This window comes from Thermobacillus xylanilyticus, assembly GCF_907165215.1.
GTDB lineage: Bacteria > Bacillota > Bacilli > Paenibacillales > Paenibacillaceae > Thermobacillus > Thermobacillus xylanilyticus.
Window position 1 is genome coordinate 14587 of sequence record NZ_CAJRAY010000056.1, and the last position, 51500, is coordinate 66086.

The window sequence follows — 51500 nt, forward strand, 5'->3', positions numbered from 1 at the left end:
GCACGTTACAGCCGCGCCGACGGGGTCTCGCGCACCGCTGTAACGCGGTATCCGCGTTACTCCGCACCGGCGTTTGCGCACGGAAATTTTTTTGTCTTCCAAGCCGTGTCAGCCGCTTTTCCTGCTATAATGTGATGGGATGAACGCCGCCGGCATGACGGTGAATACCGGTTTAGGGGGATTTGTGGGAAATGGGACTCTCGCGGGTTGACTCGCGCGCGCGGGATCGGAACAGACGCAGACGGCGTCTGCGCCGGCTTGCGCTGCTGAACATAGGCATGTTGTTCGCCATCGCCGCGCTGGTGTACGGCATTGCGTCAGGCCATTGGCTTCACGGGCGGGAAGACAGTTCCGGCACGCCGAATCCGCCGCTGACGGCGGATGAAGGTCCGGCTTCAGAGCCGGACGGAAGTTCGCCGCAGGACGAGGGGACCGCAAGTGCAGAAGGCGGTGAAGACAAGGGCGCGAACAACGCCACGGATGCGGGGACCGGTGCGGATGACGCCGGGGACGGAAATGACGTTACTCCCGCGCCGTCGGAAGAGGCGGAACCGGAACCGGCCGAGGAGCCGGTCAGGCTCGCGTTCGTCGGCGACATCCTGCTGGCTTCGTCCGTTGAGAAGCTGATGCGCCGCGAAGGATTCGACTACCCGTACGCGAAGGCGCTGCCTTACCTGCAGGAACCGGATCTGACGATCGGCAACCTCGAAAATCCGATCACAACGCGCGGCACGCCGGCTGAAAACAAGAAATACGTGTTTAAAGGCAGTCCGGAACTTCTCCCGTCGCTGCGCGAAGCGGGCATCGACTTCGTCTCGCTTGCGAACAACCATACGCTTGACCAGGGCGTCGAAGGGCTGCTGGATACGATCGACCATCTGAACGAGACGAATCTCAAACATGCGGGAGCCGGCCGCAATGATGAAGAAGCGTTCAAGCCGGCCGTCTTCGACGTGAGGGGCATGTCGATCGCGATTTTCAGCCTGAGCCGCGTCGTGCCGGAAGTCAGCTGGAAAGCGGACAAAAACCATCCCGGCGTGGCGGAAACGTACGATCCGCGCAGGGCGGTAGAAGCGATCGAACGCGCCAGGGAGTCCCATGATCTGATCATTGTGTACGCCCACTGGGGCGAGGAGCTTAGCCGCAAGCCGCGCGACATCGAGAAGCAACTGGCCCGCGCCTACATCGACGCGGGCGCCGATCTCGTCGTCGGCTCTCACCCGCATGTTCTGCAGGGTTTCGAGCATTACAACGGCAGATGGATCGCGTACAGTCTCGGCAATTTCATTTTCAATGTGACGAAGAACGAGGATACGCGCGACACGGGCGTGCTGAACGCGGTCTGCACGAAGGGCGGAGGATGCGAGCTGCAATTCGTCCCGATGCGGGCGATCGAGCCGTCGCGTCCGGAGCCGCTGGAAGGCGAGGCGCGACAGGCGATGCTTGATCAGCTGGAGCGGATTTCATTCGGCGTCACGGTCGGCGAAGACGGTACGCTTCGTCCGGCTGCCGAGGCCGAAGACGCCGGAGCGGCCGGAGCGGCTTGACCGGAGCGGGCAACAGGGGGAAGGAGGCCTCAAGGCGTGGGAATTGCCAATCCGTGCTGCGCGCACCGGGGCGCGTCCGGGCTTGCGCCCGAGAACACGATGGCGGCGATGAAGAAGGCGCTCACGTTCCCGTTCGTCGAATGGATCGAACTGGACGTGCAGCTGTCGAAGGACGGCGTGCCGGTCGTCATGCACGACGACACGGTGAACCGGACGACTGACCGCAAAGGCCGCGTGGCCGATTTCACGGCGGCGGAACTGGCTTCGATGGACGCGGGAAGCTGGTTTTCCCCGGAATTTCGCGGCGAGCCCGTGCCGACGCTGGAGCAGGTGCTGGACCTGACGGCGGGCAAGTGCAGGCTGAACATCGAGCTGAAAACGTACGGCGGCCGCTACCCGGGCATCGAGGCGGCGGTCGCCGGGCTGCTCCGCCGGCACGGCCGGACCCGCGACTCCGTCATTACGTCGTTTGATCCGCTGGCGCTCAGGCGGGTGAAGGAAGCGGAGCGTTCAATACGAACGGGACTGATCATCGATGCCGCCCCGCCGGGGCTCGAACAGGCGCTCGCGCGCATCGGCGCGGCGTTCCTGTCGATCGGCTGGACCAGGCTGACGGCCGAGCGGATGGCGGCGTTCCGCAAGGCGGGCCTTGAGGTGATGGCCTGGACGGTCGACCGGAAGCCCGGGATGCGGCGGATCGCCGCAATGGGCGAAGACATCATCATCTGCACGAACTACCCCGATCGCTTCGGCGAGCTGAAGGCGGGGAGGAAGTTCAAGTGGTTCGGGAGATAAAGCAACGGCCGGAGGATGCCGTCAGGCGCCTTCCGGCCGTTTGCGTCATTCCTGCAGTTCATCTTTGTAACGGTCGCGCGCTTCAAGCATGCGCGGAAGCTGTTCCATGAAGACGTCGACCAGCTTCGGGTCGAAGTGCCGGCCACGCTCTTCGCGGAACAGGTTGATGATTCGCTCGAGTTCCCAGGCTTTCTTGTACACCCGGTCGCTGCCGAGCGCATCGAACACGTCGGCCACCGCTGTAATCCGTCCATACAGATGGATTTCCTCGCCTTTCAGGCCACGCGGGTAGCCGGTGCCGTCCCATTTCTCGTGGTGTTCGTGCGCAATATGGGCGGCCGTGCGCAGCAGTTCGCGGTTCGATCCCCTAAGCAGATTGTATCCGATCGTCGTGTGGGTTTTCATGATCTCGTATTCTTCGTCGGTCAGCTTGCCCGGCTTCTTCAGCACCGCGTCGGGGATGGCGACTTTGCCGATGTCGTGCATCGGGGACGCCACCCGGATCTTCTCGGCTTCCTCCTGCGGCAGGCCGAGACCGAGGGCGAGGATGCGGGAGTATTCGGCCACCCGTTTGACGTGGTTGCCCGTCTCCTTCGACCGGCTCTCGCCGATTTCGCCCATCCGGAAAATAATCTCCTTCTGCGTGGCGACGATCTCTTCGTGCAGCATGACCGATTCGAGCGACTTGCCCGCGTAGGAGGCGGCCAGCGACAAATTTTCCAGGTCGCGCTGCGTGAAGACACCTTCCTTCGTCATCTTGTTGACGGCCTGATAAGCGCCGATGATGCTGCCGTCGTTGCCGACGAACGGCACGGTAATGACGGATTTCGTCCGATACCCCGTCTTCCGGTCGTTCTCCGCGTTGTGGCGGGGATCCTGATAGGCGTCCTCGATCAGCAGCGGCTGGCCGAGCGCGATCGAATGGCCGACGAGACCCGAACCGAGCGGCACGCGGATCTCGCTCACGCCGTGGGCGACCGTTGTGAACAGTTCGCCGCGCTTGTAGTCGACCAGCCAGACGGTGCACCGGTCGGCCAAAATCATCTCCCGCCCCATATTCGCCATCAGGACGAGCACATTGTGCAGGTTTCGTTCGTTCGCAATTTTTGCGGTATAATCGAAAATGATGCGGAGCATCTGCTCGGGCGTCAATTCCTCCCGAAGCGCGGGCTCCCGTTCGAATTCACGGGGATAATCGGGCAACGGGCGACACTCCTTGCCAAACGGTCTCGTGGCTTTCCGGACATGCCGGAGCATTTTCCAAAAATTTCGACATCAATCGCGCATCTCCTGCCGCCCGGATCTGAAAAGCCGTCATGCGGCCTCACGGGCCTGCGGGTGCGTATCAACCGGAAGGAAGTTGAACTCATGCTGGACGAATTTGCCGCTTCGATGCCTCTGCGATGGGCAGCCGGGTTTGCGGGCAGCGGGCTGATCGCCTGGATCGCCTGGCGCAAACAGGCGCTCTCGGCGTCGGGCGCCTGGTCCGCCGTGGTGATGGGCGCCGTCTATTTCGCCCTCGGCGGGCCGCTCTGGTACGGCTTGCTGCTTGTCTTCTTCGCCACCTCCGTCTTCTGGTCCCGTTGGAAGCGGCATATCCGCGCGAAAAGGGAGGCGGAACGCCATTACGCGAAGACCGGGCGGCGCGACGCGGGACAAGTGTGGGCGAACGGCGGCATCGGCCTCGCGCTTTGCGCGGCGCATGCGGTCTGGCCGGAGCCGGCGCTTGCCGCCGCCTTCACCGGCGTCATGGCGTCCGTGAACGCCGACACCTGGGCGACGGAGATCGGCGCCCTAAGCCGGACGCAGCCGCGCTCCGTGCTGACCGGCCGCGCCGTGCCGGCGGGGACGAGCGGCGGGGTGACGCCGCTCGGCACTTTCGCCGCGCTCTCCGGCGCCGCGCTGATCGGCGTCTCTGCCGCGCTGCTGGGCGGCGTGGAAGCGTCGGGGCTTCCGGCGGCCGCGCTGATCGTCATGGCGGCTGTTGCCGGTCTGGCCGGCGCGATGGCCGATTCGCTGCTCGGCGCCTGGCTGCAGGCGATGTACCGCTGCCTGACGTGCGGCGCCCTCACGGAACGCGAGGTCCACTGCGGCGAGCCGGCGCTGCACGCCCAGGGCCGGCGCTGGATGACGAACGATCTCGTCAATTTGCTCTCGTCGCTGGTTGCGGGGGCGCTCGCGGCGCTGGCCGCGCTATTGTCAAAAATCTGAAATCTGCCGAAGATTTAAATTGACACCTCGTTCCCGAGATGCCTATTATGCTCTTAAATGGTTTTCCGGCATTTATGGTCCGACGTGCGGGAGGGACAACGATCATGTCGATTGAAAACGGTTGCAATTCACGCGTCATGCTGCGCACGGAAGGCATCCGGCGGGTGTTCGGCAGCGGCAGCGGCGCCGTCACGGCGCTCGACGGGATCGACCTGACGATCCGGCAAGGCACGATTACCGCGTTGGTCGGCCGTTCGGGGTCGGGCAAGACCACGCTCCTGAACATCCTGTGCGCCCTGGATGAGCCGACGGCGGGACGCGTCTGGTGGGACGGCCGGGATCTGACGGCCATGCCGGAGAAGCAGAAGAACGCCCTGCGGCGCCGGGAGATCGGGCTCGTCTTCCAGTCGTTCGGTCTGATGCCGCTGATGTCGGCTTACGAGAACGTCGAATTCGGCCTGCGCGTCGCAGGCGTCAAGGCGGGACGCGAGCGGGTGGAGCGCGCCCTCGAGTGGGTCGGCATGAAAGAGCGGATGAAGCATCGCCCGCCGGAACTGTCGGGCGGCGAACAGCAGCGGGTCGCGATTGCCCGGGCGATCGCACACGAGCCGCGGCTGCTCATCGCCGACGAGCCGACGGCCGAACTCGATAGCCGGATGGGGCTGCAAATCATCCGCGTGTTCCGCGATCTGGTGAAACGCTTGGGCACGACGGTCGTGCTGACGACGCACGATCCCGGCATTATGGAGTTGGTCGATCAAGTGATCGCATTGGAGGATGGGAGAATTGTCAAACATGCGGAGATGCCGGCTGCGACGCGGTCTTGACCGTGCGGCGGCCGCGCTGGCGGCACTGATGATCGCGGCCGGCTGTTCCTTGCTGCCGCAGGAAGAGGAAGCGCTTGCACCACCGCTGGTGCAGCCGAAGGAAGAAGTGTTCGATGTCGTCGAGGCGAAGCGCGGCACGATCCAGACGGTGCTGCGCGGCTCGGCGACGTTCACGTCGAGCCGCAGCGAGCCGCTCTACTTCCGCGAATCCGGGGGACGGGTGCTGGCGGTGCATGTGAAGCAGGGCGATGAGGTCAAGGCCGGCCAGACGGTTCTGGAGCTCGATGTCGGCGATCTCGAGCTGCGCATCCGGCTGCAGCGGCTGAACGTCGAGCGGGCGCAGATCCAATACGAGCAGGCGCGGATCGACGGATTGACCGGCCGCGACCTGCGGCTGCGCGAGATCGATCTTGAGCGGGAGCGAATCAGCCTCGAGGCGCTCGAGGAGCAGCTTGAGAAGTCGCGGCTCGTTGCGCCGTTTGACGGCGAGGTGACGTATGTCGCGGAAATCGCGCCCGGCGATTCGGTCACCGCCTATCGGCCGCTCGTCACCGTATCCGATCCGAAGCAGGTCCGGCTGACCTATGTGGCGACGTCGGCGACCGATCTGCTCGGCGTCCATCCCGGCATGGAGGCGGCGGTCGTCTATGGCGGCGAGACGTACCGGGCAGAGGTCGTGCAGGCGCCGTCGAACGCGCCGCTCACAACCGACAAGACGGAGCAGGAGCGCAATTCGCGCACCATCGTGCTCGAACTGGACAACCCGCCGCAAGACGCCGGGATCGGCGCCGGCGCCGACTTCGAGATTCCGCTGCAGCGGCGCGAGAACGCCATCGTCATCCCGCGCGCCGGCCTGCGCACGTACCTCGGACGCGAGTATGTGCAGATCGCCGACGGCGAGCGCCGCAAGGAAGTCGATGTCGAGGTCGGGCTGAAGACGTCGACCGAGGTCGAGATTATCCGCGGACTGGAAGAAGGCGCCCGGGTAATCTTGAACAACTAGTGCGCCGCGCGGCGCGGGGGAGTGGAGCGCCTTGGCCTTGTGGGTCATGATCTTGCGCAAGATGGCCAGCACCAAATGGCTGCAGCTCAATCTGTGGTTCGGGCTGACCGTGTGCGTGGCGCTGTTCAGCTCGATGCCGCTCTATGCGAACGCGATTCTGGAGCGGACGCTGCAGAAAGAGCTGCAATTGATGCAGACCGAACGCCGGGTTTTTCCCGGCTACATGCGCGTGAACGCGCTGCCCGGCACGATCGATGACCGCGCCAGGGCGGCGCAGGTCGTGGACGATCTGGACCGGTATGTTTTCGGTTTTCCGGATCGCGTCGGGCTCGACATGCATTCGGGGTATGCCGCCCGGTCCACGATCATGCTCCGCGTCTACGGTGCGGACGCGACGGAACAGGAGATCAGGAACACGAACGTCGTCGGAAGCTTCCGCGCCGTCAGCAACCTGGAGCGGCAGATCCGGCTGATCGACGGCCGGATGCCGGATGCCGGGCGCAGCGACGGCGTGTACGAAGCGCTCGTCACCCAGTCTTACCTCATCAAGCTCAAGCGGGATCTCGGCGAAGAGATTACGGGGCTGAACCGCGAAACCGGCGAGACGTTCCGCATTCTGCCGGTCGGCGTCATCGAATCCGCCGCGCCGGACGCGATTGACGCCTACGCGCCGTATCCGCTTGAGAACTACGAATCGTCGTTCTACATCCCGCATGATGTGTTCATGCGCGATTTCGTGTACGGCGGCCGGCTGCAATTGGGCGGTTTCCAGTACGTGATGGCGCTCGACTACACGCAGCTGAAAACAACCGGCATCGGGAAGTTCCTCGAGCAGTCGGAGTACATGGACCGGTATCTTGCGAACCGCTTCTCGTACAACGCCGATCTGACGATCGCGATGCTCGAGAAGATCGAGTCGTACGAGAAGAAGCGGGAGAGGCTCGGCGTCGTGCTGCTGTCGCTGTATACGCCGGTCATGATGATGCTCGCCTTCTATCTCTATATGACGGCCGGTCTGATTGTCGAACGGCAGAAGACGGAGATCGCGGTACTGCGCAGCCGCGGGGCGAGCAGGCTGCAGGTGCTGTTGGCCTACGCGGCGGAAGGGCTGATTCTCGGCGCCGCGGCGTGGGTTGTCGGCCCCTGGCTCGGCGTCCTGTTCACGAAGATGCTCGGCGCCTCCAGCGGTTTCCTGACGTTCGTCGACCGCGCGGCCCTTGACGTCGAGCTGACCGGCGGCGTCTGGACGGTCGCGGCATGCGCGGCGTTCGGATCGGCGCTGCTGACGCTTGTTCCGGCCGCGCGGGCGGCGCGGACGTCGATCGTCGACCGCAAGCGCGAGTCGGCCCGCCTGGAGAAGACGCCGTTCTGGCACAAGACGGGCATTGACCTCATCCTGATCGCGGCGGCGGTCTGGCTGCTGATCGATTTCCGGCGCCAGTCGGCCGATATGCGCGAACTGGCGCTGGAAGCCGGCTCGCTCCAGGTCGACCCGCTGCTGTTCGTCATGCCGGCATTGCTCGCGCTGGGCGGCGGGCTGTTCATCCTCCGGCTTTACCCGTGGTTCATCCGGCTGATCTATTTTCTCGGCCGGAGATGGTGGCCGCCGGCGCTCTATTCAACGCTCGTGACGATCAGCCGCTCGTCCGGCCAGTATCTGGGCATCAAAGTGTTCCTCATCATGACCGTGGCGACCGGCCTGTTCAGCGCGAACGCCGCCCGGACGATCGGCGACAACATGGAGAACAAGATCCGCTACGCGATCGGGGCGGACATCGTGCTCACGACCCGGTGGGAGAACGACGCGCCGCCGCCGATGGCCGGCGGGCCGATGCCGCAGCAGACGGAGGCGGACGCGGCGCCGCCGAAGCGGGTGCAATATACCGAACCGCCGTTCCTGCCGTTCACCGAAATGCCCGGCGTCGAAGCGGCGGCGCGCGTCTTCGTGAAGGAGGACGCCCGCCTGAACGCCGCGGGCGGCGGGGGCGCCGCAACGCTGTACGGCATCGAAACCTACGAGTTCGGCCGGACGGCGTGGATGAAGAACGGTCTGCTCGATTACCACATGAACGCGTATCTGAATCTGCTCGCTTCCGATCCGCGCGGCGTGCTCATCTCCCGTTCGGTGGCCGAGGAGTTCGGCATCGGACCGGGCGACCCGATCTACATCGGCTGGGAAGGACTGGACTCGACGCTGCTGACCGTCTTCGGCGTCGTCGACTACTGGCCGGGCTGGAACCCGCTGCCGTCTCCCGGCAAGCAGGAGAAGCCGCGGCTCGTCGTCGCCCGGCTGTCCACGATCCACAACCGGCTGGCGCTCGAACCGTACGAGGTGTGGCTGAACCTGGAGGAGGGCGCTTCCAGCGCGGCCTTGTACGAAGCAATCGCGGAAGCGGGCTACCCGCTCACTTCGCTGCAGGATGCGGGTCAGGAGCTGATCCGGTCGAAGAACGATCCGTTCCGGCTGGCGATCAACGGCGTTATGACGCTCGGCTTCGTCATCTCGATGCTGATCAGCTTCTTCGGCTTCCTCGTGTTCTGGCTGCTGTCGCTGTCCGGGCGGACGCTTCAGTTCGGCGTGCTGCGGGCGATGGGCATCCCGTTCGGGCAGCTCATCGGCATGCTGGCCAGCGAGCAGCTGCTGACGACTGCTGCCGCCGTTGGCATCGGCGTCGTCGTCGGCAATGTCGTGAGCGAACAATTCGTCCCGCTGTTCGAGATGGCGTTCAATCCGTCCGAACAGGTGCCGCCGTTCGAGATCGTCCGCCATTCCGGCGATTACGCGCAGCTCTATGGCGTGGTGACGGTTATGCTGACCCTGGGGCTCATCGTGCTCGGCTGGCGGCTCGCGCGCGTGAAGATCGCCCAGGCGCTCAAGCTCGGGGAGGAGTGACGGCATGATTGTCTGCGACGGGCTCGTGAAGATCTACAAGACGAAAGATCTTGAAGTTGTGGCGCTTCAGGGACTCGACCTTCGGGTCGAGACCGGCGAGCTGATGGCGATCATCGGCAACAGCGGGAGCGGCAAATCGACGCTGCTCAATATGCTGGGCGGCCTCGACCGTCCTTCCGCCGGAAAGCTGATGGTCGACGGGAAAGATCTGCTCGCGTTCTCGGAGCGCGATCTCGTGAAGTACAAAAGGGAAACCGTCGGCTTCGTCTGGCAGAACAAGGCGCGGAACCTGATCCCGTATCTGACCGCGCTCGAGAATGTGGAGCTCCCGATTCTGCTGCGCGGAAGGCGGCGTCGGGCGCGGGCGGTCGAACTGCTCGAGGCGGTCGGGCTCGGGCACCGGATGAAGAACCGGCTCAGCGAGCTGTCGGGCGGCGAGCAGCAGCGCGTCGCGATCGCGATCGCCCTTGCCAACCAGCCCAAGCTGCTGCTCGCCGACGAGCCGACCGGCGCGCTCGACACGAAGACGTCGAACCAGGTGCTCGACCTGTTCCGCGAGCTGAACCGGACGATGGGGTTGACGATCGTCATCGTCACGCACGACCCGCAGCTGGCGCGCAAGGTCGATCGCGTCGTCGCGATCCGCGACGGGAAGACGTCATCGGAGATCATCCGCCGTTCGTATCGCGAAGACTACGAGAATCTCGAACGGGAGGCGGAAGAGAGCCATGTGGAGTATGCCGTCGTCGACAAGGCGGGACGGCTGCAGATTCCCGCGGGGCTCATGAACGCGGACGGATTCCGGAACGCGCGGCGGGTGCGCGTGGAGATGGAGAACGGACGCATCGTCCTGTACCCGCCGGATGCGGAGAAAACGGAAGCGAAATAAGGGACTCCCGACGCGGCGCAGGTGCAATCAGACGACAGCCTTCCCGCAGACAAACGGCCGTGCCCATCTTGGGCACGGCCGTATTCATCATGCTTTCGTCAGTTCTTCCATCTGCCGGATCAAATCTTCGAATACGCTCATCGCCTGCTCGATCGGCTCCGGCGTCGACATGTCGACACCGGCTTTTTTCAGTATGTTGATCGAGTAGTCGCTGCCTCCGCTCTTCAGGAAGCCGAGGTACCGCTCGACGGCCGGCTCGCCCTCGTCGAGAATCTGTTTCGCGAAGCTCGTCGCAGCCGAGAAGCCGGTCGCGTACTTGTACACGTAGAAGCTCGAGTAGAAATGAGGGATTCGCGCCCATTCCATCTCGATGTCCCGGTCGACGACCATGCCGTCGCCGTAGTATAGCTTGTTCAGGTCGTAGTAGACGCCGGACAGCAGCTGCGGTGTCAGCGATTCGCCGGCTTCCGCCTTCTCGTGGATGATTTTCTCGAACTCGGCGAACATCGTCTGGCGGAACACCGTCGTGCGGAACTGGTCGGCGTAGTACGTCAGCAGATACATTTTTTCCTTCGGGTCGTTCGTCCGCTTCAGCAGGTAGTCCATCAGCAGCGCCTCGTTCAGCGTCGACGCGACCTCGGCGAGGAAAATGGTGTACTGCGCGTCGCGGTACGACTGATGCCGGTCTGAATAGTACGAGTGAAGGGCGTGGCCCATTTCATGCGCCAGCGTGAACATGCTGTTCAGGTTGTCCTTGTGGTTGAGCAGCACGTAGGGGTGGGTGCCGTAGGCGCCCCAGCTGTAGGCCCCGCTCCGCTTGCCCTGGTTCTCGTAGACGTCGATCCAGCCGCCCTCGAACCCTTCCTTCAGCACCTTCTGATAATCCGGGCCGAGCGGCGCCAGGCCTTCAAGCACCGTCTGCTTCGCCTCTTCATAAGGAATTTCCATCTTGAACTCTTCCACCAGCGGCGCGAACAGGTCGTACATGTGCAGCTCTTCGACGCCGAGCAGCTTCCGCCGCAGCTCCATGTAGCGGTACATGAGCGGCAGATGTTTGTGGATCGTGTCGATCAGGTTCGTGTACACGTCCTTCGGAATGTTGTCGGCGAACAGCGACATTTCCAGGGCGGACGGGTATTTGCGCGCCCGGGCGTAGAACAGGTTCTTGTTCACGTTGGCGGCGAGCGTCGAGGCGAGCGTGTTCTTCAGCTTGCCGTATGTATCGTACATCGCCTTGAACGCGGCTTCGCGCACCGACCGGTCGCGGCTTTCGAGGAACTGGATGTACGTGCCGTGGGTCAGCTCGACATCCTCGCCGTTTTCATTCTTGATGGTCGGGAATTTCAGGTCGGCGTTGTTCAGCATGCCGAAGATCGTGTTCGGCGCCTGGCTGATGTTGCCCGCCTGGGCGAGCAGCGCTTCTTCGCTCTTGCCGAGGACGTGCGCTTTCTGGCGCCGCATCTCTTCGAGCGTGAATCTGTAGGGCGCCAGATTCGGATCGGCGATCATCTTCTCGAGCGTCTCGTCCGGCAGGCTGAGCACTTCCGGCGTGATGAACGACAGCGCTTCGTTCGCTTCGACACTCAGTTTCTTCGACTTGTCCGCGAGCGCCATGTTGTTCGGCTCGGCCGTGTCCTCGTGATGGCGCATGTTCGCGTACACGTAGAGCCGCTCGACGTGGAGCGACAGTTCGTCCTCCAGCTCGAAGCAGGCCTTGAGCCGGGCAGGATCGGCAAGCTTGCCCTGGAATTCGGCCGCCTTGGCGATCAGCGCCTTGGCCTGTTCGTATTCCCGGTCCCAATCGGCCTGGGAGGCGAACAAGTCTTCCAGCCTCCACCGGTACTTCGGATTCGTCTCGGATCGTTTCGGCACTTGCTTCATGTCAGGGTTCCTCCTTGGGGACATGATCTCGACCCGCACGGCATGATCGTCCGCGCGGTCGATCGGGGCGGGCGCCGCGGCGGCGCCGATCAGACCGAGCGCAAGCAGGGCGGATAGCCAGTTCATGACGGCACTTCCTTTTTTGCCCTCTAGTATGCGCCGCGGCGCGCCGCTTCATAAGCCGGGTCAGAGCCGGCTCTGACCGGCCGTATCCGCGCCGGGATCAGCTGCCCATGGTCAGAAAAGCGTACACCAGCATGATAAACGCGGATACGATCATCACGATGGCGGCCAGTGCGAGAAACCGTCGCATCGGCGGGGCGATCGTATCCCGTTTCATGATGAGGACGGCGCCGAACGAAAAGGCGGCGATGATGAAAATGACGAGTGCTGTGGTATCCATCGGTTCCTCCAGTTTTCGGCGTTCCCCAAGCAATTCGCCGTCCGGCATGTTTTTCCTTCCCGGCTCCGGCAGATCGGGGACGGGTCAGATTGAACGGAACTTCTCGAGAATCGCTTCCCGCTCCGCTTCGCCGCCTTCCAGCCGGTCCGCCTGAAAACGGGATTCCGCCCAGGCCAGCATCTCCGGACGGCTCAGAAACGTGTGGCACTCTTCGCCCCACGCATCGGAGATCTCGCGGACGACGAGCGATTTGCCCTGAATTTCCACCGTCAGCATATTGTATTTGTCGCGTTTGTAAATCTGAACTTTTTTGATCACGGCCATCTCTCCGCGTTGGCGTTTTGTTCCCATCATAACGAAACGGGGGGTTGGAAATCAACCGCAGCCCCTGTATGATGAAGGAAAGGGCCGGGGAGACCCGGATTCCTTTGAGACAAGACGAGAACGGATGAGACGAGAAGAGGAGAGATGAGCATGGATCGGAAGTATGAACAGGTCGGCACGGCGTTCACGTGCCGGAGCTTCGCGGAGTATGTGCGCATGTTCGCGCTCGACGAGCCGTTTGATCCGCGGGGCGAAGTGCTGGATGCGGCGGCGGGAGCGTCGTCGTTCACGGCCGATGCCGCGCGGCGCGGTTTCCGGGCCGTCGCGGTCGATCCGCGCTACAGGCTGCCGCAGGAGGGGCTGTTCAGGGAAGCGCGGACCGAGATTGACGTCTCAACGGCCAAGCTGGAAGGTTTGCAAGATCTGTTCGACTTTTCGTATTACGGCAATCTGGACAATCACCGCGCCGGACGCGAGGCGTCGCTTAAGCGGTTCATGGACGACTTCGCGGCGGACGGCAGGGACGGAAGCGGCCGCTATGTCGCCGGCGAGCTGCCGCATCTGCCGTTCGCGGACGACCGGTTCGCGCTTGTGCTGTGCAGCCACTTCCTGTTCCTGTACGGGGAACATTTCGACGCGGAGTTCCACCAAAGGGCCGTGTTCGAGCTGATCCGGGTGTGCCGTCCCGGCGGCGAGGTGCGCATTTATCCGCTCGTGACGCTCCATTTCCGGGAGTATCCTCATCTGGACCGGCTGCTTGAAGCGGTTCGGCGCGCCGGCTGCTCGGTCCGGTTCCAGGAGTCGAAGCTGCCGTTCATTCCGGGTTCGCACCGGCTGCTCGTCATCCGAAAGCCGTTGAAAAGCTGAATCGGTCGCGCATGATCGGCCCGCATCGCCTGTATAAGGAACACGATTCCGTTGGAACGCCGCGTCAGCAGAAAGAAAATGTGCAGCCTCCGGCAAGTTTGATTTGCTTTTTGACCGGCCAGCGCATATACTGTGTGTAAGCGCCGGACGATCGGCGCGAATATTAGGAGGTTGTTCATTTGAAAGGTACGGTAAAATGGTTTAACGCTGAGAAGGGTTACGGCTTCATTCAAGTCGAAGGCGGCGACGACGTGTTCGTCCACTTCTCGGCCATTCAGGGTGAAGGATTCAAGACGCTGGACGAAGGCCAGCTCGTTGAATTCGAGATCACCCAGGGCAATCGCGGACCGCAAGCGGCCAACGTCATCAAGTTATAAGAATGAACAACTTCTTATAATAGAAGATGCACGACACGAGCAAGGCCCCGGATTATCCGGGGTCTTTCTTGTTGCTTCTTTTGACCGGAACGCGCCGACGGTGGTAAACTGCTGTATGGAATCAAGCCCGGGAGGATCATGAATATGCCGAAGTTCAAACTGTTCAAAGACCGCAAGGGCAAGGCCGACCAGGCGCGGAACAACAAGTTCGTCAAACTTGCGAGGGAAATCTACATGCACGCCCGCCGGGGCGGTCCGAACCCCGAAGCGAATCTTGCGCTGAAGAACGCGATCGCGAACGCCCGCGCGGAGCAGATGCCGATCGAGAACATCGAACGCGCGATCAAGCGCGCGACGGCGACCGCCGGGGGCGAAGATTACGAAGAAATCATCTACGAAGGGTACGGCCCGGGCGGCGTCGCCATCATGGTGAAATGTCTGACCGACAACCGGAACCGGACGGCGGCCGACGTGCGCGCCATTTTCAACAAGCGCGGCGGCAACATGGGCGAGTCGGGCTGCGTTTCGTATCTGTTCGATGAGAAGGGGCTGCTCGTCGTCAGCCGCGAAGCGCATGACATCGACGAAGATTCGATGCTGATGGCGGCGATTGATGCCGGAGCGGAGGACGTTATCGTGAACGAGGACTCGTACGAGATCTTGACGGCTCCCGCCGATTTCATCAAAGTGAAGCAATCCCTCGAAGGAAACGGCCTGACGTTCGAGAGCGCCGGCATTCGCTGGCTGCCGCGGACGACGGTCAAGGTGGAGGGCGAGAACGCCGAGAAGCTGCTGAAAATGATGGACGCCTTCGACGACAACGACGATGTGCAGGACGTGTTCGCCAACTACGAGATCGACGACGAAGAACTGGCCAAGCTCGGCGGATGACGGGCCGCATGGCGAAACAGGCTGTCCCTGTGGTGGATCCACGGAGACAGCCTGTCCGATTGTGTGCGATCAGGAAATGATCGTCAGAATTTCGTCGATCTCCTTACGCGGGAGTCTGCCCGGCGTTTCGGCCGGATGGCCGAGGGCGATGACCATGTTGATCTGACGCGAATCGTCGATGCTCAGGAACGCTTTCAGCTGCTCTTCAGCCAGCAGCACCGGCCCCGTCATCGGACAGGTGGCGAGCCCCATCGCGTGGGCGGCAAGCATCAGATTCATCGCCGCGAGGCAGCTGCTCTTGATCCCTTCTTCGCGCCAGACTTCATCCGGCACGAGGCCGATGGGATCGAATATGCGCTCGCGGAACTTCGACTGGTACGGGGTGGCGAGGCAGACGACGAGCGCCGGCGCGTCCGAGAAGGCGGTCGCGTACGGGCCGAACGATTTCACGAGCAGCCGCGCTTCCCTCGCGAGCCCCCGCTCCTCGGCTTCCTTCGCCCGCGCGTGCAGCTGCTGCCAGGTCATGTCTTCAATTGCGCGGATCTTCTCGCGGTCCGTAACGACGATGAATTCCCAGGTTTGCGAGTTGGTGTCGCTCGGCGCGTAGCGGGCGCAGTCGATCAGTTCTCGGATTTGCTCGGCCTCCACGGGCCGGTCCTGGAACTTGCGCACGCTGCGCCGGTCAAGCAAAATCTGTTTGAATGTCATGTAGTCCATTGTGCTGATCCATCCTTTCGTTCTCATTATAGGCGATTCGGTCCTGTTCGCCAACGGGACGATTGGTCGTGCTGGAATTATGCCGGATGTCATGGTACATTATTGGGTGGAGGTTCACAATGGGTGATTCATGGTTCGTCTACGATGAACGGCTGGGGATTGAGGTGCCGTATCTTGAACATGAGTGGGAGACGTACCCCCTGGAAGTGAGAAGCGCGATTCTCGAACGGTGGGAAACGATCCGCGGCCGCATCCCGGACCGGATATTGGCGTTGGAGCGCAGGATCCGCGAGCTGCAGCGGCAGCTCGACGAGGAAGAGGATTTCGAGACATCCTGCAGGCTCAACGCGGATATCGCGGAGCAGGCGAGCCGAATCAACGATCTGAACATCTGGTACCGCATCAATCAGACGATTGATTCGCGGCGCCACACCTGAAGGACGGAGGCGCCGCCGTTGAACGCGACACGGAAACATGGGAGCGGCATGCCGGCCGGACCCTTGAGGCTGATGTATCGGATGTACCGGCACGTGCTGCCCGCGGTGTACGATGAACTGGCGCGCTGGCGGGCGCGGGCGGAGGCGATCCCCGATCCGGAGCTGCGCACGCAGGCGCTGGCCAGCATGTCGAGCAAGCAGTTTCATTGCGAAGGCGGGGCGGTCTTCGCGGCGGCGGTCAACGATCGCCGCGGAGAGCTTGTCCCGCTGATCGTCGCCCTGCAGACGATCAGCGATTATCTGGACAATCTGTGCGACCGCAGCACGTCGCTCGATCCCGACGATTTTCGTCTGCTGCACCGCGCAATGCTCGATGCGGTCGACCCGGATGCGGAGACGACCGATTACTATGCGCACCGCGCCGAACGGGACGATGGCGGCTACCTGGCGGCGCTCGTTGCCGCATGCCAGGAGAACATCCGCCGGCTGCCCGGCTATGCCAAGGTGCAGCCGCATGTCGCCCGGTTTGCCGGGCTTTACGGCGATCTGCAGGTGTACAAGCATATCCGCCGGGAGGAGCGGCTGGAAAGCCTTCACCGGTGGTGGGCGCTTCATCGGACGGACCATCCCGAATTGTATTGGAATGAGTTCGCGGCCGCGACCGGTTCGACGCTCGGCATGTTCGCGCTGTTCGTCGAGGCTTGCCGGCCGGATGTGACGGAACGGGACGCGGAGCGGATGGCGGGCGCCTACTTTCCGTATCTGTGCGGCCTGCACATCCTGCTCGACTATCTGATCGACCAGGAGGAGGACCGGCTTGGCGGCGATCTGAATTTCTGCAGCTATTATGCGAACGACGCGGAAATGCTGCAGCGGATCGGATGGATCGCGGATCAGGCGCGCAAGGCGGCAGGCCGGTTGCCGTCCAGTAAATTCCATAAAATGGTAATTGAAGGGCTGCTTGCGGTCTATCTGTCCGACCCGAAGGCCGCGGAGCAGCCGGTCGTCCGCTTCGTCGCGCGCGAATTGATGCGGAACAGCCCGATGGCGCGGCTGTTCTTCCGGCTGAACGCGCTGTGGATACGGCGCCGCGCGAAGCCGCCGCGCTGAGGCGGCCGCCCATTGCATGGCTATCACACCAATTGAATACAGTACAGGGGGAATACGATGTCGGCAGTAAAACGCATTGCAGTATTGACGAGCGGCGGAGACTCGCAGGGGATGAACGCGGCGGTCCGCGCGGTTGTACGGAGCGCGCTGTTCCACGGCCTTGAAGTGTTCGGCGTGCAGCGGGGATATGCAGGGCTTCTGAAGGACGATCTGTTCCCGATGGATCTTCGCAGCGTGGGCGACATTATCCAGCGCGGCGGGACGATTCTGCAGACGGCCAGATGCAAGGAGTTCATGACGCTCGAAGGGCAGCAGCGCGGAGCGGAAGTGCTCCGCAGCCGCGGCATCGACGGCCTCGTCGTCATCGGCGGCGAAGGATCGTACCAGGGCGCCTACAAATTGAGCAAACTCGGCATCAAGACGATGGGGCTGCCGGGCACGATCGACAACGACATCCCGTTCACCGATTTCACGATCGGTTTCGATACGGCCGTCAGCATCGTCGTGGATGCCGTCAACAAGCTGCGCGATACGATGACGTCGCACGAGCGGGCGTCAGTCGTCGAAGTGATGGGCCGCCACAGCGGCGACATCGCGCTCTACGCGGGTCTCGCGAGCGGCGCGGAGACGATCATCGTGCCCGAAGTGCCCTACGACATCGATGCGATTGCCGCCCGGATGCATGACAATTTCAAGGCCGGGAAACGGCACAGCATCGTCATCGTGGCGGAAGGCGCCGCAAGCGGCAACGACATCGCGGAGGCGATCACCGCGCGCAGCGGCATCGAGCCGCGGGTCACGGTGCTCGGCCATATCCAGCGCGGCGGCTCGCCGACGCACAACGACCGGATTCTCGCCAGCCGGCTCGGCGATTTCGCCGTCCGCAAGCTGATGGAAGGCGACTCGAGCAAAGGCTGCGGCATCGTGAGCGGCGAACTGGTCGCGACGGACATCGAGACCGTCGTGAGCACGAAGAAGCCGTTCAACATGGATTTGTACAATCTGGCGCTTCGCTTGTCGCAATAAACCTGTGATTGACGCGAAAGGGCTGCACCCGATGCGGGTGCAGCCCTTCGTTCTTCAGTACTGGACATCGGCCGTATATTTGTTGCCCGCGTTCCAGAGCATGAACTCGTCGACGCCGGTGTCTTCCAGCGCCCGGATCTGCGCTTCGACCTCGGCCTTGCCATAGGGGATGTAGTGCCCCTTGCCGAGCCAGCTCGCCGTGAAATCCTGGATCCACGGCCGAATGATCGGCTTTGCGCCGCCGAGCGGCTCCAGCTTCTCATGCGTGTCTTCCATGGCGCCTTTGATGGTGGCGTACGGTTCCTTGTCCGGATCCTTCAGCCCGAACCAACCGGTGCTGTAGTGGCTCGGATAGACCATCGGACTGATGACGTCGACATGTTCCGATATCCGGACGAAATCCTGCCCGATGCCCTCCGCGGCCGGAACCGAAGCGGCGTAGCCGAAAATATCGACCGATACGCGGACGCCGAGCGGTTCGAGCTCCTTCTTCGCATACTCCACAAAACCGCTCACGACATCGACGCGGCTCTCATCGGTCTTGTCGTAGGCCAGCTCGTCAGCCCGCTTCTCGAAGCCTTCCGGAAAGCGGACATAGTCGAACTGGATTTCCTTGAATCCGAGCTTTGCCGCTTCCTTGGCGACCGCAACGTTGTAATCCCATACTTCGCGGCGGTACGGATTGACGAAGCTTTCGCCCCGGCCGTTCTTCCATACGCTGCCGTCGGACTTCCGGAACGACAGGTCGGGACGCTTCTCGGCGAGGACGGAGTCCTTGAACACGACGATGCGCGCGATCGGGTAGACCTCGTCCGCCTGGAGCCTGGCCATCAGCGCTTCCATGTCTTTGATGATCTTCTTGGTCGTGCCGAGTTCGGTGAGATCCGGATTGTCCGTCGGCCAGGTGATGTACCCGTAGTCATCCTTCACGTCAATGACCATCGCGTTCAGGTCGGTGCTGCGGACGAGCTCCAGCAGCTGCTCCATGCGAGAGCCTCCGGCGCTGTGGGCCGTGACGTAGATGCCTTTGATCTTCGGCGCGTCGGGTTGGGGATCGGTCTTTCCGCCGGGCGGTTCGGCCGCTCCGTCCGTTCCGGGAGTTTCCGCGATGATCTCTCCGCCCGTCTGCGGCAGCGCGCCCGCGAGACCGTCGAGGCCGCCGTTGCCGGACATCAGGCCGTGAAGCAGCAAAAAGATCGTGAACAGGATATCCATGGTTTCTCCGCTCCCCGCAAGCTCTCTCATCTTCATCATTATTATATTACAGGCAGCAGCCTGCAGACAGAGGATTTTTGCGGGATTTTGCAGAATCTTGCCGTTCGGCGTCGATTGAAAAAACGAGACGGGAACGGACTGGCCGTTCCCGTCTTTCAAGGTCAATGCAGAAGTTTTCTTTTCTGCTGTTCGCAAATGCTGTGCTGCACGATCTCCAGCGCGTCTTCAGGCTCGAGCCTGTCGAATCCTTCGCGGAGCACGATGTTCATGTCCAGTTCTCTCCGCGTCAGAAACGGGAGAAGCTCGGGCGCATGTCTTTCGACAATTTGCCACAACGTTGTCACCGTTGCCGTTTCCACTTGCATCACCTTCCCCGAACGGATTCAAACCAATTACAGGGCCGGACGCAGGACGGAAAGCCCGGGTGTACTTTCATTATAACATTCGGTACCGGCAGTGAACAGCCGGAAATGAAAGGCGGCTTTCACACTTTGCGAAAATCGCCCATGACGCTGACGGTCTCGACGATGTTGACAAACGCCTTCGGATCATGCCTGCGGATCATGGTGCGCAGGGCGGACAGTTCGTACCGGGTCGTGACGGTCATGAGCATCACTTTGTCTTCCCCGGTATAGCCACCCTTGATCGGCACGATCGAGACACCGCGCGGCAGGCGGCGGAGCTTGTCGAGCAGCCGGTACGGGTCGCAGCTGATGATGAACGCCGTCACCTTGAGCTGCCGGATATGAATCATGTCGATCGCCCTGCCGCTTACGTAGATGGAGAGCAGCGAATACATCGCGCCTTCCCAGTCTTCCGACAGGAGCGCCTGGAGGATGACGATGGACATGTTCATCAGGAACAGCAGCATGCCGATCGGCACTTCGCGATGCCGCGTAACAATCGTCGCGATGATGTCGATGCCGCCCGACGAGCCGCCGTAACGCAGGGCAAGTCCGGCGCCGATGCCGAACGCGACACCGCCGAACACGGCCGCCAGGATCGGGTCGGCTGCCAGGGAATGGACCGGCGCAATCCGGATCAGGAAAGAGGTGACGGCGACGGCATAAATGCTCCAGGCGATGAAGGCATGGCCGAGCGCGAACCAGCCCCAAATTAAGATCGGGAGGTTCAGTGCAAAATAAAGGATGCCGGTATCGAGTCCCGTCGCGTAGCTGAGCAGCATCGACACGCCGGATACGCCGCCGGAGAGCAGCCGATGCGGGATGAGGAGAAAATTGAAGCCGAAAGCGATCAGGGCCGCGGCGCAAGTCATGACGAGCGCCGTCCAAACGCGGCGCGCGGCGTTCAAGGTCATCGCTCCTTTCCCGGTATGGAAACGGACGTCAACACCGCCTAGTATCGCCGATTTCCGTTCGCTGGTATTCGCGAGCTGACCTGTGCTATAATGAGTGGGATATTTTTTTAAAGAAGGCACAGTGGACAAAGGAGTTTGAGAAAGTTTGAAAACATTCGCTGAATTCGGCCTGGAGCCGAAAGTGCTGCAGGCCGTTACCGAAATGGGTTTCGAGGAATCGACGCCGATTCAGGCGAAAGCCATTCCGATTGCGATGAGCGGAGCCGACCTGATCGGACAAGCGCAGACGGGTACCGGGAAGACGGCCGCCTTCGGCATCCCGCTCATCAGCAAGATTCCGCCGGAGGAAGAGCGGATCGTCGCCCTCGTCATGACCCCGACCCGCGAACTCGCGATTCAGGTGGCTGACGAATTGGGCAAACTCGCCCGGTACAAAGGCATCCGCACGCTGCCGATCTACGGCGGACAGGACATCGGCAGACAGATCCGCGCGCTGAAGAAGAAGCCGCAGATCATCATCGGCACGCCGGGACGGCTGCTCGACCACATCAACCGGAAGACGATCCGGCTGGACGATGTCCGAACGGTCGTGCTGGACGAAGCCGACGAAATGTTGGATATGGGCTTCATGGAGGATATTACGACGATTCTCAGCCTGGTGCCGGAAGAGCGCCAGACGATGCTTTTCTCCGCGACGATGCCTCCCAACATCCAAAAGCTTGCACAGCAATTCCTGCGCAACCCCGAGCATGTGTCGGTCATTCCGAAGAACATTACCGCTCCGAGCATTGAGCAGATCTACATTGAAGTGCATGAACGGGAAAAATTCGAGGCGCTCAGCCGGCTGCTCGATATGGAATCGCCCGATCTGGCGATTGTGTTCGGCCGCACGAAGCGCCGCGTGGACGAATTGAGCGAAGCGCTGCAGAAGCGCGGCTATTCCGCGGACGGTCTGCACGGCGACCTGTCGCAGAACCAGCGCGACACCGTCATGCGCAAGTTCCGCGACGGCAGCATCGATGTCCTCGTCGCGACGGACGTTGCCGCGCGCGGTCTCGACGTCTCCGGGGTTACGCACGTCATCAACTTTGACTTGCCGCAGGATCCGGAAAGCTATGTGCACCGGATCGGCCGTACCGGCCGCGCGGGCAAGGAAGGCGTCGCCTATACGTTCGTGACGCCGCGCGAGATCGACCATCTGCACTTCATCGAACGGGTGACGCGCCAGCGCATCGCGCGCCGTCCGCTGCCGAGCCTTGCCGAGGCGATCGAAGGGAAGCAGCGCGTGACGGCTGAACGGCTGATCGAGATCATCCAGCAGGACGATTTCGCCGAATACAAAGGCATCGCGATTCAGCTGCTGGAACAGTACGATTCGGTCCACCTGGTCGCGGCGGCGATGAAGCTGCTGACCGGTGAGAAGAAGGATGTCGAAATCGAGCTGACGCCGGAAGATCCGATCCGCGCGAAGAAGCGCAGACCGGATATCCGTTCGAGCGGGCGCCGGTTTGGCGGTGCCGTCGGCGGTTACGGCGGAAGAAATTCCCGCAGCGGCGGCCGCGGCAACGGATACGGCGGCGGCAGAGGCGGATACGGCGATTCCGGGAGAGGCTACGGCCGCTCCGAGGGTGGCCGTCAGCGCGCAGGCGGACGCAGCTATGGCGACGTTCGCCGGTCGCGCGGCTGGTCCGAGGAATAACCAGGACCGGATAGGAACCGGGGCACCGGGAGGGCGCGTTCGCGGTGCCGTCTTCCGACGCCCCGGTGTTTCTTTCTATCTGATCCGCAGGGCAGAGGAGTCAGGATAACGGAGGGATTCAGCGATGGAAATGCGAGGCATGATGGGCGGCTTTTACAAAATATCGGAATGGATCATGCGGCTGTCGGTCACGAATCTGCTGTGGGTGCTCACGTCGCTGCCGTTCTGGTATCTTTTCTTCTTCGGCGTCATCGTTCCGTTGTCGAACACGGATCCGGTATGGGACCAGGTGTTCTCGGGGCTGCTCGTTTCCACAGTGGCGGTGCCGTTCGTGCTGTTCCCGGCGACATCCGCCATGTTCACGACGGTGCGCAAATGGGTGATGGGCGATGTCGATGTGCCGCTGCTCAAGACGTTTTTCCGCGGTTACAAAGAGAATTACAAGGTCAGCATGTTCGGCGGCATTCTCTATTCGCTGATCTTCCTGGTCATTTTTCTTGACATCCGTTTCTACTTCAACGGTGCTCCGGGGATTGAGCTGATCTCTTACGTCTTCATGGGCATCGCGCTCCTGCTCGTCGTGTCGATGTTCAACTTCTTCTCCATGGTCGTGCACTATCATATGAAGACGCTTCAATTGCTGAAGAACGCCGTCCTCATCACGATCGGCCGCCCGTTCCGCTCGCTGTCGTCCGCGATTGCGGCCGCGGGCATCGCGTGGATCAGCATGCGCTTTACGTTTCTGCTGCCGTTCTTCAGCGCGGTCTTTATCGCTTATCTGTCCTTTTTCAATTTCTACCAGATCTATCTGAAGCTGAAGGAGCAGCAGGAACGGCAGCAGCAGGAACAGCTGGAGGAAGCCGAAGAAGCGGAGACGAAGAATTGAAGTCCGGCGGTTTACTTTTGTCCGGGGCGGGGATATAATACGTAGTACATCCTGCGGTGTTCGTTACGGCCTCCATCGTTGTTTTGAACCAATGGCTGTTTCAAGGGAGACCTACATCGGAGCGCGGCTGACATGCCCCCGAAAGGGGACTTCAAAAACGTTCCTGCGGTCACCCACCTGCGAGTGCGGGTTCAGAAACACACAGGCCGGACGGCATTGGCGGGGATTCCGACGCTCGTCAGCGGGCTTCAAGCGCCGTCTACGTTGGGCCTCCGGTGCTCCACGCGATGCATCCGGAGGCTCTCGCATGCCGGCAACCGTAATGGACGGTTTTCTCAGCCGTCTTTTCATGGTATCATAGGGGAAGCTGGAAAGAGACGCCGGAGGGGGAGACATTTGTTGAAGCGTACGTTGATCGGGCTGATTCGGAGCTTCGAACAGACCGGCGACCGGGCGAAGGACCCGTTGCTGAAATCCCATTATTACCGCTTGTCGAAAGAGAAAGCCTGGGAAGAGATCGTCTCGACCCTGAAGAAGATGCAGGGGTACAAAGTGCTGCACGAAGTGGAATCGGTCGGCGAGATCGTGATGGAGAAGCGGACGGCGTTCGGCCGGACGATGGACATCACCGTATCGGTCATCGCGACGGGGCCGGTCACCTCGGCAGTCGACATTTACTCGGCATCGCGCGGATCGTTCGGCGATCTCGGCTCCAATTATCGGGTTATCCTTGACATCTACCGTACGCTGGACAAGAAATTGGCAGCCTACAAGACGGAATCGCCGTAACTTGAAAGCCGTTACGACATGCTGTCCGGTCGACAGATGCGGACGGCTTTTGTTTTGCACAGGCCGGACAGGGGGCCGGAAGAAGAAAACCGCCGGCTTCCCCGTGGGGCCGGCGGTTTCCGTCTCGGCGAATTACAGCAGCTCGCGGACGGCGGCAAGCGCCTTGTCGTAATCCGGATGCTCCGTCATCTCGCGCAGGTATTCGACATAACGAATCGTGTCGTTTCCGTCGATAACAAAAATAGCACGATAATCGAGGGCCAGTTCCTTGATGAATACGCCGTAAGCTTGTCCGAAGTTCCGGTCTTTGTAGTCCGACAGCATGACGACGCGGTCGACGCCGGCGGCGCCGCACCAGCGGGCTTGCGCGAACGGCAGGTCAACGCTGACGGTCAGCACGACAACGTTGTCGCCCAGCTTGGCCGCTTCTTCGTTGAAACGGCGCGTCTGCGCGTCGCATACGCCGGTGTCGATGGACGGGACGACGCTGATCAGCTTGATCTTGCCGGCGAAGTCGGCGAGCGATACGGTTTCGAGCAGCGATTTGCTCAGTTTGAAATCGGGCGCTTTGTCGCCGGGCTTCAGTTCGGGGCCGATCAGCGTGATCGGATTGCCTTTGAACAAGGCGGCGCCTGTACGTTCCTGGGTCATTTTCGAAACAACCTCCTTGCGAAAGTCGAGATTCAGCCTTCATTATAATCGTTCGCCGCGGCCATTGTCCAATCCATGGAAGCGAGGTTCACCGATGATTTTTCTGCGCTACGAAAGCTTTCGCGAATATTTGCGGATGTATCCCGTCACATCGGTCATTCTGGCCCTGAATTTGCTGGTGTTCATCGCGGATCTGGTGCTGCCGGGTGATCCGTTGTTCGAAGCGGGATTTTTCAGAATGATTCCGGTCTACGACCCCTACGGCCTGGTGGAACCGTGGCGGTACCTCACGTCCGTCTTCCTCCATGTCGGATGGGAACATCTGCTGTTCAACGGGTTTGCGCTCCTCGTGTTCGCGCCGCCGCTCGAGCGCCTGCTCGGACACGGCAGATACGCGGCGTTCTATCTGATGGCGGGAATCCTGGGGAATGTGTACAGCGCCGCGGTGCACGTCGGCGACTCGCACTTTGCGGCCGGCGCGTCCGGCGCGGTGTACGGCGTATTCGGCGCCTATCTGTATCTCGCCCTGTTCCGGAAGCGGGCGATGGACGAGGCGTCGCGCAAAACCGTCTACTCGATTCTTCTGTTCGGATTGCTTTATTCGATCATATCCCCTAGAATTGATATCTGGGCTCATGTCGGAGGGTGCCTTGCCGGTTTTCTCATGCTGGGCATGTTCGTGCAACGGCGGAGCAGGTGAAGGGGCTCAATGTGACTTGGGCGGGAGCAGGATCCGATGGAACTCAGGCAGTTGTATTATTTTGTGAAAGTGGCGAACCGCGAGCATGTGACGCGGGCGGCGGAAGAGCTGCACGTTGCGCAGTCGGCGGTCAGCCGGCAGATTCATCTGCTGGAAGAGGAGCTCGGCGTCAAGCTGTTCATCCCGAAGGGGCGCAATCTGCAGCTGACGCATGTGGGGAAGCTGTTCCTGAAGCGCGCCGAGGCGATCATCGCCGATCTGGAGCGCGCGATCGCGGAAATCCATGAACTGACCGATCCGGAGAACGGGGAGGTCAGATTCGGCTTCCCGCATAGTCTGGGCACGCATCTGGTGCCGACGGTGATCGCGAAGTTCCGCAAGCTCCACCCCGGCGTACGGTTCCATTTCCAACAGGGCACGTATGCTTCGCTGGTCCGGGACGTGCTGTCGGGCGAAATCGATCTGGCGTTCATTTCGCCGCTGCCGGAGAAGGATGACCTGCTGTGCGGCCATGCGGTGCTGAAGGAGAAACTGCTGGCTGTCCTGCCGCGCCACCATCGGCTGGCCGGCGAGCCGGTGATCGAGCTTTCGCAGCTCAAGGATGAGCCGTTTGTACTGTTCCGCGAAGGATATTCGCTCCGACCGATCGTCTGGGAGGCGTGTCTTCAGGCCGGCTTTACGCCGAAGATCGCCTTTGAAGGCGAAGAGACGGATACGATCCGGGGACTCGTGGCGGCCGGCATGGGCGTAAGTCTCTTGCCGGAGATGGCGCTCGAGCAGACCGGACCGCTCATGCCGGTCAAGATCGAGCTGAAGGAGCCGGTTACGCGGACCATCGGCATCATTCACCGTGCGGACGAGCCGATGCCGCTCGTCGCGCGCGTGTTTCACAAATATCTGCTGGATTATTTTCACAAGGAATATGGTCCTGCAACCTGAGCAATACGGCTGCTGCATAAAAGAGGGCTGCCGGCGTCCATCGGACGCTGGCAGCCCTCTCGAAATTGCTCGGCCTTTGCGAGGCGTCATTCTTCCCGGGCCGACGTGAAAATCATGATGTACTTGAGCAGCTCGAGCAGCGCGATCAGCGCCGCCGCCACATACGTCCACGCGGCGGCATTCAGCACTTTCGCCACGCCGCGCTCCTCTTCGTGCGTAATGAACCCTTCCGCAATCATCAGATCCCGCGCCCGGCTGCTGGCGTTGAACTCGACCGGCAGCGTCACGAGCTGGAAGGCGACCGCCGCGGAGAAGAAGATGATGCCGAAACCGATCAGGTTCAGCGCGTTGAACAAGAAGCCCGCGATCAGCAGGAACGGCGCGATGCCGGATGCGAACCGGACAACCGGGAACATGCGGTGGCGGAGCACCAGCATCGGATAGTGCTGTGCGTGCTGGATGGCGTGTCCGACCTCGTGGCAGGCGACGGACACGGCCGAGATCGAACGCTCATAATAAACCGGTTCGGACAGCCGCACGACGCGCTGGATCGGATCGTAGTGGTCGGTCAGCACGCCGCGTACCGGTTCGATCGGCACATCGTGGAGCCCTTGCGAATCGAGCATGCGCCGCGCCGCTTCATATCCGGTCAGTCCGCGCATGTTGGGCACTTCCGCCCAGCGGTTGAACGTTCCCTTGACGCGGAACTGCGCCCAGAGCGAGATGCCGAACGCGATCAGAATCAGGAAATCCATCGGGTGAAAAAAGCCGATCAAGTGAACCCCTCCGTTTCATAAAGTCAAACCTTGAAGCATGCCCGCAAAACGGCTGACGCCGTCCATACGGGATGGCGTGTCCGTTTTGCGCAGAAAGATAAGCCTGTTAATAGGCTATAAAGCGAGAAGCGAATAAATGCTTGTCTTAACGCTACAGGGTTGCTTTGTCAATGAGCAGCAGCAACGCTTCGACGCAGGCGGCGGTCTGCGGCATGAGCCGCTTGTAGACGCTCCGGGCCTGGTGCGGCTTCAGCCGGCTGAGTACCGGTTCCAGTTCCTTCACCTCGCGCTGCAGCTTGTTCAGCGACAGCTGCAGGTCCGTAAGCTTGCGGCTGATCTGCTCCTCGGAGGAAATGCGCTTCCAACCGTCGAGCATCTCCTTGATCTCTTCAAGCGTATATTTTTCTTTCTTCAACTGTTCAATACGTTTCAGCCGTTCGATCGTTTCAGGACCATACAGCCGATAGTTGCCGGCGGTCCGTTTCGCGGGGCGGATCAGGCCGATCGTCGTATAGAAATCGATGGTGCGCGGGCTGACGTTGGCCTTCGCCGCGAGCTCTCCGATGCGGAACAAGTTCTGGTCCAAAGCTCTCACCACCCTTCCGACGTCGAACGCTCTCTAAATAGTTATGATAACCAATCCACGGCCATACAGTCAAACGTGATGGTTTGCCGTTCGGAATGGCAAATCCTATGTCAGATTATCATACATAATATTCAAGAGGCGATGGAGATGACCGGCATAAGCCGATCCGCAAAAGCGAAGATTCGGAGGAAGACAGCCGGTAAATCGATGATGAATACGTAAAAAAACTTAACGTTGACGGCGGATATATAGACGAACGTTAGATTTTTTTGCACTTTTCACCCAAAAACCGAAAAATGATTATTGTCAAAGTGAGACGTTCTGACTATAATGACATTAAGTCTTTCCCGCAATGTAAGATTAAATAACATGGGAGTGGTCAACATGGTGAAAAAACTGACACTCGCTGCAGGCGTGCTGCTATGCCTGTTCCCGGCCATGGCGCTTGCAGCACCGTCGACCGCGCTGCTGGACATGGGGCTCAACACGCTCTGGGTCCTGCTCGCCGGCGTCCTCGTCCTCCTCATGCAAGGCGGCTTCATCCTGCTGGAAACCGGTTCGACGCGGATGAAGAACGCCGGCCACGTCGCAGGCAAGACGATCTTCACGGTCGGCCTTGCATCGCTCGTCTACTGGGCGGTCGGCTACGGCATCGCGTTCGGCGAAGGCAACCTGTTCATCGGCCTGAGCGACTTCTTCTACTATCCGCCGCTGGTCGGCGCGGAAGGTGACGGATACGCGAACGCCGCGTTCTGGGTTTTCCAAACCGCGTTCGTCACGATCTCGCTGTCCATCGCATGGGGCGGATTCGCGGAACGCGCGAAACTTTCTTCTTATTTAATATTCACGCTGTTCTTCGCGAGCGTCATCTATCCGGTCGTTGCGCACTGGATCTGGGGCGGCGGCTGGCTGGCGGAAGACGGCGCGCAAGACTTCGCCGGTTCGACCGTCGTCCACCTGACCGGCGCGCTCGGCGCCTTCGCGGCAACCGTGCTGCTCAAGCCGCGGATCGGCAAATACAACAAGGACGGCTCGGCCAACCAAATTCTCGGCCACAACCAGGTGTACACGGCACTGGCGGTTCTGCTGCTCTGGGTCGGCTGGTTCGGCTTCAACGCGGGCTCCACGGTCGCGGTAGGCGACGGCTTCTTCGGCTATGTCGCGTTCAACACGCAGCTCGGCGCAGCGGCCGGCGCGGTTGCGGCCCTCCTGATCACCTGGATCGCGGCGGGCAAGGCTGACATCACGACGATGCTGAACGGCGCGCTGGCCGGTCTCGTCGCCATCACGGCCTCCTGTGCATTCGTCGAGCCGTGGGCGGCCGTCGTCATCGGTCTGATCGCAGGCATCGTCGTCTACTTCAGCCAGAAGATGTTCGACAAGCTGCGCATCGACGATCCGATCTACGCGCTCTCGGTGCACGGCGTGGCGGGCATCTGGGGCACGCTGGCCAATGGTCTTTTCGCGACGGAAGAACTGGCCGCGCAAGTCGGCGTCGGTCAAGGCGGCCTGTTCTACACGGGCAGCTGGTACCAGCTGTGGGTGCAATTCGAATCGGTTGTCGTCTGCGGCGCCTTCGTCCTCGTCGCTTCGTTCATCGTCCTGGGCATCATGAAAGCCCTGATCGGCTTCCGCGTCACGGAAGAACAAGAAATCATCGGCCTGGACCTGAGCGAACACGGCGTCTACGGTTATCCGGAACAAATGAAAAAAGCGCAAGATGCGCTGAACGCCTGATCCGTAATAAAATGGAATCAGCATAAAACGATGGCTACGCTGGCCGGGGGGAGATGCGCACATGAACGATCCGACGCTTGTCAGGCTGATGGAGGAAATCGGCTCGACCGGGAACGCGGATGCATTGCGCGATCTCCGGGACCGGCTCCATCTCCGGATGGAGGCGCTGCTCCCCGGCGGCGACGGCGAATCGGTCGAACAGTTCAACGCCATATTGAACGGGATGCACGACGCGCTGATCCGGCGGGCCGTCGTCCTGTCCGAAGAAGCGATGGCACGGGCGGGGAAAGGCGCTCCCCCCGTGCCTTACGCCTATTTGTTGTTCGGCAGCGGCGGGCGAAGCGAGCAGACGCTCTCCAGCGACCAGGACAGCGGACTGCTGTACGAAGATCCCGGCCCCGGCCTCGATCCAGAGAAAGTGCGCGCCTGGTTCCGCGAACTGGGCGGCTTGATCGTAAAGACGCTGGAACGTGCGGGATACCCGCCTTGCGACGGCAATGTGATCAGCGCGAACGAGGCATGGTGCGATGCGTTCTCGGGATGGACGGCGAAGCTGGACCGATGGTTCGACGATCCGCACTGGGAGCATGTGCGCTACCTGCTCATTATGTCCGACGGCCGCGCCGTAAGCGGCGACGAGCGGCTTGCCGCGAGGCTGAAGGATCACTACTTCCGCAATGCGAAGGGACATCCGGGCATTGCGGAGCGGATGCTGCAGAATACGATGCGCTACAAGCCGCTTGTCGGCCTGTTCGGCCAGCTGCTGCCCGAACGGTACGGCGAAGACGCCGGCAGCGTCGATATCAAGTATGGCGCCTATATTCCATTCGTCAGCGCGGTCCGGCTGATGGCGGTCACCGGCGGCATCCGGGAGACGTCGACCTTGTCGAGAATCCGGCGGCTGCGGGATACGGGGAGACTTTTCGCTTCGGACGCGGAAGCTTGCGAAGCCGCGTTCGGCTTCTTCCTGAAGCTGCGGCTGCTGGCCGCGTCGCGCAACAAGGGCGGGCTGTATGCGAACAACGGCAAGGTGGCGGTGACGCTGCTCACGAAGCCGATGAGGCGGGATTTGCGCCACCATCTGGGCACGGTGCAGCGGCTGCGGCACAGCCTGCAGCGGCAGATTGCAGGCAAGTTCCGGCTGATACATGACGGTGGTGATCAGACGTGAAGGAAGGGGATCGCGGCGTAGGTCGGGCCTGGAATCTCTACAAGATGGGAGGGCTCACACCGGCCATCGCATCCATGTTCGGCGCCCCCGGCGCGCAGCAGATGGCGTTCATCCGCCAGGCGGCGAAGGAGCAGCGCAAGCAGTCGGCGCTTGACCTGCCGCTGATGGAACTGGAGACGGTCGTCTTCGATCTGGAGACGACCGGATTCTATCCGGAGAACGGAGACGAGATTCTGTCCATCGGCGGCGTGCTGATGCGCGGACCGGAACTGATGGAAGCGCAGCAGTTCTACCGTCTCGTCAACCCGCGGCGGCGCGTTCCCCGCCATATCGTCGAACTGACCGGGATCACGAATGAGATGGCGGCGCATGGCGAGGATCTCGTGCAGGCGCTCAGCGACTTCATGGCGTTCATCGGCAAGCGGGTGCTGATCGCGCACGCTTCCGGGCACGACAAACAGTTCCTCAACGCCGCGTTGTGGCGGACATCGAAGGTGCGGCTGACCCACCGCGTGCTGGATACGATGATGGTGGCGAAATGGCTCGAACCGAACAGGGACAGCTACGGGCTTGACGAACTGCTGGAGTCGAACGGGGTGCCGGTCACAAGGCGCCATCATGCGCTGGAAGACGCGATCATGACGGCGAAGTTGTGGCAGCGATATTTACACAGAATCGCGGCGCGCAACATCGTGACGCTCGGCGATCTGTATGCGTATCTCAGCCGGCATTAACGGCGCATCCGGCACGCTGCCCTGCATCCGGTATGCGGCCGTTTCCGGCTGCTCGAAGTCGCGCAGCGAGATGATCCAATAGGTGAAATCCGGGCTTCCGAACTGCCGCCAGCCCGCCAGGTCGGCGGCGGAAAGCACCGGAGCTCCGTGCGGGTGGGAATGATAGAAGCCGGCGATCCGTCGCCGGCTTTGCCGCGTTTCCGTCCAGGCGCGCACCCAGTCGGCGGGATCGAAGCGGTAGCCCGATTCCGGCCGCGGATGCGCATTGCGCACGGGACGGATCCGGTCGATCGGGCCGCCGGGTCCGCCGGCGGCGATCAGAAGTCCGCAGGCTTCTGCGGGGTATGCCGTTCGGCAGGCTTCCATGAGCTGCTCGTAGGCTTCGCTGGCTATGACGATCATGGCTTCCTCCCGGCCGTCGAATGTCACCCTCAGTATAGCGCACGCGCGGGTGCGCGTCATCCGGCATCGCCCGCGCGCTTCGGCGGCTTGACCAGGAAGAAGACGAGGGCGAGGGCGGCCGCGGCCAGACCCGTCACGGCGCCGAACAGCACGCCGCGCGAGATGCCGGCGAGCCAACCGAACGCCGGCGGCCCGAACGCGACGCCAAGGAAGCGCAGGCTGCTGTACAGCGACGTGATCATGCCGCGGTGGCTGCGATCGACGGCGCCGGTGATCATCGTGTTCAGGCAGGGGAGGAGAAGCCCCGTGCCCACACTGCTCAAGGTGAGCAAGGCGATCAGCAGCGGCATGTTGCCGTTCAGCCAGACGGCCGACGCGAACGCGGCGGCCTGCACCGCGAGCCCGATGTTCATCAGGACGCGCATCAGCCGCCCGTTGTTCTTGATATAGCGTCCGGTGGCGTAGGACGTGGCGACCAGACCGAACAGCGGTATGGCGAGCACGCCGCCCTTCGCCACGCCCGTAATGGCGTAAGGCGGTTTCTCCAGCGCATCGGAGAGGAAGAACAGCACGCCGAACAGGTTGAACAATCCGGTGGCACCGGCGAGAAAGGCGGGAATGAGCCAGCGTCCCTGCTTGCGGAAGACGCCGATGATTCGGCGGACGTAACCCGCCGGGCGGGAATGGCTTCCGGAATCGGGTTCACGGATCATGAACGCCATGGCCGCAAGCGAAAGCGCGCAGAAGGCGGGGAAAGCGAAGAAGGGCGCCTGCCAGGCGATGAGCGCGAACAGGGTGCCGAGGATCGGACTCAGCACCTTCCCCGTCCCGTTCGACGCTTCAATGAGCCCGAGCGCCTCGCTCTCGGCGCCGTCGCGGTACATGTCGCCGATGAGCGCCATGGCGATCGGCGACGTACCCGCCGCTCCGATGCCCTGCAAGGCACGCGCGGCGATCAGCAAGGGATAATTTTTCCATATGACGGCGAAGCCCGCCAGAAGGCCCGCCGCTCCGAAGACGGCGAGGGAAGGCAGAATGACCGCTTTTCGCGTGAAGCGGTCGGAGAGATAGCCGGCGATCGGGATGAACAGGCCCGCCGCCAGCGAGAACAGCGTGATGACGAGGCTGGACTGGATGCCGGTAATGTTCAATTGCCGCTCCAGATCGGGCAGGATCGGCACGATCATCGAATTGCCGAGCACCATGACGAGAGGAACGGATGCGAGCGCGGTGTACTCGGCCCATTTCTTCGCGCCGCCGTTTCCGGTTCCGGTGCGGCCGCGCGAGCCTGAGCGGTTGCCGGACAGAAAGGACCGGTTCCGCGCCGCAGCCGCGCTTCCGCCGCCCGCGGTCAGCCACCCGGGTTTCGCCTTCTCCATCGCTTTTGCCTCCAACTGAAAATCGTTCCTTTGGCGAGACTAATGTGCCCGCGTCTTCCTGAAGCTATTCCCGGATGGCTTGAACGGCAAATTTGGGCATGATAAGATGAGGACAATTCAGCGGGAGTTGAAGTGGAGAATGAAACGCGCATGGTCCATGGCCGTTGTGATCGTGATCCTGACCATTCTGGCCGTTTATCAGAACCAAACGTTGACGATGCGGTCGTCCGCCGCTGCCGAAGTGAAACCGAAAATCGGCTATCTGGCGCCGTCCTTCGAACTGCCGGACTTGAGCGACCGCACGGTGCGGGCGGGGGGAGCGTCGGACAAGCTGACAATGATCAATTTCTGGGCTTCCTGGTGCGGTCCGTGCGACCTGGAAGCGCCGGATTTGCAGGAGTTGCATGAGCGGCATGCGGACCGGCTGCTGCTCATCGGCGTGAACAGCACGAAATACGACCGGGAGCGCGATGCCCGGCGGTTCGTCGAAGAACATGAACTCACCTTCCCGATCCTGATGGACAGGAAAGGCAACGTGACCGAGCTGTACAAAGTGTCGCAGTTTCCGACGACGCTGCTTGTCGACAAGGACGGGGTCATCCGTGAGCGGGTGGTCGGCGTACTGTCGAAAACACATTGGGAAGCGCTGATCGACAAATGGAGCTGATCAGCGCTTCCCATTTTTGACGGACTCAATGATTGACGATTCCGAGCTGTTCGCGTTTGTCTTCCTGCGCGGCCGGCGTTTTCTTGCAGTTCATCAGCGCGTAGCGGAAGCTGTCGACGAGCGCTTCCCAGCTCGCTTCGATGACGTTGTCGGACACGCCGACGGTGCTCCAGGTGTTCTTGAAATCGGTCGTTTCGATCAGCACGCGCACTTTCGCGGCGGTGGCGTCCTTCTCGTCCAGGACGCGGACCTTGTAGTCGGTCAGCGCGATGTTCATGATCTCGGGGTAATATTGGACAAGGGCTTTCCGGAGCGCGTTGTCGAGCGCGTTGACCGGCCCGTTGCCTTCCGCGGCGGTGTAGACGATGTCCCCGCCCACGTTGATCTTGACGATCGCTTCGGACACCATCCGGCCGTCCGATTTCTCGACGAGCATCTTGAACGACTCAAGCTTGAAGATTTGCGTCTGTTCGCCGAACGCGTCGCGCAGCAGCAGTTCGAGCGAGGCGTCGGCGCCTTCGAACGAATAGCCTTCGTGCTCGAGTATCTTGATTTTCTCGATGACCGCCCGCGCCCGTTCGTTGCCGGAGCTGATGTCGAGTCCCATCTCCTGCGCCTTGTGGATGATGTTGCTCTGTCCCGCCAGCTCGGAAACGAGAATCCGCCGCTGGTTGCCGACGAGTTCGGGCTGGATGTGCTCATAGGTCTTCGGATCTTTCAGGATGGCGGAGACGTGGATGCCGCCCTTGTGCGCGAAGGCGGCGTTGCCGACATACGGCTGGCCGACCGGCATGACCGCGTTGGCGATCTCGCTGACATAGCGGGCGACGCTCGTGAGCTGGGCAAGCTGCTCGTCGGAGATGCAGCGCAGCCCCATCTTGAGCTGCAGATTCGGAATGATCGAGCACAGATTGGCGTTGCCGCACCGTTCACCGTAGCCGTTGATTGTTCCCTGCACCTGGCGGGCGCCCGCCTGAACAGCCGCCAGCGTGTTGGCGACGGCGAGCTCGCAGTCGTTGTGCGTATGGATGCCGATCGGCTTGTCGACCTCTTTCGCGACGCGGGAGACGATCTCGTAGATTTCGTTCGGCAGCGTGCCGCCGTTCGTATCGCACAGCACGATCCAGTCCGCGCCGGCTTCGGCCGCCTTCCGCAGGCAAGCGAGCGCATACTCGGGATTATGTTTGTAGCCGTCGAAGAAATGTTCGGCGTCGTAGATGGCTTCCAGTCCCCGGCGCTTGAGGAAGGCGAATGAATCGTAAATCATGGCGAGATTCTCTTCCAGCGTCGTCTGCAGGGCGGTCGTCACATGGAAGTCCCACGACTTGCCGACCAGGGTCGCCGCCCGCACGCCGGATTCGACGATGCGCACGAGGCTCGTGTCCTGATCCGCCTGGCTGTTCTTCCGGCGCGTGCTGCCGAATGCGGTAATCTTCGCGTTCAGCTTCATGTCCCGCATCCTGCGGAAAAATTCGATGTCCTTGCTGTTGCTGCCCGGATTGCCGCCTTCGATATAATGAACGCCCAATTGGTCCAGCTTCAGGGCGATCTTCACCTTGTCTTCCGCCGACAGGCTGATCCCTTCGCCCTGGGTGCCGTCACGCAGTGTTGTGTCAAATACGGAGATATCGACTTTCATTGCGGAAGCGCCTCCCTGTGATCCCACTCGACTTCGATCATAATTTCCTATTATATCATCGAACGTCCGGACGGGAAACCCTGGCCGCCGCGGTGTTGCGGTGCTGCGGCCGGCAGCCGGCGCGCGCGGCCGTCCGGCAACCAACGGCCTCGGGTTGACCGCACCGCCGGCCGGGGATATGCTGGATACAGGAAGGCCTCCGGAGGGATTGGATATGCCGCCGACCGAAAGCCGCCATGAGGGCAGCGGGGCAAAAGGCAGGGTCATCCTGCATCTGGACATGAACGCGTTCTATTGTTCGGTTCACGAAGCGGAGGAACCGGAGCGCTACGCCGGCAAGCCGATCGCCGTCGCCGGCAGCGTCGAGGAGCGGCGGGGCGTCATCGTCACGTCTTCCTACGCGGCGCGGGAGAAGGGCGTGCGCACCGGCATGACGGTCCGGCAGGGGCTCAAGGTGTGTCCGGAGCTGATCATCATCCGGCCGGACTTCAACCTGTACCGCAAGTACTCCCGCGGTTTCCTCGGCATCGCCCGGCAATACACGCCGCTCGTCGAAGTCGTCTCGATCGACGAATGTTATCTGGATGTGACGGGGTCGGGCAGGTTCGGCACGCCGCTGGAGATCGCGGAGGAGATCCGGCGCCGCATCCGCACCGAATGGTCGCTGCCTTGCTCGATCGGCATCGGGCCGAACAAGCTGCTGGCGAAGATGGCGTCGGACATGAAGAAACCGAACGGCATCACCGTGCTCCGCATCCGCGATGTGCCGGCGGTGCTGTGGCACCGGCCGTGCGACGCGCTGCACGGCGTCGGCCGGAAGACGGCCGCGAAGCTCGCGCGGATGAACATCCGCACGATCGGCGAGCTTGCCGCATGCGACGAGCAGCTGCTGATCCGGCAGTTCGGGGTGTACGGAGCCTGGATGAAGGCGGCCGCGAACGGCATCGACACGGCCGAAGTCAATCCGGAGCGCGGACCGAACAAATCGATCGGCCATACGACGACGCTCCCGCATGACGTGACCGACCACGAAGAAGCAAGCCGCATTTTCCTCAATCTGGCTGACCAGACGGCGCGGCGGCTCAGGCGGCAGCGGCTCATCGCCGGCACGGTGCAGATTACGATCCGGACGCCTGACATGCGGACCTATACGCGGGCGGAGACACTGGAATCTCCCACCGACGATCCGGTGGAAATTCACCGCATCGCATGCCGGCTGTTCGACCGCCATCACCGCCCGGGAGATCCGGTGCGGCTGCTCGGCATCACGCTGGCCAATCTGTCGCCGAAACAGGAGACCGCCGTCCAGCTTGACCTGTTCGATTTCGAGAAGCAGCCGAAGCGCGAAGCGCTCATCCGGACGATGGACGAACTTCGGGACAAATTCGGCGAGGAGGCGGTGTTGACCGCCGGCATGCTGCTCGGCGGCCCGTCCGCCCTGATTCGGAATCGAAGAATTCGCGGTACATCCTTGCAATCGGATGAAGAATTATTATATAGTGATGATTGAAGGTTGCAGCAACGTATGGTGATAGATACAAGGAGGGTAACATCTCATGGCGAAGTATACCTGGGTGGATAAAGAAACCTGCATCGCGTGCGGCGCATGCGGAGCATCGGCGCCCGACATCTACGACTATGACGATGAAGGGCTTGCGGAAGTCATCTACGGCGGCGACGGCAACACCGGCACGACCGAAATCCCGGAAGAGCTCTACGACGATCTCCAGGACGCTCTCGACGGCTGCCCGACCGATTCGATCAAAGTATCGGATCAGCCGTTTAATAAATAAGAACATCCGCATCGAACAGTCTCATTTCCCCTGTTTTCGCCCTGCCGGGCGGAAGCGGGGGAATTCTGTTTATTTCGACAATTTTTGTTGCCATTTCCCGGATGTAACACTAGAATGAGAGATAAAATAACCCGGGTATGGACCGCAAGTCCTATTGAGGGGATCGGAGGAATCCATGGCCATACGGAAATGGCTGCGAACGGCCGCCGCCTGGCTCGTCATTGCCGCGTTCTGGACGCTTCTGGCGAATCTCGGCACGGGCGGCACGCTCAACTTCGTCGAATCGACATTCCGCGACCTGGCGACGCGGAAATCGGTCGAGGAGCGAAATCCGGCGGGAGAGATCAAGATCATCAAGATGGACCAGGCATCTCTGGATGTGCTCGGCGCGTTCCCGTGGGATCGCGCCTATTATGCGCAGTTGATCGAGATGCTCGCGGAAGCGGGGGCCAACGCGGTATTCCTCGACGTCCATCTGGCTGATCCGGGACCGTACCCCGAGAGCGATGCGTACATGGCCGATGTCATCAGCCGGTATGACAACGTTTACCTGCCGGTTGTATTTGTTTTCAAGGCGCAGCAGGAAGACGCGAATTCCCTTGAGATCGCCGCGATCGAATATCCGTCCGCAACGATCGGCGCCCCGACGGATCAGGTCGGCCATATCAACGTCATGTGGGACAAGGACCGGGTCGTCCGGAAGCTGACGATCGGCCTGCCGGATGAAGAAGGCCGCATGATCCCGGCGATGAGTGTGCGGCTTGCGAACGCCGTGCTGCCTGAGGAAGAGCAGATCCGCTGGGACGAAGAGCGCAAGGGCTGGTATCGGGGGGACAAGCGCATTCCCGTCAACGCCCGGTACCAGGTGACGACAGATTTCTTTACAAAGCCGCAGCAGGAGATTACGGCCGACACCGGTTACGATGCGATTTCGTTCTATCAGGTGCTCACCGGCGAGGTCGACCCGGAATTTTTCCGCGGCAGCGTCGTGCTGATCGGGCCGTATGCGACGGGGTTCGGCGACGAGTACGCGATTCCGAACTCAAACCTGAAGATGTACGGTGTTGAGATTCACGCGAACATGACCCAGTCGCTCATCAGCGGAAAGTTCTACACGGAAGCGCCGCAATGGACGGGCGCGCTGTTGATCGCGCTGCTGACGCTGCTGTCGCTGCTGCTGTATGAACGGTTCCCGGGCCTGAAGTCGGTCCTGGTCTACGTCGGGCTTGCGGTCGCTTACGTCCTCGCTTTTCTGTCGGCCTACACCTTCAGTTCGGTATTCATTCCGTTTACCTATCCTTTCCTGGCTTTGTTCACCGCGCTGGTCTGGACCGTCGTCAGCCACTACCTGAACGAGCGGCGGGAGCGCGGCAGGGTGACGAACATCTTCGGGCGGTTCGTGCCGAAGACGGTTGTCGACGAGCTGCTCGCTTCCGGAGAGGAGATCAAGGTCGGCGGCCAGCGCCGGGACATCAGCGTCGTCTTCGTCGACATCCGCGGTTTTACGCCGATGTCGGAGCGGCTTCAGCCGGAAGAAGTCATCGGCGTGCTGAACGAATATCTGGACATTTGCACGAAAGCGGTGTTCCAGTGGCACGGCACGCTGGACAAGTTCATCGGCGACGGCGTCATGGCGCTGTTCGGCGCGCCGATCCATTACGACAATCATCCGGAGCTGGCGATCCGCGCGGCGCTCGAGATGCGCAAGCACGCCGACCGGCTCGAGCAGGAATGCATCAAGAAATGGGGCATCGGCGTCAAGTTCGGCGTCGGCATCAACTGCGGCCCCGCCGTCGTCGGCAACATCGGCTCGGAGATGCTCCGGCTCGACTACACCGCCATCGGGGACACCGTCAATCTGGCGGCCCGGCTGGAGTCGAACGCGAAGCCGGGGCAGATTCTGATCAGCGAAGAAGTGTACAAACGGGCCGGCCACCTGTTCCGGCTCGAGGACATCGGCGAGATCAAAGTGAAAGGCAAGGAGAAGCCGGTCCGCGTTTTCGCGGTGCTTGGAGCCGCGGAAGACGGGGGACAGGCCGTCGAAGCCGGAAGGAGAGAAGGAGCATGAGAAATCTGTGGTTTCGGACCGTCTGCGCGGCGGTCTGCCTGACGGTGCTGCTGGGCGCGACCGGGCTGCTCGCGGGCTTGCGCGAAGCGGCGGCTGCCGGAGCGACGCGCGTGGCTGTCGTCACGAGCCTGAAGGGCGACGTGCAAGTGAAGAAGTCGGGCGGAGCGAAGTTCTTCAGCGCGTTCAAGAACATGAGCCTGAACGAGGGCGATCTGATCACGACGGGCAAAAATTCCAGCGTCGTCCTGGAACTGGCCAGCAGCAAGGCGGACCAGGACTCGATCACGATCGGCGAAAACTCGCAGGTTCAATTCACGAAATTGAAAGAAGACACCGGCGCGAAAGCGAAGATGAGCGTCTGGGCCGGTTCGCTGTGGGTGAAAGTGAAATCGATCTCGAACGCCGATGACACGTTCGAAGTCGAAACGCCGACGGCGATCATGGGTGTCCGCGGCACGCATTTCATCATGAAGGTGGATCCGTACACGGGTCAGGTGATAATCGTTGTCGCGTCGGGCGTCGTGGCCTCCTCCAAGACGAACGGCTCCGGAACCGGCTTCGGTCCGAACGACCCGGTTCATATTTATCCGTCGCAGCAGCTGGAGCTGTATCCGGATGCCCCGACGGACGACACGCGCATTTTGATCGATCTCGCCGATCCGTCGACGCTGGTCTTGACCCTGCCGGCGGACATCGTCGACGCCATGGTGACCAACATGGCGGAGATCATGCGGGAGAACGAGCAATTGGCGCAGCAGTTGGCAGGCAGCGTGGAGCAGGGAATCACGGCTCCGGATCCGAATGCGAACCTGCTGCTCTTGAACGGCGAGGATGTGGCCGCCTATGCCGAAAACATCAACGCGCTGCTCGTCGTCACCCTCGCGGAAGCGGTCAATAGGGGCATCTTGACGGAGGAAACGGCACGCAGCATCATCGACCAGATCAACGATATTGTTGAGAAACCGGAAAAGCGCTACAGCCTGGAGAATTTGCCGGAATACCGCAAGGATATCGGCACCGATCCGGCGCTTGCGGAGGAAAGGGAACGGGCGCGCAAGGAGCAGGAAGAGAAGCAGCGGGAGAAAGAGCAGCGCCGTCAGGAACAGCTGGAGAAGAACCGCGAGAAAGCGGAGCAAATCGCCGAGAAAAAGAGCGAGCTGGAGCAGAAAAACCAGGAGGCCAAGAGCGAGAGGGAAAAGGAAGCCGTCGACAAATACAAGCAATCGCTGTCCGAAGAAGAGCGCACGCAACTGGAGCAGCGTCAGCGGGAAAGGGAACGGGAGAAGCAGGAGCAGCAGCAGGGCGGCGGCAACGCCGACCCGGGCGCCGGCGGACCTTCGCCCGGTCCCGGAGCCGGAACGTCGGGTCCGTCCGTTGCGGCGGCCGTTTCGGATTACAGCGACTGGGTCAAAACGATCGACATCAGGTTCTCCGGTTTTACGGGCAGCAGAGCCGTGTTCGGCTATCAGGCGGATGTCAAGTATGACCCGCAATATTTCGGCTTCGCCGAATCGGTGTTCATGGACACGAACGGGTTGAACCCGTTCCGGAACCTGGCGGACAGCCCGTTCAAGGTGGAATTGGCCGAAGGCTGGACTGCGCCCGACGGGTATAACGTGAACGCCGTCGACCATGTCGAGCACGACACCGAAAATTACATCGTCCGGTACGCCGTGCTGAAATTCGAAGGCGGGGCGGAAGAAGTCAACGGACAGACGGTCGTCCGGCTGCCGTTCCAATATGCTTCAATCCCGGACACTAACCAGACGGCGGTGTTCACCATCACGCTGACGGCGGTGGACGGGAACGGCAACGCCATCTCCGGCCTTAAGCCCGTCACGGTTCAAGTCGTCGTCAACGCGGGACCTGCCCAGCCTGCCTGAACCATCATTCCTGAATAAAAGGAGCCCTGCCATGAACGGTTATATAAGAAATGCGGCGATCATCCTGCTGGCAGCCCTGCTTGTCCTTCCCGCCGCCGCCTCGGCGGCGGAACAGCGGGACGCCGTGCTCGACAATGCGCCGCTCCATGAGCTTCGGACATTCGCCGGCTCGGGCGAGCTCGGCGAGTCGGACGGCACCCGGAGGACCGCGGAGTTCCGGCTGCCGGCAAGCGTTGCCGTCGATGCCGAAGGCCGGATCGTCGTCGCGGACACCGGGAACCAGATGATCCGGACGATTGCGGACGGCGAAGTCCGGACAGCCGCCGGCATGCTGATCGGCTTCAACGACTACGGATATCCGTCCGCCGGCTACGCCGACGGTCCGGCCGATGAAGCGGCGTTCGACGCGCCTTCGGGCGTCGCGGTCGACCGGCGCGGCCGGATCATCGTCGCCGACGCCGGCAACCATGCCATCCGCGCGATATCGCCGGACGGCAAAGTGACGACCATCGCCGGCACCGGCATCCTCGGACTCACGGACGGCTCCGCGTCGCAAGCGAACTTCTATTATCCGATGGATGTCGCGGTTTCGCCGTCCGGCGTCATCTATGTGGCCGACACGCTCAACCATGTCATCCGCAAGATCGAGAACGGCCGCGTCACGACGCTGAACGCCATGTCCGAGCGGGCGGCCGAGATCTTCCCGGGCGTCGTCGAACCGACCGGAGATTTCCGGGACGGCGCGCTGTCGGAAGCGCTGTTCAACGAGCCGAGCGGCCTGGCGCTTGACGCGCAGGGCAATCTGTATGTCGCGGATACCGGCAACCAGCGGATCCGCTATATCGATCTGAAAGCGGGAACCGTCACGACCGTTGCCGGCGGCGGCGAGCTGCCCAAGGATGCGATGTACGTGGAAGGCGGTTACGCCGACGGCAAGGCCGGGGACGCCCGGTTCAACGCGCCGCGCGGCATTGACGTCACGCCGGACGGCGGGCTGCTGATCGCGGATTCCCTGAACCACGTCATCCGTTATCTGAAAGACGGCGTCGTGACCACGGTCGCCGGCGTGCCGTACGAGTCGGGCAAGTGGGACGGCGTATCGCGGTACGCCTATCTGAGCGTGCCGACGGATGTCCAATCCATCGAAGACGGCGCCTTCCTCATCGCGGACGGCGGCAACAACCGCATCCGGATCGTGCGTCCGTACGAAGCGCCGGCCGGACTGGAAGGAAGCGCGATCGAGATCGTCCATAACCGGAAGGTGCTGGAGTCGGATGCGGAGCCGGTCGCCGTGGACGGCACGACATTCGTGCCGGTGCGCGTGATCAGTGAAGAGCTCGGATATGCCGTCGAGTACGGGGCCGATGGCATCACGACGCTGAAACAGGATGACGCCTGGTACCGGATTCGTGAAGGGAGCAAGACGGTCGAATCGTCTTCCGGCAGCCTGGAGTTGCCGCAGGCGCCGTTCTATCGCGCGGGGCGGCTGTATCTGCCGGTGCGGTTCTTCGCGGAGGAGCTGGACCTGGACGTGCAATGGCTGAGCGGCGTGCGCGCCGTGCTGATCCGCGACAAGCAGACTGAGCTTCAATATTGATCTTCCTGCGGCGATTCAGGCCGCCCGGTCTAAACCGGGCGGCCTGACTGCCGATATATACCCTATACGGGCTTGCCGGCCGGAAAGGGGGATTCCGAATGGAAGAACAAGCGGACATCGAGTATTTGAAACAGTACGTCCGCCTTCACCCCGACAACCGGATGGCATGGTATCTGCTCGGCAGGGCGTATATGCAGCAGGGCAAAGAAGCGAAAGCGAATTACTGTTTTCTGCAGGCCGGTGACATCTATGAAGCGTACGAACGGAAGCGGCATCCGCTGGCGGACGCCGCTCCCCGGGAGGCATTGGAGCAATGGAACCGGGGGCGCCGGCGGCGGCTGGCGAAGCGCGCCGCCCTGCTGGCCGTCATGCTGATCGGCCTCGTCGCCGTCACGACCGGCGCGCCGGACGGGCATCGGGGCGCGGAACGGACGGCGGCGGATGCGCCTGCTGCCGCGACGGAAGGATCGACCGGGCAGCCGGTTCGATCCGATGGCGGCGACGGACCCGCCGTCCGGCCGGATGACCGGCCTGCCGCGGAAGGCATCCGACCGGTCGCCGTGCGCGTGGTCGATCCGGCCGCCGGATCGCCGGTCGGCGAAGCGCTGGAGACGCTCCTGTACGGCACCCGTCTGCCGGTGCGCGGCATCGCGGTCCGGCTGGCGCAGCAGGACGGCTGGCGGTTCTGGAACAGTGCGGCGGACGGGCTGCTGCTCGCCGTGGAGCGCAGCGATTCGGGCGCCGGAGAAGCGGTCGTCCGCATGTTCGACCCGGAGGCGTGCGTCTGCAGGCCGGCGGATGCCTCGGAATCGCTCGGGCTGCTCGAAGCGTGGAGCGAACGGCGGGAGCAATGGTGGGTGCTGCGCAGCGCCATTCGCCGCTACGCGGAATCGACCGGCGAGTGGCCGGCTTCGCTGGACGATCTGGTGCGGCCGTACCCCGACAACTGGCTCGCCGGCGATTCGCCCGTCCTGCGCGAGCTGTTCGCTCCCGCGGCGGAAGCGGAACGGAAGGCGAGCTTGCGGCCGTCGCCGGAAGCGGGCACGCCGGCCGAAGGCGGATTTGCGGCCTGGAACGCGGGGACGCCGGACGGCCTGCCCGAGGCGCCGCTCGAAATTATCGTCGACAAGGCCAATCATCGGCTGGCGCTCGTCAGCGGCAACGTCATCCTGCGCAATTACGAGGTCGGTCTCGGCGGCGACAGGACGCCGGAAGGCGTGTTCGTCATCAGCGAGAAAGTGAAAAATCCGAACGGCAGGGAGGACGGCGAGTTCGGCAGCCGCGGCATGACGCTGTCGGACACCGACTACGCCATTCACGGCACGAATGAGCCGGACAGCATCGGGCGGGATGATTCGCTCGGCTGCATCCGGATGGCGAAGGAAGATCTGGAGGAACTGTACGACATGACGCCGCTCGGTACACGCGTCACGATCGCATCGGGGGTGCTGCCGGACGAAATCTCGGCCCCCGCCGAACGCTTCCGGCTGGAAGCGACGCAGGACGAGACGAATCCGGGCAAAGTGTACCGCTGGTTGACATAAAACGGCTGAGACCGGATCGTCTCAGCCGTTCACAATGATCAGCACCGACATGACGATGACGACGGCGGCGAATGCGCCGGCAACCCACAGTATCGCTTTCTTGTTGATTTCATTCTGCGCCGGTTTCTTCGTGGCCGGCGGCCTTCTGCGAACTGCGCTCATCGGCAATCGACCCTCTCTTGCAACGGTTTCTCCTATCATTGTAACCGTTTCCCCTCGGGTCCCGCAACCGGTGCCTTGATCCAGATGCCGCGGCGTTTGCACGCTTTCTTTTTCCCTCAGGAAAAGATAAACTGTTGCAGTAGAGCATACGGACTGTAGAACGGAGTGGAACGCATGTTGTATCGCACGATTGCCAGACCGATTCTGTTCCGGATGGATCCGGAGCGGGCGCACCGGCTGATCGTCCACGGGCTCGGCAAGGCCGTCAGGCTGCCCGGGGTGCTGCCGATGATGCGCAGCTTCTGGGACGTGAAGCCGGATCCGCGGCTGGAGACGGAACTGTTCGGCATCCGGTTCCGCCATCCGGTCGGGCTTGCCGCCGGGCTGGACAAGGATGCCGTCGCGGTGGAGGGATTTGCCGGCATGGGTCTGGCGTTTCTCGAAGTCGGCACGGTGACGCCGGTCGGCCAGCCCGGCAACGATCGGCCGCGCCTGTTCCGGCTGCCGGACGACGAAGCGCTCATCAACCGGATGGGCTTCAACAACGAAGGCGCGGAGGCGATGGCGGCCCGGCTCGCGAGGCTCCGGGAGCGCCGCGTGCCGATCGCCGTCAACATCGGCAAGAACAAGGCGACGCCGAACGAGAAGGCGCCCGATGATTACCGCGCCTGCCTGCGGGTGCTTTACCCTTACGGCGATTTCTTCGTGGTCAACATCAGCTCGCCGAATACGCCCGACCTGCGGAAACTGCAGCACGGCGAGGAGCTGAAGGCGCTGCTTGACGCCGTGCATGGGGAGATTGCGGAGCAGGCAGCCAGGACCGGCGGAGCGCCCAAACCGGTGGTCGTCAAGCTCGCGCCGGACATGACCGAAGCCGAACTGGAGCAGACGGTCGACATTCTGGCAAGCGGCGGCGTCTCCGGCATCATCGCCACGAACACGACGCTGTCGCGGGACGGACTCACGCATCCGAACCGCACGCAGCAGGGCGGCCTGAGCGGCCGTCCGCTTCGCGAACGGTCGACGGACGTGATCCGGACGATTTACCGCCTGACCGGAGGAAAACTGCCGATCATTGGTTCCGGCGGCATTTTCGACGCGCGGGATGCATACGATAAGATTCGCGCCGGCGCATCGCTTGTCGAGATCTATACGTCGCTGATCTACAAAGGTCCGGGCGTCGTGCGCAGCATCGCCGCCGAATTGTCCGCTCTGCTTGCCCGGGACGGCTTCCGCCGGGTCGGCGACGCGGTAGGAGCGGATCATCGCTAGCTTCTTGCGGGAGGAGGTTTCCGCATGGACGGACGGGATTGGAACTTGTTTTTGCTGCCTTACGAACAAGCCGTCGAAGAACTCAAGGTCAAATTCAGAACGCTCCGCAGCGAGCTCAAGACGCGTCAATCCTACGCGCCGATCGAATTCGTCACCGGCCGGGTGAAGCGGATCTCGAGCATCCTCGAGAAGGCGAAGCGGCTGAACGTGCCGATGGACCGGCTGGAAGAAGGCATCGAGGACATCGCGGGCATCCGCATCATGTGCCAGTTCGTCGAAGATATCCGCATTGTCGCGGATTCGATCCGGGAGCGCAAAGATTTGACGCTCGTATATGAGAAAGATTACATCACGAACCACAAGGAGAGCGGTTACCGCAGCTATCACATGATCGTCGAATACCCGGTGCAGACGGCGCTCGGGCTCAAGAAAGTGCTCGCCGAAGTACAGATCCGCACGCTCGCGATGAATTTCTGGGCGACGATCGAGCACTCGCTCAACTACAAGTACAAGCAGCAGCTTCCGGCGCACGTCAAGGAGCGGCTGCGCAAGGCGGCGGAAGCCGCGTTCCGGCTGGATGAGGAGATGTCGAGCATCCGCAAGGAGATTCTTGAAGCCCAGCGAACCTTCGAGGACAGCTCGAATCTCGTCTCGAACGTGCTGGCCGGCATCCAGGAGCTCTATTTCTATCACAAGGTGCGGGAAGCGGCGCGCTACCAGCTCCGATTCAACGAATTGTGGGAGCAGGAAGACGTCATCGGGCTGAAATTGCTGGCGGAGGACATCCAGGCGTCGATCGAGCGGGCCAAGGGAGGAGAGGCGGCGCTTGGCGACAGATCCTAAATTCGTCCGGTTTCTCGTCCTGTTCAACCGCGACCGGGACTATTACGAATGTCATGATGTCATGGAGGAATTGTGGCTTGAGGAAGGACGAAGCCGGTTCTGGCAGGGGCTGTTGCAGGTTGCCGTCGGGCTTCATCATTATGAAAACGACAATTATACCGGCGCCGTTAAACTGCTGCGCGCCGCGCTGGAGAAGCTGGACGGGTACGCGGATGCGGAGGCGGGCATTGATGTAAAAAGGCTGCGGGAAGACGCGGCTGCGGTGCTGGCGCCGCTCGAAGCGTGGCTGGCGGAAGGCTCGGGCGGCCATCCGCCGGAGCCCGAGCCGATCGAGATCCGCGTGATCGATCCGCAGCTGGCCGGGCTGGTCGCCGCGGAAACGGCGCGTCCGCACGGGGATCAGCCCCGCGCGGACGGCGAATAGACGGGTATGTCCGGCAGGCACATTCCGGACCGGAATTACAGGCCTGCCGGTTTGTACTTGGCGTCGATGGCGTCCCGGATCTCGTCCGTCGACTTGCCTTGCTTGGCAAGCGCCATCACGTCTTCCAGCTCCATCTTGCAGATGCCGCACGCCGCACTGTGGTCGCTCCATACGATGGAGCCGTCGGCCCGTACTTCGGCGATGTAGCAGCGAAGCAGCGAATCGTGCGGGTTGTCCAACTGCATGCAGCCGCAGTAGCAGTTGATATGGCGCAGGATTTCCCGGTATTGATAGGCGGCGGCGTACAGATCGGCCGTGTGGTTCGTATAATTCAGCAGAAACGAGGGCAATTCATCGGGCCCGGACGTCGTCTCGAGCAGATCGCCTTCGGTTGTCATGCCGTGATCATGCCCGCTGCCGGCCGATCCGCCGGCTGAATCCTTGCCGCCTCCGCATCCGGCCATGATCAGAAAGGCCGCCAAGAACAGGATGACGCCGCCGAGAAGCCAGTCGCGTCTCGTCAACCTCATGACGCTTCTCCTTTCGGGTTCTGCAAGAACGCCTTGTAGTCGTCGGCCGAATGTCCGGCAGCGCCGATGCCGCCTTCAATTCGGGCAACTTCCTTGCCATCTTCGAAGTAGGCCAGCGTCGGGGTGTACTCGATGTTGTATTTCCGATAGTATTCCTGAAATTCGGCGAGGTTGAACTGCGGCAGGTCGATGTTCAGATCCTTCGCGATCGGCATCAGGATCGGCGTCGTTTCGCGGCAGTAGCCGCAAGTCGAAGCGAAGAAATAGACGAACGTCGGCTCGCCGCTGGCGATCCGTTCCTCGAGCTTGCCGGGCAGGATGATGTTCTGGTAGTTCGGATCCTTGAGCAGTTCCCGCGTCGCCGGGTTGAGATCCGACACCGGCTTGTCGTACAGATCGCTGCGATTCATGTACTTCAGGGCAAACAGGGCACCGAACAGGACGATGACGACGGCCGCGTAAATGAAAGGCATCTTGCTTCTTTTCTTCCGCATGGGTTGACGCTGAACCTCCAATAATCCGATAATGGGTGGCATGATGGCTGATCTTATTATACATAATACCATCTATACTAACAAAATTGATGTTACAATATTGAGGAAAGTGAGGGGCAAGGATGTCCATCCGGCTGCCGGAGCCGTTCGTCGCCCGCATGCGAGTGCTGCTCGGCGATGAATTTGACGATTGGCTGGCGTCGTACGGGGCGCCGCGCCGGTACGGCCTGCGCGTCAACACACTGAAGACGGACGGCGAATCGTACCGGATGCGATCGCCGCTTTCCGCCGGCCTGAAGCCGGTGCCGTGGGCGGAGGCCGGCTATTACTATTCGGAAGAAGATCGGCCCGGCAAGCATCCGCACTATCATGCCGGGCTTTATTATATCCAGGAGCCGAGCGCGATGGCGCCCGCCGAGCTGCTCGACGTGCGGCCGGGGCACCGGGTGCTCGACCTGTGCGCGGCGCCGGGCGGCAAGTCGACCCAGATCGCCGCGAAGCTCAAGGGGCAAGGGCTGCTCGTCGCGAACGACAACGCCCGCGAGCGGACGAAGGCGCTCGCCCGCAACCTGGAACTGGCCGGCGTCCGGAACGCCGTCGTCCTGAACGAGGAGCCGGAGCGGCTCGTGCCGGTCTTCCGCGCGTTCTTCGACCGCATTCTAGTCGACGCGCCCTGCTCGGGCGAAGGGATGTTCCGCAAGGACGAGTCGATGATCGCCGACTGGCTGCGGTATCCCGCGGCGCATTGGACGTCGATGCAGCGGGAGATTCTGCGCCATGCGGCCGAAATGCTTGCGCCGGGCGGCGTGCTCGTCTACTCGACCTGCACGTTCTCGCCGGAGGAGAACGAGGAGCGGATCGCCGAACTGCTCGCGGAGCGGCCGGATTTCGAGGTCGTGCCGGTACCGCCCGCGCACGGCTGGGCGCCGGGCAGGCCGGACTGGGTAAGCCTCGAAGGGATCGATCGCCGCCATGTCGATGCGGTCGCCGGTACGGTGCGTCTCTGGCCGCACCGTATCGAAGGCGAAGGCCACTACGCGGCCGTGCTGCGCCGCAAGGTCGAAGCCGGCCGGGAGAGCGTCGCGGTGAATCCGCGTCCGGGCGGCCCGGACGACGAGTCTGCAGGTACGCCCGGCAGGCCGCGCTTGAAGACGCGGCAATATGCCGGCAGACGCGGAAATGGCGGCAAGCCGGGACAGCGCGGGAAGGCGCGCGGATACATTGCAAATGTCAGCGATGCGGATCCCGTGGACGCATGGCGGTCATTTCAGGAGGAACTGCTGCCCGGACTCGGCGGACTGCCCGGCCGGCTGGTCGCGGTCGGGGAGAAGCTGTACGCGCAGCCGGCGGGCGTTCCGGAACTGTCGGGCTTAAGCGTCGTGCGCCACGGCTGGCTCCTGGGGGAAGCGCGGCGCGGACGTTTCGCGCCGTCCCAGGCGCTGGCGATGGGGCTGGCGGCGGAAGAGGCCGCGCGGCGCGTCGAATACGGCGCGGACGAGCCGGAAGCGCTGAAATATTTGAAGGGCGAGACGCTGCCTCTCGAGCCGGAGCGGCTGACGCTCCGGCCCGGCGAAGACGGCCGATTGCCGGATGCGGCCGGTTACGCGCTCGTCTGCATCGACGGCTATCCCGTCGGCTGGGGCAAGCTCAGGGACGGCCTGCTCATCAACGAGCGGGCGCCCGGATGGAGGTGGATGTAATGGCGCGCGGGATGCGGCTGGACAAGCTGCTCGCCCATGCGGGCTGCGGCACGCGGAGCGAGATCAAGCGCGCGGTCAGGCTCGGCCGGGTCGAAGTGAACGGCGCGCCGGCCCGGGACCCGGGCATGACCGTCGATCCCGAAGGCGACGCGGTCAGCCTGGACGGCAAGCCGGTCCGGTACCGGGAATATGTCTATTTCATGCTGAACAAGCCGCCGGGCGTCATCTCGGCGACCGAGGACGCGCGGGAGAAGACCGTCATCGACCTGCTGCAGGCGGAAGACCGGGTGCGGAACCCGTTTCCCGTCGGCCGGCTGGACAAGGATACGGAAGGTCTGCTGCTGCTCACGAACGACGGACGACTGGCGCATGAGCTGCTTTCGCCCCGGAAGCATGTGGACAAAGTGTACGAAGCGGTCGTGGCGGGCGCGGTCGGCGAAGCCGATGTCCGGGCGTTCGAAGCGGGCGTGACGCTGGACGACGGATACCGGACGATGCCGGCGTTGCTCGCCGTCACGGAAGTGCGGGAGTCGGAGGACGGCCCGCTGTCGCAGGTCTCGGTCACGATCCGGGAAGGAAAGTTTCATCAGGTGAAACGGATGTTCGAAGCGGTCGGCAAGCGGGTCGTCCGGCTGCGGCGGATCGCGATGGGGCCGCTCCGGCTCGATCCTTCGCTGCCGCCCGGAATGTATCGCGAACTGACGGAGGAAGAGATGGAGGCGCTCGCCGCGATTGCGGCGGGCGCGTGGTCCGAACGTTGACGCCGGACGGATGGGAGAGGAGAGAATGCAACATGAACCGAAAATTCGACCTGATCGCGATCGATGTGGACGGAACGCTGCTGAATGACCGGCACCAGCTGACGCCGACGGTGATTGAAGCGGTCCGGGAAGCGGCGGAGAGCGGCGCCGAGATCGTGCTCGCGACCGGCCGCGGACCGATCAACTCGATTCCGCTGCTGGAGGAAATCGGCCTTGCGGGCACGCTCATCACGCACAACGGCGCGGCGACGGTGGAATCGGAAGGACGCAGGGTGCTGCACAGCTTCAGCATTCCGCACGAGGCGATGGTCCCCTATATGGAATATTGCCGCGAAAACGGCGTCCATTTCGACATCAACACCGCTTTCGACATGTACAACGAATCGTCGACACCCGAGGCGGATGCCATGTACGTCCATTACCGCGTCGTGCCGATCCGCCGCCGGCCGGACGATCCGCTTCCGCCGGACCTCGTGAAGTTCACGGCGTTCGGCTCGAAGGAACAGATGGACCGCGTGCAGCGCGAGTGGGAAGCGTGGGACAGTCCGCTGCGCCGCATCCGGAGCGGGGACTGGTTCATCGACGTCCAGCATGCCGACGTGAGCAAGGGGAAGGCGCTTGAGCGGCTGGCGTCGCTCAGGGGCATCGACCGGAGCCGCATCATGGCGATCGGAAACTATTACAACGACATCGACATGCTCCGATTCGCCGGCCTCGGGATTGCAATGGGCAATTCGCCGGACGAGGTGAAGCGGGCCGCGGACGCCGTGACGCTCTCGAACGAGGAGGACGGCGTCGCGCATGCGATCCGCCGCTACGCGCTAGGGGCAAGCTCATGAGGCGCCTGAAAATGGGAAATCCGCCGGAAGGCCGGCGGATTTCGTCGCTGTACGCCCGGCATGGGCGTCATCTCTACGGTGAAAGTCCGGAATGGGGGCTGGCG

At 62.2% G+C, this 51500-nt stretch carries 50 protein-coding genes, 1 other RNA gene and 2 pseudogenes; 35 read left to right on the forward strand and 18 right to left on the reverse strand.

The window, feature by feature from the left end; all coding sequences use genetic code 11:
• The first annotated feature begins 191 nt into the window (after positions 1-191).
• Entirely contained in the window at positions 192-1547 is a 1356-nt protein-coding gene (locus tag KJQ12_RS11355; RefSeq protein WP_213484759.1) for a CapA family protein, read from the forward strand.
• A 42-nt stretch (positions 1548-1589) separates the two neighbouring features.
• On the forward strand, positions 1590-2342 hold the full coding sequence (locus KJQ12_RS11360; protein WP_213484797.1) for a glycerophosphodiester phosphodiesterase: 753 nt from the start codon (positions 1590-1592) through the stop codon (positions 2340-2342).
• A 45-nt stretch (positions 2343-2387) separates the two neighbouring features.
• Here KJQ12_RS11360 and KJQ12_RS11365 read toward each other — a convergent pair whose 3' ends face one another.
• Entirely contained in the window at positions 2388-3545 is a 1158-nt protein-coding gene (locus KJQ12_RS11365; RefSeq protein ID WP_213484760.1) for an HD domain-containing phosphohydrolase, read from the reverse strand.
• Positions 3546-3710: 165 nt separating this feature from the next.
• Between KJQ12_RS11365 and KJQ12_RS11370 the strand changes: the two genes are divergently transcribed.
• From KJQ12_RS11370 to KJQ12_RS11390, 5 genes are all read left to right on the forward strand, one after another.
• Positions 3711-4553: a DUF92 domain-containing protein gene (locus tag KJQ12_RS11370; protein ID WP_213484761.1), complete on the forward strand. Its 843-nt coding sequence runs from the start codon at positions 3711-3713 to the stop codon at positions 4551-4553.
• Positions 4554-4657: 104 nt separating this feature from the next.
• Positions 4658-5380, forward strand: a complete 723-nt coding sequence (locus tag KJQ12_RS11375) for an ABC transporter ATP-binding protein (protein ID WP_213484762.1) — start codon at positions 4658-4660, stop codon at positions 5378-5380.
• Positions 5349-6383 carry an efflux RND transporter periplasmic adaptor subunit gene (locus KJQ12_RS11380; RefSeq protein ID WP_244860580.1) on the forward strand — a complete coding sequence of 345 codons (1035 nt, stop codon included), beginning with the start codon at positions 5349-5351 and terminating at the stop codon, positions 6381-6383. The genes KJQ12_RS11375 and KJQ12_RS11380 overlap by 32 nt, the downstream gene beginning before the upstream one ends.
• Before the next feature lie 31 nt (positions 6384-6414).
• A complete protein-coding gene (locus KJQ12_RS11385) occupies positions 6415-9276 on the forward strand; it encodes an FtsX-like permease family protein (RefSeq protein ID WP_213484764.1) in 2862 nt (953 codons plus the stop codon).
• A 4-nt stretch (positions 9277-9280) separates the two neighbouring features.
• A complete protein-coding gene (locus tag KJQ12_RS11390; protein ID WP_213484765.1) occupies positions 9281-10165 on the forward strand; it encodes an ABC transporter ATP-binding protein in 885 nt (294 codons plus the stop codon).
• An 87-nt stretch (positions 10166-10252) separates the two neighbouring features.
• Here KJQ12_RS11390 and pepF read toward each other — a convergent pair whose 3' ends face one another.
• The 3 genes from pepF to KJQ12_RS11405 form a co-directional block, all read right to left on the reverse strand.
• The gene (gene pepF, locus KJQ12_RS11395; protein ID WP_213484798.1) at positions 10253-12046 is read right to left on the reverse strand and encodes an oligoendopeptidase F; all 1794 of its coding nucleotides are present in this window, start codon (positions 12044-12046) and stop codon (positions 10253-10255) included.
• Between the two features lie 223 nt (positions 12047-12269).
• Positions 12270-12449: a hypothetical protein gene (locus tag KJQ12_RS11400; protein WP_213484766.1), complete on the reverse strand. Its 180-nt coding sequence runs from the start codon at positions 12447-12449 to the stop codon at positions 12270-12272.
• An 84-nt stretch (positions 12450-12533) separates the two neighbouring features.
• A complete protein-coding gene (locus tag KJQ12_RS11405; RefSeq protein ID WP_213484767.1) occupies positions 12534-12767 on the reverse strand; it encodes a hypothetical protein in 234 nt (77 codons plus the stop codon).
• 156 nt (positions 12768-12923) lie between these two features.
• On the opposite strand from KJQ12_RS11405, the gene KJQ12_RS11410 reads away from it, so the two are divergent.
• From KJQ12_RS11410 to KJQ12_RS11420, 3 genes are all read left to right on the forward strand, one after another.
• Positions 12924-13640: a class I SAM-dependent methyltransferase gene (locus KJQ12_RS11410; protein WP_213484768.1), complete on the forward strand. Its 717-nt coding sequence runs from the start codon at positions 12924-12926 to the stop codon at positions 13638-13640.
• Positions 13641-13819: 179 nt separating this feature from the next.
• Positions 13820-14017: a cold shock domain-containing protein gene (locus KJQ12_RS11415; RefSeq protein ID WP_213484769.1), complete on the forward strand. Its 198-nt coding sequence runs from the start codon at positions 13820-13822 to the stop codon at positions 14015-14017.
• A 144-nt stretch (positions 14018-14161) separates the two neighbouring features.
• A complete protein-coding gene (locus KJQ12_RS11420) occupies positions 14162-14908 on the forward strand; it encodes a YebC/PmpR family DNA-binding transcriptional regulator (RefSeq protein WP_213484770.1) in 747 nt (248 codons plus the stop codon).
• 69 nt (positions 14909-14977) lie between these two features.
• Here the strand turns inward: KJQ12_RS11420 and KJQ12_RS11425 are convergent, their stop codons facing one another.
• Positions 14978-15625 carry a nitroreductase family protein gene (locus KJQ12_RS11425; protein ID WP_015254329.1) on the reverse strand — a complete coding sequence of 216 codons (648 nt, stop codon included), beginning with the start codon at positions 15623-15625 and terminating at the stop codon, positions 14978-14980.
• A 119-nt stretch (positions 15626-15744) separates the two neighbouring features.
• Here KJQ12_RS11425 and KJQ12_RS11430 point away from each other — a divergent pair, with 119 nt between their 5' ends.
• From KJQ12_RS11430 to pfkA, 3 genes are read left to right on the forward strand one after another with little or no spacing between them, the layout of a single operon-like run.
• Complete coding sequence (locus tag KJQ12_RS11430) at positions 15745-16062, forward strand: hypothetical protein (RefSeq protein WP_213484771.1); 318 nt, start codon at positions 15745-15747, stop codon at positions 16060-16062.
• 48 nt (positions 16063-16110) lie between these two features.
• Complete coding sequence (locus tag KJQ12_RS11435) at positions 16111-17172, forward strand: tetraprenyl-beta-curcumene synthase family protein (RefSeq protein WP_213484799.1); 1062 nt, start codon at positions 16111-16113, stop codon at positions 17170-17172.
• A gap of 57 nt (positions 17173-17229) precedes the next feature.
• Complete coding sequence (gene pfkA, locus KJQ12_RS11440) at positions 17230-18198, forward strand: 6-phosphofructokinase (RefSeq protein WP_213484772.1); 969 nt, start codon at positions 17230-17232, stop codon at positions 18196-18198.
• A gap of 54 nt (positions 18199-18252) precedes the next feature.
• On the opposite strand, the gene KJQ12_RS11445 is transcribed toward pfkA, so the two are convergent.
• From KJQ12_RS11445 to KJQ12_RS11455, 3 genes are all read right to left on the reverse strand, one after another.
• Entirely contained in the window at positions 18253-19413 is a 1161-nt protein-coding gene (locus KJQ12_RS11445) for a putative glycoside hydrolase (RefSeq protein ID WP_213484773.1), read from the reverse strand.
• Between the two features lie 161 nt (positions 19414-19574).
• The gene (locus KJQ12_RS11450; protein WP_213484774.1) at positions 19575-19778 is read right to left on the reverse strand and encodes a hypothetical protein; all 204 of its coding nucleotides are present in this window, start codon (positions 19776-19778) and stop codon (positions 19575-19577) included.
• Positions 19779-19897: 119 nt separating this feature from the next.
• Positions 19898-20725, reverse strand: a complete 828-nt coding sequence (locus tag KJQ12_RS11455; RefSeq protein WP_213484775.1) for a YitT family protein — start codon at positions 20723-20725, stop codon at positions 19898-19900.
• 151 nt (positions 20726-20876) lie between these two features.
• Between KJQ12_RS11455 and cshA the strand changes: the two genes are divergently transcribed.
• From cshA to KJQ12_RS19890, 4 genes and pseudogenes are all read left to right on the forward strand, one after another.
• Complete coding sequence (cshA, locus tag KJQ12_RS11460; protein WP_213484776.1) at positions 20877-22430, forward strand: degradosome RNA helicase CshA; 1554 nt, start codon at positions 20877-20879, stop codon at positions 22428-22430.
• Between the two features lie 124 nt (positions 22431-22554).
• Positions 22555-23316, forward strand: coding sequence for a YesL family protein (locus tag KJQ12_RS11465; protein WP_015254337.1), 762 nt, complete (start codon positions 22555-22557; stop codon positions 23314-23316).
• A gap of 45 nt (positions 23317-23361) precedes the next feature.
• Positions 23362-23546: non-coding RNA, 6S RNA (gene ssrS, locus KJQ12_RS11470), on the forward strand.
• 259 nt (positions 23547-23805) lie between these two features.
• Positions 23806-24003: pseudogene (locus tag KJQ12_RS19890) on the forward strand (DUF1499 domain-containing protein); the annotation flags it as partial.
• Positions 24004-24032: 29 nt separating this feature from the next.
• On the opposite strand, the pseudogene KJQ12_RS19895 reads toward KJQ12_RS19890, so the two are convergent.
• Together KJQ12_RS19895 and tpx are read right to left on the reverse strand one after the other, a co-directional pair.
• A pseudogene (locus KJQ12_RS19895) lies at positions 24033-24071 on the reverse strand (hypothetical protein).
• A gap of 166 nt (positions 24072-24237) precedes the next feature.
• A complete protein-coding gene (tpx, locus tag KJQ12_RS11480; RefSeq protein WP_015254339.1) occupies positions 24238-24756 on the reverse strand; it encodes a thiol peroxidase in 519 nt (172 codons plus the stop codon).
• Between the two features lie 94 nt (positions 24757-24850).
• Here tpx and KJQ12_RS11485 point away from each other — a divergent pair, with 94 nt between their 5' ends.
• Positions 24851-25456 (forward strand): rhomboid family intramembrane serine protease, encoded by a 606-nt coding sequence (locus KJQ12_RS11485; RefSeq protein ID WP_213484777.1) that lies wholly within the window; start codon positions 24851-24853, stop codon positions 25454-25456.
• A 36-nt stretch (positions 25457-25492) separates the two neighbouring features.
• Positions 25493-26395, forward strand: coding sequence for a glutamate biosynthesis transcriptional regulator GltC (gene gltC, locus KJQ12_RS11490; protein ID WP_015254341.1), 903 nt, complete (start codon positions 25493-25495; stop codon positions 26393-26395).
• Between the two features lie 86 nt (positions 26396-26481).
• On the opposite strand, the gene KJQ12_RS11495 is transcribed toward gltC, so the two are convergent.
• Complete coding sequence (locus KJQ12_RS11495; protein ID WP_213484800.1) at positions 26482-27150, reverse strand: zinc metallopeptidase; 669 nt, start codon at positions 27148-27150, stop codon at positions 26482-26484.
• Positions 27151-27322: 172 nt separating this feature from the next.
• Entirely contained in the window at positions 27323-27757 is a 435-nt protein-coding gene (locus tag KJQ12_RS11500; RefSeq protein ID WP_213484778.1) for a MerR family transcriptional regulator, read from the reverse strand.
• Between the two features lie 384 nt (positions 27758-28141).
• Here KJQ12_RS11500 and KJQ12_RS11505 point away from each other — a divergent pair, with 384 nt between their 5' ends.
• The 3 genes from KJQ12_RS11505 (at position 28142) to KJQ12_RS11515 (ending at position 31399) form a co-directional block, all read left to right on the forward strand.
• On the forward strand, positions 28142-29494 hold the full coding sequence (locus KJQ12_RS11505; RefSeq protein WP_015254344.1) for an ammonium transporter: 1353 nt from the start codon (positions 28142-28144) through the stop codon (positions 29492-29494).
• Positions 29495-29555: 61 nt separating this feature from the next.
• Positions 29556-30665 (forward strand): DUF294 nucleotidyltransferase-like domain-containing protein, encoded by a 1110-nt coding sequence (locus tag KJQ12_RS11510; RefSeq protein WP_213484779.1) that lies wholly within the window; start codon positions 29556-29558, stop codon positions 30663-30665.
• Positions 30662-31399 (forward strand): exonuclease domain-containing protein, encoded by a 738-nt coding sequence (locus KJQ12_RS11515; RefSeq protein WP_213484780.1) that lies wholly within the window; start codon positions 30662-30664, stop codon positions 31397-31399. The genes KJQ12_RS11510 and KJQ12_RS11515 overlap by 4 nt, the downstream gene beginning before the upstream one ends.
• Here the strand turns inward: KJQ12_RS11515 and KJQ12_RS11520 are convergent.
• The gene (locus KJQ12_RS11520) at positions 31331-31801 is read right to left on the reverse strand and encodes a M67 family metallopeptidase (protein ID WP_213484781.1); all 471 of its coding nucleotides are present in this window, start codon (positions 31799-31801) and stop codon (positions 31331-31333) included. The genes KJQ12_RS11515 and KJQ12_RS11520 overlap by 69 nt on opposite strands.
• Before the next feature lie 56 nt (positions 31802-31857).
• Positions 31858-33180, reverse strand: a complete 1323-nt coding sequence (locus KJQ12_RS11525) for an MFS transporter (protein WP_213484782.1) — start codon at positions 33178-33180, stop codon at positions 31858-31860.
• 139 nt (positions 33181-33319) lie between these two features.
• Between KJQ12_RS11525 and KJQ12_RS11530 the strand changes: the two genes are divergently transcribed.
• Positions 33320-33847 (forward strand): TlpA family protein disulfide reductase, encoded by a 528-nt coding sequence (locus KJQ12_RS11530; RefSeq protein ID WP_213484783.1) that lies wholly within the window; start codon positions 33320-33322, stop codon positions 33845-33847.
• Positions 33848-33872: 25 nt separating this feature from the next.
• On the opposite strand, the gene cimA is transcribed toward KJQ12_RS11530, so the two are convergent.
• Positions 33873-35486, reverse strand: coding sequence for a citramalate synthase (cimA, locus tag KJQ12_RS11535; protein ID WP_213484784.1), 1614 nt, complete (start codon positions 35484-35486; stop codon positions 33873-33875).
• Positions 35487-35700: 214 nt separating this feature from the next.
• Here cimA and KJQ12_RS11540 point away from each other — a divergent pair, with 214 nt between their 5' ends.
• The 6 genes from KJQ12_RS11540 to KJQ12_RS11565 all read left to right on the forward strand — a co-directional run bounded on the left by KJQ12_RS11540 (position 35701) and on the right by KJQ12_RS11565 (position 44371).
• Positions 35701-36996: a DNA polymerase IV gene (locus tag KJQ12_RS11540; protein ID WP_213484785.1), complete on the forward strand. Its 1296-nt coding sequence runs from the start codon at positions 35701-35703 to the stop codon at positions 36994-36996.
• A gap of 46 nt (positions 36997-37042) precedes the next feature.
• Entirely contained in the window at positions 37043-37279 is a 237-nt protein-coding gene (locus KJQ12_RS11545; RefSeq protein WP_015254352.1) for a ferredoxin, read from the forward strand.
• Positions 37280-37454: 175 nt separating this feature from the next.
• Positions 37455-39347: an adenylate/guanylate cyclase domain-containing protein gene (locus KJQ12_RS11550; RefSeq protein WP_213484786.1), complete on the forward strand. Its 1893-nt coding sequence runs from the start codon at positions 37455-37457 to the stop codon at positions 39345-39347.
• On the forward strand, positions 39344-41230 hold the full coding sequence (locus KJQ12_RS11555) for a FecR domain-containing protein (protein ID WP_213484787.1): 1887 nt from the start codon (positions 39344-39346) through the stop codon (positions 41228-41230). The genes KJQ12_RS11550 and KJQ12_RS11555 overlap by 4 nt, the downstream gene beginning before the upstream one ends.
• Positions 41231-41261: 31 nt before the next feature.
• On the forward strand, positions 41262-42827 hold the full coding sequence (locus KJQ12_RS11560; RefSeq protein WP_213484788.1) for a stalk domain-containing protein: 1566 nt from the start codon (positions 41262-41264) through the stop codon (positions 42825-42827).
• 98 nt (positions 42828-42925) lie between these two features.
• Positions 42926-44371: a L,D-transpeptidase gene (locus KJQ12_RS11565; protein ID WP_213484789.1), complete on the forward strand. Its 1446-nt coding sequence runs from the start codon at positions 42926-42928 to the stop codon at positions 44369-44371.
• Positions 44372-44392: 21 nt separating this feature from the next.
• Here KJQ12_RS11565 and KJQ12_RS11570 read toward each other — a convergent pair whose 3' ends face one another.
• A complete protein-coding gene (locus KJQ12_RS11570; protein ID WP_015254356.1) occupies positions 44393-44533 on the reverse strand; it encodes a hypothetical protein in 141 nt (46 codons plus the stop codon).
• Between the two features lie 174 nt (positions 44534-44707).
• Here KJQ12_RS11570 and KJQ12_RS11575 point away from each other — a divergent pair, with 174 nt between their 5' ends.
• From KJQ12_RS11575 to KJQ12_RS11585, 3 genes are read left to right on the forward strand one after another with little or no spacing between them, the layout of a single operon-like run.
• Entirely contained in the window at positions 44708-45805 is a 1098-nt protein-coding gene (locus tag KJQ12_RS11575; RefSeq protein WP_213484790.1) for a quinone-dependent dihydroorotate dehydrogenase, read from the forward strand.
• A 24-nt stretch (positions 45806-45829) separates the two neighbouring features.
• Positions 45830-46648, forward strand: coding sequence for a GTP diphosphokinase (gene yjbM / locus KJQ12_RS11580; protein ID WP_015254358.1), 819 nt, complete (start codon positions 45830-45832; stop codon positions 46646-46648).
• Positions 46632-47072, forward strand: coding sequence for a DUF309 domain-containing protein (locus KJQ12_RS11585; RefSeq protein ID WP_213484791.1), 441 nt, complete (start codon positions 46632-46634; stop codon positions 47070-47072). The genes yjbM and KJQ12_RS11585 overlap by 17 nt, the downstream gene beginning before the upstream one ends.
• 35 nt (positions 47073-47107) lie before the next feature.
• On the opposite strand, the gene KJQ12_RS11590 is transcribed toward KJQ12_RS11585, so the two are convergent.
• Positions 47108-47602: a PCYCGC motif-containing (lipo)protein gene (locus KJQ12_RS11590; protein WP_213484792.1), complete on the reverse strand. Its 495-nt coding sequence runs from the start codon at positions 47600-47602 to the stop codon at positions 47108-47110.
• Positions 47599-48096: a thioredoxin family protein gene (locus KJQ12_RS11595; RefSeq protein WP_213484793.1), complete on the reverse strand. Its 498-nt coding sequence runs from the start codon at positions 48094-48096 to the stop codon at positions 47599-47601. The genes KJQ12_RS11590 and KJQ12_RS11595 overlap by 4 nt, the downstream gene beginning before the upstream one ends.
• A gap of 122 nt (positions 48097-48218) precedes the next feature.
• Here KJQ12_RS11595 and KJQ12_RS11600 point away from each other — a divergent pair, with 122 nt between their 5' ends.
• The 3 genes from KJQ12_RS11600 to KJQ12_RS11610 are packed head-to-tail and all read left to right on the forward strand — an operon-like array spanning position 48219 to position 51396.
• Positions 48219-49796, forward strand: coding sequence for an RsmB/NOP family class I SAM-dependent RNA methyltransferase (locus KJQ12_RS11600; protein ID WP_213484794.1), 1578 nt, complete (start codon positions 48219-48221; stop codon positions 49794-49796).
• The gene (locus KJQ12_RS11605; protein ID WP_213484795.1) at positions 49796-50557 is read left to right on the forward strand and encodes a pseudouridine synthase; all 762 of its coding nucleotides are present in this window, start codon (positions 49796-49798) and stop codon (positions 50555-50557) included. The genes KJQ12_RS11600 and KJQ12_RS11605 overlap by 1 nt, the downstream gene beginning before the upstream one ends.
• Before the next feature lie 32 nt (positions 50558-50589).
• On the forward strand, positions 50590-51396 hold the full coding sequence (locus tag KJQ12_RS11610) for a Cof-type HAD-IIB family hydrolase (RefSeq protein WP_213484796.1): 807 nt from the start codon (positions 50590-50592) through the stop codon (positions 51394-51396).
• Positions 51397-51500 lie beyond the last annotated feature (104 nt).

Coding starts and splice junctions, on each gene's coding strand:
- KJQ12_RS11590 (WP_213484792.1), bottom strand. CDS start 47,602: ATGAGGTTGACGAGACGCGACTGGCTTCTCGGCGGCGTCATCCTGTTC.
- KJQ12_RS11610 (WP_213484796.1), top strand. CDS start 50,590: ATGAACCGAAAATTCGACCTGATCGCGATCGATGTGGACGGAACGCTG.
- KJQ12_RS11540 (WP_213484785.1), top strand. CDS start 35,701: ATGCCGCCGACCGAAAGCCGCCATGAGGGCAGCGGGGCAAAAGGCAGG.
- yjbM (WP_015254358.1), top strand. CDS start 45,830: ATGGACGGACGGGATTGGAACTTGTTTTTGCTGCCTTACGAACAAGCC.
- KJQ12_RS11555 (WP_213484787.1), top strand. CDS start 39,344: ATGAGAAATCTGTGGTTTCGGACCGTCTGCGCGGCGGTCTGCCTGACG.
- pfkA (WP_213484772.1), top strand. CDS start 17,230: ATGTCGGCAGTAAAACGCATTGCAGTATTGACGAGCGGCGGAGACTCG.
- KJQ12_RS11485 (WP_213484777.1), top strand. CDS start 24,851: ATGATTTTTCTGCGCTACGAAAGCTTTCGCGAATATTTGCGGATGTAT.
- KJQ12_RS11370 (WP_213484761.1), top strand. CDS start 3,711: ATGCTGGACGAATTTGCCGCTTCGATGCCTCTGCGATGGGCAGCCGGG.
- KJQ12_RS11420 (WP_213484770.1), top strand. CDS start 14,162: ATGCCGAAGTTCAAACTGTTCAAAGACCGCAAGGGCAAGGCCGACCAG.
- KJQ12_RS11435 (WP_213484799.1), top strand. CDS start 16,111: ATGCCGGCCGGACCCTTGAGGCTGATGTATCGGATGTACCGGCACGTG.
- KJQ12_RS11605 (WP_213484795.1), top strand. CDS start 49,796: ATGGCGCGCGGGATGCGGCTGGACAAGCTGCTCGCCCATGCGGGCTGC.
- KJQ12_RS11465 (WP_015254337.1), top strand. CDS start 22,555: ATGGAAATGCGAGGCATGATGGGCGGCTTTTACAAAATATCGGAATGG.
- KJQ12_RS11430 (WP_213484771.1), top strand. CDS start 15,745: ATGGGTGATTCATGGTTCGTCTACGATGAACGGCTGGGGATTGAGGTG.
- KJQ12_RS11565 (WP_213484789.1), top strand. CDS start 42,926: ATGGAAGAACAAGCGGACATCGAGTATTTGAAACAGTACGTCCGCCTT.
- KJQ12_RS11495 (WP_213484800.1), bottom strand. CDS start 27,150: ATGGATTTCCTGATTCTGATCGCGTTCGGCATCTCGCTCTGGGCGCAG.
- KJQ12_RS11570 (WP_015254356.1), bottom strand. CDS start 44,533: ATGAGCGCAGTTCGCAGAAGGCCGCCGGCCACGAAGAAACCGGCGCAG.
- gltC (WP_015254341.1), top strand. CDS start 25,493: ATGGAACTCAGGCAGTTGTATTATTTTGTGAAAGTGGCGAACCGCGAG.
- tpx (WP_015254339.1), bottom strand. CDS start 24,756: ATGACCCAGGAACGTACAGGCGCCGCCTTGTTCAAAGGCAATCCGATC.
- KJQ12_RS11525 (WP_213484782.1), bottom strand. CDS start 33,180: ATGGAGAAGGCGAAACCCGGGTGGCTGACCGCGGGCGGCGGAAGCGCG.
- KJQ12_RS11505 (WP_015254344.1), top strand. CDS start 28,142: ATGGTGAAAAAACTGACACTCGCTGCAGGCGTGCTGCTATGCCTGTTC.
- KJQ12_RS11545 (WP_015254352.1), top strand. CDS start 37,043: ATGGCGAAGTATACCTGGGTGGATAAAGAAACCTGCATCGCGTGCGGC.
- KJQ12_RS11530 (WP_213484783.1), top strand. CDS start 33,320: ATGAAACGCGCATGGTCCATGGCCGTTGTGATCGTGATCCTGACCATT.
- KJQ12_RS11390 (WP_213484765.1), top strand. CDS start 9,281: ATGATTGTCTGCGACGGGCTCGTGAAGATCTACAAGACGAAAGATCTT.
- KJQ12_RS11600 (WP_213484794.1), top strand. CDS start 48,219: ATGTCCATCCGGCTGCCGGAGCCGTTCGTCGCCCGCATGCGAGTGCTG.
- KJQ12_RS11595 (WP_213484793.1), bottom strand. CDS start 48,096: ATGCGGAAGAAAAGAAGCAAGATGCCTTTCATTTACGCGGCCGTCGTC.
- cimA (WP_213484784.1), bottom strand. CDS start 35,486: ATGAAAGTCGATATCTCCGTATTTGACACAACACTGCGTGACGGCACC.
- KJQ12_RS11355 (WP_213484759.1), top strand. CDS start 192: ATGGGACTCTCGCGGGTTGACTCGCGCGCGCGGGATCGGAACAGACGC.
- KJQ12_RS11375 (WP_213484762.1), top strand. CDS start 4,658: ATGTCGATTGAAAACGGTTGCAATTCACGCGTCATGCTGCGCACGGAA.
- KJQ12_RS11510 (WP_213484779.1), top strand. CDS start 29,556: ATGAACGATCCGACGCTTGTCAGGCTGATGGAGGAAATCGGCTCGACC.
- KJQ12_RS11560 (WP_213484788.1), top strand. CDS start 41,262: ATGAACGGTTATATAAGAAATGCGGCGATCATCCTGCTGGCAGCCCTG.
- pepF (WP_213484798.1), bottom strand. CDS start 12,046: ATGAAGCAAGTGCCGAAACGATCCGAGACGAATCCGAAGTACCGGTGG.
- KJQ12_RS11425 (WP_015254329.1), bottom strand. CDS start 15,625: ATGGACTACATGACATTCAAACAGATTTTGCTTGACCGGCGCAGCGTG.
- KJQ12_RS11445 (WP_213484773.1), bottom strand. CDS start 19,413: ATGGATATCCTGTTCACGATCTTTTTGCTGCTTCACGGCCTGATGTCC.
- KJQ12_RS11450 (WP_213484774.1), bottom strand. CDS start 19,778: ATGCAAGTGGAAACGGCAACGGTGACAACGTTGTGGCAAATTGTCGAA.
- KJQ12_RS11575 (WP_213484790.1), top strand. CDS start 44,708: ATGTTGTATCGCACGATTGCCAGACCGATTCTGTTCCGGATGGATCCG.
- KJQ12_RS11520 (WP_213484781.1), bottom strand. CDS start 31,801: ATGATCGTCATAGCCAGCGAAGCCTACGAGCAGCTCATGGAAGCCTGC.
- KJQ12_RS11550 (WP_213484786.1), top strand. CDS start 37,455: ATGGCCATACGGAAATGGCTGCGAACGGCCGCCGCCTGGCTCGTCATT.
- KJQ12_RS11410 (WP_213484768.1), top strand. CDS start 12,924: ATGGATCGGAAGTATGAACAGGTCGGCACGGCGTTCACGTGCCGGAGC.
- KJQ12_RS11400 (WP_213484766.1), bottom strand. CDS start 12,449: ATGGATACCACAGCACTCGTCATTTTCATCATCGCCGCCTTTTCGTTC.
- KJQ12_RS11380 (WP_244860580.1), top strand. CDS start 5,349: ATGCGGAGATGCCGGCTGCGACGCGGTCTTGACCGTGCGGCGGCCGCG.